Source organism: Micromonospora sp. ATCC 39149 (genome assembly GCF_000158815.1).
Lineage (GTDB): Bacteria > Actinomycetota > Actinomycetes > Mycobacteriales > Micromonosporaceae > Micromonospora.
In genome coordinates, this window is record NZ_GG657738.1 from 4,331,303 (window position 1) to 4,388,360 (window position 57,058).

Below are 57,058 nucleotides of genomic sequence, written 5' to 3' on the forward strand. Positions count from 1 at the left end.
CGGGCCGCCCGGGAGGCCGAGCGCGCCGCCCGTGCCGAGCGGGCCCGGCAACGCCGGATGCTGGAACGGGAACTGGCGCGGGCGCGTACCGACCAGGAGCGGGCCGAGGCGGAGCTGGCCGGCGCGGTGGAGGCCGAGCACGACGGTGCCGAGGAACTGACCGGCATCGAGCGGTCGCTGGCCGAGCTGGAGCGATCGCGCGCAGAGGCCGAGCAGGAACTCAGCCGGCGGAAGCTGGCCCGGCGGGCGGCGGAACGGGCCGTCACCGCCGCCCAGCGCCGCACCGGCGAAATCGAGGGGGCGATCGAGGCGGTCGACGCCGAAGACGGGGCTGTCACGGAAGGCCCCGGCGGGGCAGACTGAACCCGATGACGCCGGAGCAGGTCGCCGCCGCGAGCAAGCCGTTGGTGCTGGAGCTCGGGGAGATGTTCGCCCGCTGCCCGGCCACCCTGCACCGGGCCCGTCTGCTGGGCATCTCCGGCTGGGCCTTCCACATCGCCGGCCGGGCCGGGGTGCTCGGCGACGTCGGGGCCGCCACGGTGAGCGCGGCCCTCGGCTTCGTCGCCCCCGACGCGGTCGCCGACGGGTGGGACGCCGCCGCCCGCGTGCACGCTCCGCTGGAGGTGGCCACGGCGAACCTGGCCGAGTGCTGCCGGTGGGGCAGCGAGCACCTGACCGCCGTGCCCGGCGTGATCCGTCTGGCGACGCTGCTGCACCGGGTGGTCGACGCCGCGGACGCCAGCGGGATGCCACTCTTTGCCGCCTGGCGGGCCGTGCCGCCGCCGGACGACACCCCGGGGGCCCGTGCCGCCGCCGGGCTGCTGCTGCTTCGGGAGCACTTCGCCGGGGCGTACCTGCTGGCGGTGCGGGCCGGCGGGATGACGCCGCTGGAGGCGGTGCTGGCCGGGCCGGAGGGGGAGGCCGGGGCGCTGGCCTGCGGCTGGCCGCCGCCGTACCCCCGGGTCGGGCCGCTGGTGCGCCGCCGGCTGTGGTCGGAGGCGGTGACCGACCGGCTGGTGTCGACCGGATTCCGGGCGCTCACGCCGGCCGAGGGCACCGCGCTGCTCGACCTGCTGACCACCGCACGCGCCGTGGTGCAAGGAAGGGCCCCTTACTAACGCCTGGGGTAGAAAGGGTCCCCTCTCGCCGGCGAGCGCGTGCGGCGGCGGGGGCAGGGCGCGGGGCGGTTGAAAATGAGGGGCGCGGGACCGGGGTGGCTGCCAGGATCGCCCCGTGACTCTTCCCGCTGACTGGGCGGCGCGCCGCCCCACCCTCGACGACGTCCCTGGGATCCTCGCCGTCGTGCACGCCGCAGACACCTTCGCGATCGGCCACCCGGACTTCGACGCCGAAGACGTCAAGGCCGCCCTGACGGCCCCCTTCTTCGACCCGGCGCGCGACTCCTGGCTGGTCAGCGACCCGCAGGGCCGGCTCGTCGCCTGGTCGGTGGTGGACAACCCGACCGGGGTGGGCCGGGAGTTCGTCGACGTCCTCGTCGACCCGGAGCGCGCCGAGGCGGTACGCGCCCCGCTGCTCGCTCTGATGCTGGACCGGGTCGCCGAGCGGGCCGCGGAGCGGAGCCTGCCCGCGCTGACCGTCCGCGCCTCGGCCTACCCGCCGGAGACCCGCTGGGTGACGGAGCTGACCGAGGCCGGTTTCAGCCGGGTGAAGCGGTACGTACGGATGAGTCGTGACCTGGCCGGGCTGCCCGCCGAGCCGCCGCCCCCACCCGGGGTGACGGTCCGGCCGCTGCGCGCCGGCGACGAGGACGACCTGCGCCTGTTCCACCGGATCTACGACACGGCGTTCCGGGACACCCCGGACTACGAGCCGGCCGGGTACGACCACTGGCGGGAGCGTCTGCCCGCGTACGACAGGACCTGGGACGAGTGGTTCGTCGCCGAGGTCGACGGGGAGCCGGCCGGCGCGTTGCAGTCGTCCGACCAGGCGCTGGAACAGGACTCGGGCTGGGTGCGGACCCTGTCGGTGCTGCCGAAGTACCGGCGGCACGGGGTCGGCGCCGCGCTGCTGTGGCGGGCCTTCACGGTCTACGCGGCGAAGGGACGGCGGCACGCCGGCCTCGGCGTCGACCTGACCAACCCGACCTCCCCGGCGACGCTCTACCGCTCGGTGGGGCTGCGCGAGATGCGCTGGACCGACATGTACGAGCGCACCGTCCCCGCCGCCACGGCGGTGTGACGGGCGCGACCATGATGTGTGACAGACGACCCCCGGCGGGGGCCGCCGTGCGGCCCCGTCTCGGGCGGAGCAGACTGGGAGTGTGGGAGACGCGCTACGCCGACGCCGTGCCGGTGGGGCGGGACCGCAGCTCGCTGACGTAGTCGTCGGGCGCGCCCGCCTTCTCGGCGGCGTTGGCGATCTCCGACAGATACCACGCCGTCGGCAGGCCGCCCTCGTACCCGTCGAAGACGTAGACCCACGCGGTCACGTCGCCGTCGAGGGTGGAGACGCGGACGTGCAGCTTGCGGTACGTCCCGGAGGCCACCCCCTCGATCTCGTCGAGCTGGACGGCGTCGTACGGGTGGATGTCGTAGAGCGCCACGAACACCCGATCACCGGGGGACTCGACGATGGTGCTGACCGCGCCCTCCCAGCCGATCGCGCCCTCACCCGCGAAGGTGAGCCGCCAGCCCTCCAGCCAGCCGACGCCGACCATCGGGGAGTGCGGGCAGTAGGCGCGCATCCGGGCGGGGTCCAGGTTTGAGCCGTAGGCGGCGTAGTGACGCACGGCGATGACGATAGCCCGGCGGACGGCTGGGGGAGAATACGACGGTGCGTGTCGGACGCGTCGGGGAGAAGAAAGTCACTGTGAGCACGGACGAGGGGCGATAGCTGTGAGCCAGATCGTGATCATCGGCGGGGGGCCGGCCGGGTACGAGGCGGCCCTGGTCGCCGCCCAGTTGGACGCTGATGTCACCGTGGTGGAGGCCGAGGGGGCCGGCGGTGCCTGCGTGCTGTCCGACTGCGTACCGTCGAAAACGTTCATCGCCAGCTCGGAGGTGGTCACCGGGTACCGGGACACCGAGGAGTTCGGGGTGCACTCCGACGGGCTGGAGGCGGTCACCGTCGACGCCCGGGCCGTGCACGAGCGGGTCAAGCGGCTCGCCCTGGCCCAGTCCGCCGACATCCACGCGAAGCTGGTGAAAGCCGGCGTCACCTTCGTGGCCGGCACGGCCCGGCTCGGCGAGGACATGCTGGGCCACACCCACCGCGTCGTCGTCACGCCGGCCGACGGCTCCGAGAAGCACTCGATCGACGCGTCGACCGTGCTGGTCGCCACCGGCGCCACCCCCCGCCAGCTCCCCACGGCCGTGCCGGACGGCGAGCGCATCCTGACCTGGCGGCAGGTGTACGACCTGCCGCACCTGCCCGAGCACCTGATCGTCGTCGGTTCCGGCGTCACCGGTGCCGAGTTCGCCAGCGCGTACCTGGCCATGGGGGTCCCGGTCACCCTCGTCTCCAGCCGGGACCGGGTGATGCCGCACGAGGACGCCGACGCCGCCATGGCGATCGAGCGCGTGTTCCGCTCCCGGGGCATGACGATCCTCAACAACTCCCGCGCCGAGAGGGTCCAGCGCATCGCCGACGGGGTGGAGGTCGAACTGGCCGACGGCCGGCTGGTGCACGGCTCGCACGCGCTCATCGCGGTCGGCTCGATCCCCAACACCGCCAACCTCGGCCTCGCCGAGTACGGCGTCGAGCTGGCCCGGGGCGGCTACGTCACCGTCGACCGGGTGTCCCGCACCAACGTCCCCGGGATCTACGCTGCCGGCGACTGCACCGGGGTGTTGCCGCTGGCCAGCGTCGCCGCCATGCAGGGCCGGATCGCGATGTGGCACGCGCTCGGCGAGGCGGTCCGGCCGCTGCGGCTGCGTACGGTGGCCGCGAACGTCTTCACCGACCCGGAGTTGGCCACCGTCGGCGTCTCCCAGGACGAGGTGGACGCCGGCAAGACCCCGGCCCGCCAGGTGATGCTGCCGCTGTCGGGCAACGCCCGGGCGAAGATGGACGACCTCGCCGACGGCTTCGTGAAGCTGTTCTGCCGCCCGGCCAGCGGCCAGGTGATCGGCGGTGTGGTGGTGGCACCGAAGGCCAGCGAGCTGATCCTGCCGATCACCATGGCGGTGGAGAACAACCTCACGGTCAACGAGTTGGCCCAGACCATCACCATCTACCCGAGCCTGTCGGGCTCGATCACCGAGGCCGCCCGCCAGCTCATGCTCCACGAGCTGGAGTAACTGGGCGGCTCCACCTCGCCGGCACCCGCCACGAACCGGGTCGTCGGGCCGGCGACGCGGCGGTCGGGCAGCGCGGCGGGCCGGGGACCCGCTGGGGCCGGCAACCTCGGCGTACGGGTGGAGGCGGTCGGCGGATCGCCGACGGCCGGCGTACCGTAGTCGGCGCGGCCTCGAGTGTCGGACCCCCCGTAGCCGACGACCGGGCCGCCATGGGCCGCCGGCAGGTCCCGTGCCGGCGGCCCGCCCCGAGGCGCGCTGTGCATCGGCCGGGTTGCCGACTGTAGCGACTGGCGGCCTGTCGCCCTTCGCGGTAACCGGATGCGTCTCGGCTGCGTCGGGCCGGCCCCGAATTCGGATGCGCGCCCGCCCCCGGCCGGCCTACCGTCTCCCCATGCGCAGCGCGGTACGGACCACGACGTCGGGGAACCCCGGCGCGCCGCACTGACGTCACCGTCATCGAGGCCCCGACCTCGGCCACTTCGCCGACGACATGTTCCCGCCGATGCGGCTGGGCCCCGACGACGAGTTCGTGCTCCGCCCGGCGCTCTGCCCGCACCACGCTCTGGTCTTCCGCGCCCGGGGCCCCGGGAGCTGCCCCTGCGGGTCGGGGAGCTGGGCGGGATGTACCGGGCCACGACGGTCAGCCCCGGACCGAGGCGGGCTGGGGCTCGGGGTCCCCGACGGCGGCCGGGTCCGGCTGGGTGAACTGGGCCTGGTAAAGCCGGTGGTACGCGCCCCGGGCGGCCAGGAGCTGCTCGTGGGTGCCCTGCTCGACGATGCGACCGTGCTCCATCATCAGGATCAGGTCCGCGTCGCGGATGGTGGACAAACGGTGGGCGATGACGAAGCTGGTCCGGTCCGAGCGCAGCGCCGCCATGGCCCGTTGGAGCAGCACCTCCGTGCGGGTGTCCACCGAACTGGTCGCCTCGTCGAGGATCAGCAGCGACGGCTCGGCCAGGAACGCCCGGGCGATGGTGATGAGCTGCTTCTCGCCGGCGCTGACGTTGCTGCCCTCGGAGTCGATGACGGTGTCGTAGCCGTCGGGGAGGCTACGCACGAACCGGTCCACGAACGTCGCCCGGGCGGCGGCGACGATCTCCTCCTCGCTCGCGTCCGGCCGGCCGTACGCGATGTTGTCGCGGATCGTGCCACCGAAGAGCCAGGTGTCCTGGAGCACCATGCCGATCCGGCCGCGCAGGTCGTCGCGGCTCAGCGTGGTGATGTCGACCCCGTCGAGGGTGATCCGGCCGGCGTCCAGCTCGTAGAAGCGCATCACCAGGTTGACCAGGGTGGTCTTGCCGGCGCCGGTCGGCCCGACGATGGCAACCGTGTGCCCCGGCTCGGCGACCAGCGACAGGTCGGTGATCAGCGGCTTGTCCGGCTCGTACCGGAATGAGACGTGGTCGAATTCGACGCGACCGCGCTGGTCGGCGACCCGGGCCGGCACCGCCGGGTCCGGGCTCTGCTCCTCGGCGTCGAGCACCGCGAACACCCGCTCGGCGGAGGCCACCCCGGACTGGAGCAGGTTGGCCATCGAGGCGACCCGGGTCAGCGGCTGGGTGAACTGGAGGGAGTACTGGATGAATGCCTGCACGTCGCCGATGCTCATCGACCCCGACGCCACCCGCAGCCCGCCGACCACGGCGATCGCGACGTAGCTGAGGTTCCCGATGAACATCATCGCCGGCATGATGATCCCGGAGATGAACTGGGCGCCGAAGCTGGCCCGGAACAGCTCCTCGTTCTTGGCGGTGAAGGCGGCCTCCACCTCGCGCTGCCGGCCGAAGACCTTGACCAGCTCGTGTCCGGTGAACGCCTCCTCGATCTGGCCGTTCAGCTCTCCGGTATGCGTCCACTGGGCGATGAACCGCTGCTGTGACCGCTTCGCGACCAGGCTGGTGACCACCACCGACATCGGCACCGCGACCAGGGACACCAGCGCCAACAGCGGCGAGATCCAGAACATCATGGCCAGTACGCCGACCACGGTGAGCAGCGAGGTGAGCAGCTGGCTCAGCGTCTGCTGGAGGCTCTGCGAGATGTTGTCGATGTCGTTGGTGACCCGGCTGAGCAACTCGCCCCGGGGCTGCCGGTCGAAGTACGGCAGCGGCAGCCGGTTCAGCTTGTCCTCCACGTCGGCGCGCAGCCGCAGCACCGTGCGCTGCACCACCCCGTTGAGCAGCCAGCCCTGCCACCACAACAGCACGCTGGCCGCCAGGTAGAGGGCGAGCACGAACAGCAGCACCCGGCCCAGGGCGGTGAAGTCGATGCCCACCCCGGGCACCACGTCCATCCGGGCCAGCATGTCGGCGAAGCTGTCGTTACCGGCCGCGCGGGCCGCCGCGACCGCCTGCTCGGCGGTGGTGCCGGCCGGCAACTGCCGGCCGATCACCCCGCTGAAGATCAGGTCGGTGGCGTGGCCGAGCACCTTCGGCCCGTACACGTTGCAACCGACGCTGACCAGCGAGAGCAGGACGATGGCGGCCAGCTGGAGGCGGTGCGGTCGCAGCCGGCGCAGCAGCCGGCGGGTGGACGGCCCGAAGTTCATCGACTTCTCGGCCGGCATGCCGGCGCTCATCCACCTCGGGCCGCTGCCCTGGTTGCCGGAGGGCAGCCGCTTCGGCGTCGGCCCCTCCGCCGGCCGCGCGGTGGGCCGCTGATCCGGTACGGCCGTCATGCCGGCACCCCCGCCGTCTGCTGGGAGGCGACGATCTCCGCGTACGTCGGGCAGTCTTCCAGTAGTTCGGCGTGTCGGCCCATCCCGACGATGCCCCCGTCCTCAAGCACGATGATCTGGTCGGCGTCGACGATCGTGGAGACCCGCTGGGCCACGATCAGCACCGTCGCGTCCGCGGTGACCGGTCGTAGCGCCGCGCGCAGCCGGGCGTCGGTGCCCAGGTCGAGCGCCGAGAACGAGTCGTCGAACAGGTAGATCTCCGGCTTGCGGACCAGGGCCCGGGCGATCGCGAGGCGCTGGCGCTGCCCGCCGGAGATATTGGTGCCGCCCTGCGTGATCGGGGCGTTCAGCCCTTCGGGCAACTCGGCGACGAAGTCGCGCGCCTGGGCGATCTCCAGGGCGGCCCACAGCTCCGCGTCGGTGGCGTCCGGGTTGCCGTACCGCAGGTTGCTGGCGATCGTGCCGCTGAACAGGTACGGCCGCTGCGGCACCAGCCCGATCCGCCGCCACAAATCGTCCGGGGCCAGGTCACGCACGTCCACCCCGTCGACCAGCACCGCCCCGGCGGTGGCGTCGATCAGCCGGGGGATCAGCGTCAGCAGGGTCGTCTTGCCGGCCCCCGTGCTGCCGATGATGGCCGTGGTGCGCCCGGGCGTGGCCCGGAACGAGATGTCGTGCAGCACCGGCGCGCTCGCCCCCGGGTACTGGAACCGGACGCCGCGCAGTTCCAGTTCGCCCCGGCCGGTCACCTCGGCCGTCGGCGCGGCCGGCGGGATCACCGTCGAGTCGGTGTCGAGCACCTCGACGATCCGCTCGGCGCAGACCGCGGCGCGCGGGACCATCATCAGGATGAAGGTGGCCAACATGACGGCCATCAGGATCTGCATGAGGTACTGCAGGAAGGCGGTGAGCGCGCCGACCTGGATCTGGCCGGCGTCGACGCGGTCCGCGCCGAACCACAGCACGGCGACGCTGGAGACGTTGAGCACCAGCGTCACCACGGGGAAGATCAGGGCCATCAACCGACCGGTGCGCAGGGCGGTCGCGGTGAGGTCGGCGTTCGCGCGGCCGAAGCGCGCCGTCTCGTACGGCTCGCGGACGAACGCCCGGACCACCCGGATGCCGGTGATCTGCTCGCGCAGCACGCGGTTGACCGCGTCGATGCGGGTCTGCATCAGCCGGAACCCGGGCACCATCCGCCGGATGATCAGCATCAGGGCGATCGCCAGCGCCGGCACGCTGACCAGCATCAGCCAGGACAGCCCGACGTCCTCCCGCAGTGCCATGAACACCCCGCCGACGCTCATGATCGGCGCGGCGACCAGCATGGTGCAGCTCATCAGGACGAGCATCTGCACCTGTTGCACGTCGTTGGTGTTGCGGGTGATCAGCGAGGGTGCGCCGAAGCGGGTCACCTCGCGGGCGGAGAACCGGTTGACGTGGGCGAAGACCTCGGCGCGTACGTCCCGGCCGAAGCCCATCGCGGAGCGCGCGCCGAGGAAGACCGCGGCGGTGGAGCAGGCGATCTGCACCAGGCTGACCAGCAGCATCCAGCCGCCCGTACGCATGATGTAGCCGGTGTCGCCCCGGGCCACACCCTGGTCGATGATGTCGGCGTTGAGGCTCGGCAGGTAGAGCGAGGCCATCGTGCCGACGAACTGCAACGCCATCACCGCCGCCAGCGGTCGACGGTACGGGCGCAGGTGGGCGCGGAGCAGCCGGATCAGCATGCCGGAGCCTCCGGCCTCGCGTCGAGGGCCGTCACCCGAGGTTCCTCTCCACTGCCGATGACCTCGAGCAGGAACTGCCGGATCACGGCGGCCTTCGCCGGGTCGGCGTCGACCGAGGTCATCGGTCGTCCGGACTGCATGACGTTGGTGAGCGCGGCGACCCGTTCCCGACCGGCGGGGGTCAGGACGAGCCGCACGCTGCGCCGGTCGACGTCGTCGCGTTGCCGCTCGACGAGGCCGTCGCGCTCCAGTGTGTCGACGATGCCGGTTAGGGTGGCCGGGCGGATGAAGCACGCCTCGGCGACCGCCCGGTGCGGCAGCTCGCCGTGCCGGGCCAGGGTCATCAGGGTGACCATGCCCGCCTGGGTGAGGCCGTGCTCCTCGGCGAGGTAGCGGTTCCACCGTTGGCCGACGACGTGGCCGGCGGTCACCAGCAGCCGGCCGAGTGGCACGTCTCGCAGCCCTATCAGCTCCATGCGGGTCATGTTAGCTCCCTGATAGTCAGGGCCCAAACGAAATCGCGGCGGCGGCGGTGAGGAAGATCACCTGGAGCAGCGCGCGGGGGACGAGCGGGGTCACCGGCCGGCCGGCCAGGGTCAGCCCGCGCCGGGCGGCCGAGGCGTTGGCCGGGAACATCGCGAGCAGCAGCAGCCCCAGCCCGGCCGCTGCCCACCGCGCCGTGCCGGGGACGAGCAGCGCGACCGCGCCGGCCAACTCCAGCAGGCCGGTGACGGTCACCAGCAGCCCCGGGTGGGGCAGTCGGGGCGGCACCATGGCGACCAGGTCGGGCCGTCGGGAGGTGAAGTGGGCGATCCCGGTGAGCGCGAACATGGCCGCGAGCCCGACCCGCAGGGCGGGGTGCCAGCCGGCCAGGGCGTCGACGTTGAGTAGCCCGGCGAGTCGGGCCAGGGCCGAGCCGGCGATGAGAGCGATCAGGGGCGCCATCGGGGTTCTCCTCGGTCGAAGGCAACTTGTCATTGCCTAGATTGCTTCGGCCTGGCTATCTTGTCAATGACAAGTTAGGCTGCCGGCATGACCGGACCGCGTGGCTACCATCACGGTGACCTGCGTCGCGCCCTGCTCGCCGCCGCCGTCGACGCGATCACCGACGCCGGGCCGGCCGCCCTGAGCCTGCGCGACCTGGCCCGCCGGGCCGGGGTCTCGCACGCCGCCCCCGCGCACCACTTCGGCGACAAGGCGGGGCTGCTCACCGCGCTCGCCGTCGAGGGATTCGACCTGCTGGCCGGGGCGCTGTGCGAGGCCGGCGACCTGCTCGACGCCGGCGTGGCGTACGTCCGGTTCGCGGTCGACCACCGGGCCCACTTCGAGGTGATGTTCCGCCCGGAGCTCTACCGTCGCGACGACCCCGAGGTGACAGCCGCCCGTGATCGGGCCGGCGCGGCGCTGCGGGCCGGGGTGGCCGCCCTCCCGCGCCGGGAAACCGACCCGGACCAGGAGGCGGACGCCCTGGCCGCCTGGTCGATCGTGCACGGCTTCGTGACACTCTGGCTGGCCGGGGCGCTCCCGCCCGGCACCGGCCCGGACCCGGAGGCCGCCGCCCGGACCGTCATCCGTCGCCTCTTCGACTGACCCCGGCGCCCGTTCGGTGGGCCCTCGACGGGCGGCGGCTCAGTGTGCGGCGGCGCGTGCGGCAGTCGGTCACGCCGATACCCAGCCGCGCACGAAGGAAGGGCCCCTTGTTGACGCCTCCGGTAGAGAGGGGAACCCTTCTCACCGCCGGGCGCGGGGTCACCAACTCGTCGGTAGGGGCATCCCCTCGGTGTAGCCGGCCGTGCTCTGCACCCCGACCAGCGCCCGCTCCGCGAACTCCGCCAGGCTGCGCGCGCCCGCGTACGTGCACGCGCTGCGTACCCCGGAGATGATCTCGTCGATCAGGTCCTCGACGCCCGGGCGATCCGGGTCGAGGTACATCCGGGCCGAGGAGATGCCCTCCTCGAAGATCCCCTTGCGGGCCCGGTCGAACGCGCTGTCCTCGGCCGTACGCGCGCTGACCGCCCGCGACGAGGCCATCCCGAAGCTCTCCTTGTACCTCCGGCCGTCCGCGTCCGTGTACAGGTCACCCGGGGACTCGTACGTGCCGGCGAACCAGGAACCGATCATCACGTTCGACGCGCCGGCGGCGAGGGCCAGCGCCACGTCGCGCGGGTGCCGTACCCCGCCGTCGGCCCAGACGTGCCGGCCGAGGTCCCGCGCCGCCGCCGCGCAGTCCAGCACCGCGGAGAACTGCGGACGCCCCACCCCGGTCATCATCCGGGTGGTGCACATCGCGCCCGGACCGACGCCCACCTTCACGATGTCGGCGCCGGCCTCGACGAGGTCGCGTACCCCATCGGCGGTGACCACGTTGCCGGCCGCGACCGGAACGCCCGGGTGAAGCTTGCGCACCGCCCGCAGCGCGGCGACCATCCGCGCCTGGTGGCCGTGCGCGGTGTCCACCACCAGGGCGTCGACCCCGGCCTCCAGCAGCGCGGCGGCCTTGCCGGTGACGTCGCCGTTGATGCCGACGGCCGCCGCGATCCGCAGCCGGCCCCGGTCGTCCACCGCCGGGGTGTAGAGGGTCGCGCGCAGCGCGCCCTTGCGGGTCAACACCCCGACGAGCCGGCCGTCGCCGTCCACCACCGGCGCGAGCCGCCGCCGGCCCGCCGAGAGCCGGTCGAATCCGGTACGCGGGTCCGCGTCCGCCGGCACCGTGTGCAACTCGGTCGACATCACGTGGCGGAGCTGGGCGAAGCGGTCCACCCCGACGGTGTCCGCCTCCGTCACCACGCCCAGCGGCCGACCGGCCTCGTCGACCACCACCACCGCGCCATGCGACCGTTTCGGCAGCAGATGGATGGCATCGCCGACGGTGTCGGTGGGGCCGAGCGTGATCGCCGTGTCGTGCACCAGGTGCCGTTGCTTGACCCAGGCGACCACGTTGGCCACCACCTCGATCGGGATGTCCTGCGGGATCACCGCGAGTGCGCCCCGCCGGGCGACAGTCTCGGCCATCCGCCGGCCGGCCACCGCCGTCATGTTCGCCACCACCAGCGGGATGGTGGTGCCCGTGCCGTCGGAGGTGGCCAGGTCGACGTCCAACCGGGAGCCGACCTCGGAGCGGTTCGGCGCCATGAAGACGTCGTTGTAGGTCAGGTCGTGCGCGGGAACCGCGCCATGTAGGAACCGCACCTGGCCATCATTCCCGGCCCCGGTCCTCACCGCTCGCGGTGGTCGCGGAAAACACCCCCGGCCGGTACGCGTACCCGGGCTGGGGCGCGGCCCCGCCGGGCGCGTGGTTAGGAAGGGGCCCTTCCTATACCGAATGCGTTAACAGGGGGCCCCTCCTTGCACCTCAGGTGATGGTGCAGATGGGGGCGCCGGCGGCGAGGACCGCGCCGACCTCGGCGGACAGCCCGCCGACCGTGCCCGCCTTGTGCGCGTGCAGCGGCTGCTCCATCTTCATCGCCTCCAGCACGACGACCAGGTCGCCCTTGGCGACGGTGTCCCCGTCCGCGACGGCGATCTTCACGATCGTGCCCTGCATCGGAGAGGTGAGGGCGTCGCCGCCGACCGCCGCGCCGGCCTTGGCCCCGCCGCCCCGCCGGGCCGGCTTCCGCGCGGCGGGCCCGGCGGCCGTACCCGCGCCGAGGCCGGCGGGGAGGGTCACCTCCAGCCGCTTGCCGCCCACCTCGACCACGACGGTCTCCCGCTCGGCCGGGCCCTCGGCGGGGCCGGCGGCGGCGGTGAACGGCAGGACGGTGTTGTCGAACTCCGTCTCGATCCACCGGGTGTGCACGGTGAACGGCGCGGCGGTGAACGCGGGGTCGCGTACCACCAGGCGGTGGAACGGCAGCGCCGTGGCCATTCCCTCGACGACCATCTCGTCCAGCGCCCGCCGGGCCCGCTCCAGGGCCTCGGTGCGGGTCTCGCCCGTGATGATCACCTTGGCCAGCAGGGAGTCGAAGTTGCCGCCGATCACGTCGCCGGCGGAGATGCCGGTGTCCACCCGGACACCGGGGCCGGTGGGCAGCCGCAGCGCGGTGACGGTGCCGGGGGCGGGCAGGAAGTTGCGGCCCGGATCCTCGCCGTTGATCCGGAACTCGATGGAGTGCCCGCGCGGGGTCGGATCCTCGGCCAGCCGCAGCTTCTCGCCGTCGGCGATCCGGAACTGCTCGCGGACGAGGTCGATGCCGGCGGTTTCCTCGGTGACCGGGTGCTCGACCTGCAGGCGGGTGTTGACCTCAAGGAAGGAGATCGTGCCGTCCGTGCCCACCAGGTACTCCACGGTGCCGGCGCCGTGGTAGCCGGCCTCCCGGCAGATTGCCTTGGCGCTGTCGTGGATCTGCCGGCGCTGGGCGTCGGTGAGGAACGGCGCGGGGGCCTCCTCGACGAGTTTCTGGTGCCGGCGTTGCAGCGAGCAGTCCCGGGTGCCGACGACGATCACGTTGCCGTGCTGGTCGGCGAGGACCTGGGCCTCGACGTGCCGGGGCTGGTCGAGGTACCGCTCGACGAAACACTCGCCCCGGCCGAACGCCGCGACCGCCTCCCGGGTGGCCGACTCGAACAGGTGCGGGATCTCCTCCATCGTGCGGGCCACCTTGAGGCCGCGCCCGCCGCCGCCGAAGGCGGCCTTGATGGCGACCGGCAGGCCGTGGTCGACCGCGAATGCGATCACCTCGTCCGGGCTGCCGACCGGGTCCGAGGTACCGGGAACCAGGGGCGCGCCGGCCCGCTGGGCGATGTGCCGGGCGGTGACCTTGTCGCCCAGGTCGCGGATCGCCTGTGGGGTCGGGCCGATCCAGGTAAGCCCGGCGTCGAGGACGGCCTGGGCGAAGTCGGCGTTCTCGGCGAGGAAGCCGTACCCGGGGTGGACGGCGTCGGCCCCGGCCTGTGCCGCGACGGCGATCAGCTTGTCGATCCGCAGGTACGTCTCGGCGGCGGTGTCGCCGCCCAGGGCGTACGCCTCGTCGGCCAGGGTCGCGTGCAGGGCGTCCCGGTCGGAGTCCGCGTAGACGGCGACGCTGCCCAGGCCGGCGTCGCGGCAGGCGCGGATGACGCGGACGGCGATCTCGCCTCGGTTGGCGATGAGTACCTTGCGCACCTCGTGGCTCCTCCCGGGATGTTACTGACGGGGAGTTTATCGGCCGGCGTCGTGGCCCTAACGATCGCTCAGTGTGGGATGAGGCACTGCCCAGATGCTTGGATAGTCAAACTTGTCTAATACGCTTTTCCGGTGTCTGCCACTCGCATGATGATTCTCGGCCTGGTCAAGTGGATGCAGCCGGTGCACGGCTACGACGTCCGCCGCGAGCTGCTCAGTTGGGGTGCCGACAAGTGGGCCAACGTGCAGCCCGGCTCGATCTACCACGCGCTGCGCAAGCTCGGCGAGGAGGGGCTGCTCCGCGAGGTCGCCACCGAGCAGGTCGGCGCCCGGCGGGCGCGGACGACGTACGAGATCACCCCGAAGGGGGTCGACGAGTTCGAGACGCTGCTGCGCGGCCTGTGGTGGGGCAATCATCAGACGAGCGATCCGTTCGTGGCGGCGTTCGCGTTCCTGCCGGCGCTGCCCAGGCCGGAGGCGGTGGCCGCGCTGCGCAGTCGGGGGCAGGTGCTGCGGGCCAGTGTCGAAACCATGCGTGCCTCGATGGAGTCCTCCTGGATCCGCGACTCCAAGCCGGTCGGCGTGAGCTGGATGTACGAGCTGTGGATTGCCCGGGGAGAGGTCGAGGTGGCCTGGTGTGAGCGGGTCGCCGACCGGATCGAGGCCGGCGTGCCGTATCTGCCCGAAGGGTTGGCCAGTCAGGACGGCTGGAACGTGGGGGAGGGGGCCGACGGTCGCCATTAATCAAAGTTGACTAGAGAAGTTATATCGCGTTAGCCTCGGCGCGACGTTCGGGGCCACCCGTGTGGCGTGGCGTCCCGGAGAGAGGGCCGGCCCGGTCCGGCTAAGGACGACCAGGAGCGAAGATGATCCAGACCAGAGGGCTGCGGAAGTCGTTTCGCTCCCGCGCCGGTCGACAGCACAAGACGGTCGACGCCGTGCGCGGCGTCGACCTGGACGTCGCCGAGGGGGAGATCTTCGGGTTCCTCGGCCCCAACGGCGCCGGGAAGACCACCACCCTGCGGATGCTGGCCACCCTCATCACCCCCGACGGCGGCCAGGCCACCATCGCCGGGGCCGACCTGCTGCGGAACCCGGCCGAGGTGCGTCGCCGGATCGGCTATGTCGCCCAGGGCGGCAGCACCTGGGACGACTCCACCGCCCGCGAGGAACTGGTCCTGCACGCCCGGATGTACGGCATCGGCAAGGCCGACGCCCTCCGCCGCGCCGAGCGCGCACTGGCCGCCTTCCAGCTCACCGAGTACGCCGACCGTAAGTGCAAGACCTACTCCGGCGGCCAGCGCCGCCGCGTCGAGATCGCTCTCGGCATCATCCACGACCCCCGCATTGTCTTCCTGGACGAGCCGACCAGCGGCCTCGACCCGCAGAGTCGCGCCCACATGTGGGACGAGATCCGTCGGCTGCGCGCCGAGGGGATGACCGTCTTCATCACCACGCACTACCTGGACGAGGCCGACGCGCTCTGCGACCGGATCGCGATCATGGACCACGGCGAGGTGGTCGCCGAGGGTACGCCGGGCGGGCTGAAGCGGGAGATCTCCGGCGAGGTGCTGCTCGTCGGGCTGGACGCCGCCGCCACCCCGCAGGCCGCCCAACTGCTCGACACCGAGCCGTACGTCACCAAGCTGGAAACCGTCGACGGCGGCGGCCTGCGCCTGACCGTCGACGAGGGGGCCACCGCCATCCCGCAGGTCCTGCGCCGGCTCGACCAGTCCGGCCTCAGGCTCAGCTCGATCGAGCTGCACCGCCCCAGCCTCGACGACGTCTTCCTCACCAAGACCGGCCGCTCGCTGCGCGAGTCCTGACCACCCGGAGTCCGATCATGAAGTTCGCCCGCGACACCTGGCTCGTCGCCCAGCGCCAGATGCAACTCCTGCTCCGCAATCCGGTCTGGGTCTTCGTCGGCGTCTTCCAGCCGGTGATGTACCTGCTCCTCTTCGCCCCGCTGCTCAAGCCCGCGCTGAACGCGCCGACCCAGGCCGAGGCGTACAAGATCTTCGTGCCCGGCCTGCTGGTGCTGCTGGCCATCTTCGGCGGCCTCTTCCAGGGCTTCGGCCTGATCGCCGAGCTGCGCGCCGGCGTCATCGAACGGTCCCGGGTCACCCCGGTCAGCCGGCTCGCGCTGCTGCTCGGCCGGGCCCTGCGCGACGTCGTGTCGCTGCTCGCCCAGGCCGTCATCATCACCCTGCTCGCGCTCCTGTTCGAGCTGCGCGTGTTCATCGGCGACCTGCTGCTGGCGTACCTGATGCTCGCCCTGATCGCGCTGATGACCTCGGCCGTCTCGTACGGCGTCGCGCTCAAGGTCAAGAGTGAGGACGCGCTCGCCCCGGTGATGAACACCGTCGCCCAGCCGGTGCTGCTGCTCTCCGGCATCCTGCTGCCGCTCACCTTCGCCCCCGGCTGGCTCCAGCGCATCGCCGAGTGGAACCCGTTCTCCTGGGCCGTGGACGGCACCCGGGCCCTCTTCGCCGGCGACCTCGGCAACGACAAGGTCTGGCAGGGCCTGACCATCATCGCGGTGCTTGCCGCCGTCGGCGTCGCCTGGGCCGCCCGCCAGTTCGCCCGCAGCGTGCGCTGAGGTTGAGGTGTAAGGAGGGGCCCCTTGTTAACGCATTCGGTATAGGAAGGGCCCCTTCCTAACACCCCGCCCCGCCTCACCCCCTCGTCGACCCGGTGAGGCGGACACACGACGCCGGGCCGGCGACCTGGCACGATCGTCCGGCTGGCGCCCGTCAGCGCACCCGGGCCAGGGTCAGCCCGTCGGCGATCGGCAGCAGCACCGGCTCCACCCGGACGTCGGCCATCACCTCGTCGTTGAACGCGGCGATGGCCCGGTCGTCGGCGTCACGCGGGGCGAGCACCCGGCCCCCGCGCAACGTGTTGTCCACCGCGATGACCCCGCCCGGGAGCATGCGGGGCACCAACTCCGCCCAGTAGACCGGGTAGCCGACCTTGTCCGCGTCGATGAACGCGAAGTCCAGGTGCCGTTCGTACGGCAACCCGCGCAGCGTGTCCCCGGCCGGCCCGATCCGCAGGTCGATCTGGTCGGCCACCCCGGCCCGCGCCCAGTACCGCCGCGCGACGCCCGTGTACTCCTCCGAGATGTCGAAGCAGGTCAACCGCCCGCCCTCGGCCAGCCCGCGCGCGATCGCCAGGGAGGACAGGCCGGTGAAGGTGCCCACCTCCACCGCCCGCCGCGCCCCGATCAACCGGGTGAGGAACGTCAGGAACGCGGCTTGCTCCGGGGCCACCTGCATCCTCGCCTCGGCGGGCAGCGCGGCGAGGGTCTCCTCGATCAGATCCCGCATCACCTCGTCCGGGTCCGATCCGTGGGCCACCACGTACGCATGCAGTTCCGGGGTCAGCGGCAGGGACTTCGTCGTCATGGCTGGACCGTACCCACCGCCTCGACCGCCTGGCCGCCCGGCGCGACCTTCGTCCACAGGTCGATGATCCGCAGGTCCAGCTCGCCGAGAAGCCGGCGCAGCAACGGTAGGGAGAGGCCGACCACCGTGCCCGGGTCGCCGTCGACACCCTCCAGGAACGCCCCGCCCATTCCGTCGATGGTGAACGCGCCGGCGACCGCGAGCGGTTCGCCCGTCGCGACGTACGCGGCAATCTCCTCGTCGCTGATGTCAGCGAAACGCACGGTGGTCGAGGCGACCGCCTCGGCGCGCGTCTCGTGGATGACGTCGATCAGGCAGTGCCCGGTGTGTAGCACCCCGCTGCGCCCCCGCATCCGCTCCCAACGCCGGGTAGCGTCCGCCTCGTCGGCCGGCTTGCCGAGAATCTCGCGGTCGAAGGCGAGCACCGAGTCGCAGCCGAGCACCAGCGTCCGCTCGTCGGCCGACGGGCGCAGCCGGCCGACGACCGCCTGCGCCTTCAGGCGGGCCAGCTCCAGGCACAGATCCTCGGCTCGCTCGCTGGTCACCTGGGACTCGTCGACCCCACTGACCAGCACGTCGGGTTCGATGCCGGCGGCGTGGAGGAGCTTGCGACGGGCAGGGCTCGCCGACGCGAGCACGAGTCGGAGTGAAATCGAGTTCGGCACGTCGCCGACGCTACCGCTTCCCCCGCCTCCGTCGACGCCGCCTGGCCGTCGACCGACCCCCGCCGATCACACTGCCTGTTGATCGCTGTTGATCGACTTCATGTCGGCCAAATAGCGGTATCCCACCCACCCCGACCCCCCAATGTCGCCGACATGGCGTCAGGGCTGGCTGGTCACCGGCTGATCCGCGGGGGCGGGTCGTCGCTCAACCTACGCCGTCGAGCGACCAGCGCCCAAGCGCCCGCAGCAGCCACGATCACTCCCAACGTGGCCAGACCTCGGGCCGTTGCCCCATCGTCACCCTCGCCTGCCGGCTCGGCGACCGCCGTCGTGGTCGACCCAGGCACGTCGGGCACGTCCGCCGTCGCCGACTCAAAGCCCACCGGGGGTACGTCTGCCGTAAGCGCGGCAACCAGGTCGATAACGCCGTAGCCGTACTGGTCGTCGTGCCCTGGCGGCCCTTTGTCGATGGCGGTGGCAGTGAGGCGATGGACGACCTCCGAGGCGGGCAGGTCGGGAAACTTCGATCGGACCAGAGCAGCGGCCCCTGCGACTATCGCTGTGGCACTGGACGTACCGGTGCCTTTGGAGTACTTCCCGTCGTAACTGGTGCTGTAGATGTCGACTGCCGGTGCGACTAAGTCAACTTCCGGTCCGACGACAGAAACTGAAGCATGCTCTCCCTGTCGATCAATTCCGCCAACTGCGACGACTCCTTCCTCGCTGGCTGGATAGCCAATTGTCATGTCTTCGGGACTGTTTCCGGCGGCTGCGACAACTACAATGTCTGCGGCGACCGCCTCTCTGATTGCCTTGATGAGTCGAACGCTGGCGCCGCCTCCGCTGGAGACATTGATGACATCCGCCCCATGCGAGATTGCAAATTCTATACCCGCAGCCAAGCCGTCTGCATCACCGAGGTTGTTCGACGCGGAAGACAGGATTGGCATGATCTTGGCTCTGGGTGCTATGCCTAAGGCGCCGCTCTGGCCCTGTCCGTGGGCTGCGATTAGTCCAGCCATGCTAGTGCCGTGACTGTTGCGATCTTTCTGGCCATCTCCATTGCCCCCGGGAATGATGTCAATCCCTTTGATTAGATTGCGCTGAAGGTCGGGGTGTGGATCAACGCCAGTATCCGGGACCGCTACTACAACCCCTTCTCCCAGTGACAGCTTCTGAGCCTCCGCCGCCTTCAGGTAGTTAAGGTGCCACTGGTCAGCCCGTATTCGCAAGGCACCATCGGTTTCAGGACTCGCACGCACGGCGCTCGGGGCGTACGCTGATGCAACCATCAATGTTGCTAGGAAGGTGAAGGTAGCGCCCGCTGGAGGAGCGTTTTTCACCGGTCGAAGCCAATAGCTGGCCCTGGGTCGATTGGTCCCTCCGCCTCGGGCGGGCGGACTACTGGAGGAACGCCCTCGCTGGTTGCCCATGGATGGTCGGGATCCCAGTAGCGGCCGTCAGTATCGCCTTGCTCGCGGTGGGATGAGCGTGACGGCTCACCATTCAGACCTAAGGTGTTTACGACGCCTTGCGGTGCGCCATTCGGAGGCGCCGCAGGGGTCAGGTTAAAGTGGGGACCACGTCCCGAGCCCGGGCGAGTGCCTGCAGCGCCGGTTGGTGAGGTTCCAGCCCCACCGCCCCCGATCACCCCTCCAATTGGGTTGATCCTTCGCGGAGGAGTATTGCCAAGGGGTTGATTAATCCCCATCGCGGGCCCGCCGCCGATCAGGCCGCCTGGCAAGAATGGTCGTGAGGACGTGGTTGAGCGGGGCTGGTTTCCTACCTGGCCGGTTGTGCTGCCTCGTCCAGTGGGGGCGATGGCAGGTGGCAAGTTCGGCGGGAGGGTAGGGCCAGCACCTCCTGCCGGGTTGGATGTCACTGGGTGGCCGGTGCCGGGAGAAATGGAGCCCGATGGCGAAGTGGTGTTTCCCGTCCCGATTCCCCCGAGTACAGGACCTGTTTGGGGTGCGCTCTGGACAGGAACAGGGCGTGGCTCTGCTTGCTGAGCGCTTGAGGGAATTGAAGGCCTAATGGTTGGGACTGGTAATACGGGCGGGATGACCGGAGGCGTGCCTGTGCTCTCGTAAGCATCCGGGTTGTTCGGCTGTCGTCCTGGGCGGTGCGGAGGAGGGGGTTGGCGGAGCATTGCTTGGGCCTGTTGGAGTTCGCCGCTCAACCCGTACATCAGGTTCCGGGCCTGGGCGTTGAGTCGTTCCAGGTCGGCGTCAGTCACCGGCTTGTCCGGCAGCCGGCTGCCCATCAGCGCCTTCGGATCGGCGGTAGTCGCCTCGTACGCCCGCTTCTGCTGGAGTTTCTCCACGTACTCGTCGTGTAGCGGCTTGAGTTCGGTGCGGGCGCTGCTGATCGCTCGGGTGGCGGCCGCGAGGGCGTCGTAGTTCGCGGCAGCCGCGTCGTGGGTGCGTTGCACCTTGTCGATCAGGTCGTCCAGTTCGCCGAGGTACGCCCGGGCGGCGGCGTTGGTCGCCGGTGGCCACGCCTCGGCCAGGCCGCGCCGGTACTCCTTGAGGCGGCCCAGGTGGGCCTGCGCGAGGTCGCAAACCTTGCGCCAGCCGGCGACCTGCTTCCAGTGCCCGGCGGTCTCGTGGTCCTGGATGCACGCCCACATGCTCAGCAGGTCCATCAGCCGCCAGTCGGTGAGGCCGGACGTCCGGCCGCTGCCCCGCTCGATCATGGCAGCACCACCCGCCCCGGCCCGCCGTCCGGGCTGGTCGGGTCGGGCAGAGCCGGCGTGGGGCGGCCCTGCCCCGCCGCGCCCGGGTTGGCGAGGGCCCGCTCCACGTCGGAGACGCGAGCGGCGGAGAAGGCGTCGGAGTCGGCGTACTGCTCGGCGATCCGGCCGGCTGCCGTGGCCAGGTGGCCGGTGGCCCCACCGACGGACCAGACCATCGTGGCGGTGGCCTGCTGGGTCTCGTTGTGCGCCTTGAGGAACTGCACCAGTTCGACGAAGGCGTCGGCGGGGTTGGGGATCTGTGCCTTCATGTCGTCCGCTATGTACGACAGATGCGGTGCGTAGTTCCGCTCGACCTCCGCCTGGAGTTTGTCGGCGAACTCGCGCATCTGGCGGATGTCGGCCTCGATGCTGCCGTAGCCGCTCAACCAGGGTGCTGGTCGGTCCTCCTCGGGAATCATCGACCCTCCCTATCCGTCACGGCATCGTCTCCCTGAGTGAGGTTAACGGGTGTCGTCGACCTCCGGGAGCCCCCGCCGCCACCCGCCTCGGCGGCGGGCCACACTGGCCACATGCTGGCGAGTGCGTCAGCGGGGCAGACCGGAGGCGCGCCAGGCTCCCGGGCGAGCGGCGAGCACCGTACCGCCGGGCCGACCGCTGCGTGCCCAGGCCGACGGCGCGGCGGGCGCGTGAGCGGCGGCGGAGCGGGTCCGGGCGACGATGACGCCGACCAGCGCGGCCAGTTCCTCGGCGGTCGGAACGCCCCGGGTCACCCGGAACAGCGGCTCTTCGGCAGACATGCCGTTCAGCGTACGCGTCGCGAACTTGACCTTCGTCGCACAGTGGCGTGCCGGCGGTGTGCGGCGGGCCGCCGCCGGGTACCGTCTCCACCGATGTCGAACGCGCTTCCCCAACTCGTTGCCGACCGGTACCGGCTGATTTCGCCGCTCGGTCAGGGTGGCATGGGTCGGGTATGGAAGGCGCGCGACGAGGTGCTGCACCGGGATGTGGCGATCAAGGAACTGGTCCCGCCGCCCAGCCTCACCCCGGAGGAGCGCCGCGAGATGCGGGAACGCTCGCTGCGGGAGGCCCGTGCCATCGCGCGACTCAACCACGTCAACGTGGTCCGCATCTTCGACGTTCTGCGCACCGACGGCGACCCGTGGATCGTCATGGAGTACGTGGCGTCGAAGTCCCTTCAGGACACTCTCGCGGAGGACGGGCCGGTGTCGCCGGCCAAGGCGGTCGAGATCGGCCTGGGGGTGCTCGGCGCGCTGAAGGCGGCGCACAAGGCCGGCGTCATGCACCGGGACATCAAGCCGGGCAACGTGCTGCTCGGCACCGACGGCCGGGTGGTGCTGACCGATTTCGGCCTGGCGACCATCCCCGGTGACCCGAACGTGACGCGGACCGGAATGGTGCTGGGCTCCCCGGCGTACATCGCCCCGGAGCGGGCGCGGGACGGCACCGCCGGCCCGGAGGCGGACCTCTGGTCGCTGGGCGCGACGCTCTACGCGGCGGTGGAGGGCAAGTCGCCGTTCGCCCGACCGTCGGCGATCGCCACCCTGGCGGCGCTGGCCACCGAGCCGATGCCGCCGCCGAGGAACGCCGGCCCGTTGAAGCCGGTGCTGAACGGGCTGCTCCGCAAGGACCCGGCCGAGCGGATCGACGCCGAGGTGGCCGAGCGGCTCCTGCGGCGGGCCGCCGGGCGTCGCGCCAAGACCATCTCGCTGCTCGACGGCGTACGCCGGCCGGGGCCGAACGGCCCGCGCGAGCCGCGACCGCCGGTGGTGCCCGCACCGCGCCCCGCCGAACAGCGCACCGGCCGGCCGGCGGCCCCGCCCGCACCGCGTACCCCGGAAGGTGGTCTTGCCGCCGGTGGCGCGGCGGCGGCCGGCGTGGGCGGCGGCGACGCGACCGCGAAGGTCCCGGCGGGGGTGGACGCCGCGCCGACCGCGATGGTCGACCTGCCGAGCGCCGACGCCGATCCGACCGCGAAGGTCACCGACTTCGGCCCGCAGGCGGCCGATCCCACCGCGAAGATCCCCGCCCCCGACGCCGCGACCAGCGCCGACGAGGCTGCGGGCACGCCGGCCGGAGGGAGTGACGGGCCGCCGGCGGACCGGGCCGCCGAGGCTGGGGACGAAGGGGCCGACGGGGCCCCGGCGGCCGGTCGGGCCGACGACACCCGAGCCGACGACACCCGGGTCGATCCGGGCGCGGCTGTGCCCGTTTCGCCGCCCGCCCCGGCCCGCGAGCCCGCCGTCGCGCCCCGCGAGGAGGCCGCCCCGACGTCGGTGCTGCCGGCCGCCTCCGGCCCGGCACTCTCGTCGACGGGCCGGGCCACCGTCGTCGGGGGCACGAAGCCCGAGCGTCGCCGCCGCGGCCTGCTGGTCGGCGCGCTCGTCGCGGTGCTGCTGATCGGCCTGCTGGCGGCGGTGCCGCTGCTCGGCCGGAGCGGTGACGACGACCCGGGGCCCGGCGGCGACCCGCAGGCGGGCGTGTCGACGCCGACGCCGTCGGCCGCACCGGCGACCAGCAGCGCGGCTCCGCCCAGCCCGACGCCGTCTGCCAGCCCGTCCGTGGACCCGAACGCCCTGCCCGAGGGTTGGCTCCTGCACAAGGACCCGGCGGGCTTCTCGCTGCCCCTGCCGAAGGGCTGGGTGCGGCGCAGCGTGGGGCAGAACACGATCGTCTTCGACGAGCGCGACGGGGTGGGCGAGCTGCTGGTGCAGTGGACCAGCACCCCGGAGGGCGACGCCTACGCCGACTGGAAAGAGAAGGAACCGGCCCGGAAGAACTACGTCAACGGCTACCAGTATCTGAGCATCAAGCGCTGCGACTACTACAAGACGTGCGCGGACTGGGAGTGGTTGGAGAACCGGGACGGCACTCGGATCCACGTCCGCAACCGGGGCTTCGTCACGGCCAGCAACCGGGGGTACGCCCTCCGGTGGGAGGTGGCGAACAAGGACTGGCAGGCGCGGCTGGCCGACTTCGACCGGATCGCCAAGGGCTTCAAGCCGGACCGGGTCGACTGAGCGCCCGGCCGGGGCCGTCCATTGCCGACTCGGCCCGCTGAGCAGGCGATTCCCGCCGTTGCGATGTCGATTCGCATGTACTTGCGTCGAACGGGGTATCTGATCCCGGACGATGCGAGGAGGTGCGACATGGGACACCGACGCAGGGACGCTCGACCCGGGCTGGCACTGTGGATGCTCGTCGCCTTCGGCGACGTGGTGCTGCTGCTGGTCAGCGCGGGTCTTCCGGTGCTGTTCGCGCTGTTCGGTGTCGTGGCCGGCGCCGTCGCAGGCGTGGCCGCCTGGCGGATGGCACGGCGGGCCACCCCGGGCCGGCAGGACCGGATGCCGGCGCGGCCCGCGACGCGGGCCGGGTGACGGGCTGGCGGCAGCCGGACCGGCCGCCGACCGTACGGTCGCAATCGGTTCCGCTGCCGCCAACCGCCTACCCGGGCGTTCGGGTCAGGTGTTGTTCGCCAGCGCGATCAGCCGGGTGCGGTCGCCGTTCCAGTTGTTGCGGTCGACGTTGCCGCTGATCCCGGAGACGCTGCCGGAGGCCGTGTACTGCCAGAAGCTCCAGACCGAAGCGCCGGCCGGCAGGGTGCCCGGGGTGCTCGACCAGCGGGCGAGCCACAGCGGGTGGTTGGCCCACGGCCCGGTCCAGCTACCGGTGCACTGGTTCCACCAGCTCGTGGTGGTGTAGATGACCGCGTACCGGCCGGTGCGGGCCTTGTACGTGTTCAGGAAGTCCTGGATCCAGCTACGCATCCCGGACGTGCTGAGGCCGTAGCACGTGCCGCCGCTGTACGGGTTGGCCTCGACGTCCAGCGCGGCCGGCAGGGTGCGACTGTCCGCCGACCAGGCGCCGCCGTTGCTGGCCAGGTAGTTGGCCTGGGTGGCGCCGGAGGAGATGTTCGGCCGGGCGAAGTGGTACGCCCCCCGGATCACTCCGGCGTTGTAGGAGTTGACGTAGTTGGCGTTGAAGTTGGGGTCCTTGTAGCTCGTACCCTCGGTGGCCTTGATGAACGCGAACTGGATGCCCGCGTTGCGGACGCTCGTCCAGTTGATCGATCCCTGGTAGTGGGACACGTCGATGCCGGGGGTGGTGGCGGCCGCCGCCGGGCCGGCGGTGGCGACGAGGGTCGCGGCAGCGGTGGCGAGGCTGGCCAGACCGGCGGCGAGCAGCCGGCGCAGGGCGGTTCGGGTACGGGTCACGGATGCCTCCAGGATCGCTGAAGAATTGACAGCCATCTTTGAAGAAATCCGCCTAGAAGGCAAGAGTGACCGAAAATGCCTGTCGTCCGGACCGGCGGCCATGGCGGGCGCGCCCGACCCGGCGCATTCCTCCATGATGGACATCCGGCTGGTCCGCTGCCAGGCTGGTGCCGCCCTGACGCGGCTGCACCGAGGAGAGCGATGACGACCCCCCTGCCCCGTCCGATCGACGCCGTCCTGTTCGACTTCTCCGGCACGCTGTTCGCCGTGGAACTGCCGCAGCGTTGGCTGCGGGCGGCGGCGGCCACCGTCGGCGTCCAGCTCGACCCGGCGCAGCAGGAGGCCCTGACCGGGTTGCTGCTGGCGGCCGGCCGTCCCGGCGGGCCGGAGCCGCACGCCGTCCCGCCGGGGCTCGCCGAGGTGTACGCCCGCCGGGACCTCTCGCCCGAAACGCACCGCAGCGCGTACGTGGGCCTGCTCTCCACCGTCGACCTGCCCCATCCCGGCCTCGCCGAGGCGCTCTACGACCGGCTGTTCCGCACGGACGGCTGGCTGCCCTACCGCGACGCCGCCCCGGTCCTGGCGGAGTTGCGCCGGCGCGGCGTGGGCACCGCCGTGGTCAGCAACATCGCCTGGGACCTGCGGCCCACCTTCGCGGCGTACGGGATGGCGGAGCTGGTGGACGCCTACGTCTTCTCCCACGAGGTGGGGGCGGTCAAGCCCGATCCCCGGATCTTCCGCACCGCCTGCGACGAGCTGAAGGTCGCCCCGGAGCGGGCGCTGATGGTGGGCGACACCCTGGCCGACGGTGGGGCGGTGTACGCCGGCCTGCAGACCCTGCTGCTGCCGGCCAGCCCGCCGGACACCGTGCACGGCCTGGCCGCCGTGCTCGAACTGGTCGGCGGCGGGCCGGCCAGGCCCCCGTTTGCGGAAATGGCGGACGCATAGAGATCCACCGATCACACCTCGGTGGCCCATAAGTAGGGAAATCACGAGTGATCCTTCGGTACGTTCACGAAGAGCCCAGTCCACCGTGACCCCTGGAGTGCTCGTGAACCAGCGACCCGTCTCGGTCCCATCCTTTCGAGGGCGTTCGTGAAGGCGCTGGTCCTGGCGGGAGGGGTGGGATCGAGATTGCGTCCGATCACCCACACGTCCGCCAAACAACTCATTCCCGTGGCCAACAAGCCGGTGCTGTTCTACGGGCTCGAGGCTATTCGTGAGGGCGGTATCGAGGAGGTGGGCATCGTCGTCGGCAGCACCGCGCCCGAAATTCAGCGCGTGGTCGGCGATGGTTCCCAGTTCGGCCTCCAGGTGACCTACCTTCCGCAGGAGGCTCCCCGGGGGCTGGCGCACGCCGTGCTCATCTCCCGCGACTACCTCGGCGACGACGACTTCGTCATGTACCTCGGCGACAACTTCATCGTCGGCGGGATCAAGGACATCGTCGAGCGCTTCCGGCAGGAGCGACCGCACGCGCAGATCATGCTGACCCGGGTCGCCGACCCGCACGCCTTCGGCGTCGCCGAGATGGGCGCGGACGGCCGGGTGATCGGGGTGGAGGAGAAGCCCGAGCACCCCAAGAGCGACCTGGCCCTGGTCGGGGTCTACGTCTTCAGCCCGGTGGTCCACGATGCCGTGGCCGAGCTGAAGCCGTCCTGGCGCAACGAGCTGGAGATCACCGACGCGGTGCAGTGGATGATCGACCGCGGCCACCGGGTCGACTCCACCATGATCACGGGCTACTGGAAGGACACCGGCAACCTCGCCGACATGCTGGAGATGAACCGGTTCGTCCTCGGCAGCGTCGAGCCTTTGGTCGAGGGCAAGGTCGACGACCGCACCGAACTGATCGGCCCGGTGGTGATCAGCGCCGGCGCCGACGTCAGCGGCTCCCGGATCGTCGGCCCGGTGGTGGTCGGAGCCGGCTCGATCATCCGCAACTCCTACCTCGGCCCGTACACCTCGATCGACTGCGACTGCACCCTGCTGGAGACCGAGATCGAGCACTCCATCGTGCTGCGCGGTGCCTACATCGAGGGCATCGGCCGCATCGAGTTCTCGATGATCGGCCGGGAGGCGCGGGTGGTCCCCGGGCCCCGGGTGCCCAAGACGCACCGGTTCGTCCTCGGCGATCACAGCGAAGTCCGGGTGGGGGTCTGATGCGTCGCGTCCTGGTCACCGGCGGTGCCGGTTTCATCGGCTCGCAGTACGTCCGCGACCTGGCCACCGGTGCCTACCCCGACACGGCGCAGGCCCGGGTGACGGTGCTGGACAAGCTGACGTACGCGGGCAACCTCGCCAACCTCGAACCGGTCCAGGACCGGATCACCTTCGTCCAGGGCGACGTCTGCGACACGGCGCTGCTGGCCGAGGTGCTGCCCGGGCACGACGTGGTGGTCAACTTCGCCGCCGAGTCGCACGTCGACCGGTCCATCGCCGACTCGGCGGAGTTCGTCCGCACCAACGTGCAGGGCGTCCAGACGCTCATGCAGGCGTGTCTCGACGCCGGGGTCGCCCGGGTGGTCCAGGTCTCCACCGACGAGGTCTACGGCAGCATCGACGAGGGTTCCTGGGCCGAGGACACCCCCCTGGCGCCGAACTCCCCGTACGCGGCGGCGAAGGCCGGCGGGGACCTGATCGCCCTGGCCTACGCCCGCACCCACGGGCTGCCGGTCTGCCTCACCCGGTGCGGCAACAACTACGGGCCGTACCAGTTTCCGGAGAAGCTGATCCCGCTGTTCGTCACCGAGCTGTTGAACGGGCGACGGGTGCCGCTGTACGGCGACGGCGGGAACGTCCGCGACTGGATCCACGTGACGGACCACTGCCGGGGCATCCAGACCGTCGTCGACCGCGGTGTCCCCGGCGAGGTCTACCACATCGCCGGCACGGCTGAGCTGTCCAACATGGAGCTGACCGGGCGGCTGCTGGACGCCTTGGGGGCCGGGTGGGACCGGGTCGAGCGGGTGCCGGACCGCAAGGGCCACGACCGCCGCTACTCGCTGACGGACGCGAAACTGCGGGCGCTCGGCTACCGGCCCGAGGTCGCCTTCGCCGACGGCCTGGCCGAGACGATCGACTGGTACCGGACGCACCGGGACTGGTGGGAGCCGCTGAAGAAGCAGGCCGACCGGTCGCCGGTGCCCTGAGGCGAGCGCCGCCCACGGGGGGCGGCGCTCGCCGACGAAGGGCGCGCCGCAGATCGCCCGCTCGGTCAACCCTTTCCGGATCTATTGACGAAGGAGCCCCGGATGGTTCGTTGTCTGGTGACTGGTGGTGCCGGATTCATCGGCTCGCACCTGGTGGAGTCATTGGTCAGGAATGGGCACCGGGTCACCGTTCTGGACGACCTCAGCGGCGGCAGCCGGCAGCGGGTTCCGGCCGGGGTGGACCTGGCCGTCGGTTCGGTGACCGACGTGGACTTCGTCGATTCACTGTTCGCCGAGAACCGATTCGAGCGGGTCTTCCACTTTGCCGCCTTCGCGGCGGAGGCGATCAGCCATTCGGTGAAGCAGCTCAACTACGGCACCAATGTGATGGGCAGCATAAATCTGATCAACGCGTCGCTGCGTACCGGCGTGCGGTTCTTCTGCTTCGCCTCCTCCGTGGCGGTCTACGGCCACGGCGAGACGCCGATGCGCGAGTCCGTCGTCCCCGTCCCCGCGGACAGCTACGGCCTGGCCAAGTACCTGGTCGAGCGCGAGCTGGAGGTGACGATGCGGACCCAGGGGCTGCCCTTCACCGCCTTCCGCATGCACAACGTCTACGGCGAGTGGCAGAACATGCGGGACCCGTACCGCAACGCGGTCGCCATCTTCTTCAACCAGATCCTGCGAGGCGAGCCGATCACCGTGTACGGCGACGGCGGCCAGGTCCGCGCGTTCACGTACGTCGGTGACGTGGTGAACGTGGTCAGCCGCGCCGCCGAGACCGAGGCCGCGTGGGGGCGGGCATTCAACGTGGGCTCGTCGAGCACCAACACCGTGCTGGAGCTGGCCCAGGCGGTACGGTCGGCGGCCGGCGTGCCGGAGCATCCGATCGCCCACCTGCCGTCGCGGGACGAGGTGCGAACCGCGTACACCGCGACGGAGCTGGCCCGATCGGTCTTCGGCGACTGGACGGACACCCCGCTGGCCGAGGGACTGGCCCGCACCGCCAGGTGGGCGGCCGACGCCGGGCCGGCGGAACTCCAGTCGTCCTTCGATATCGAGATCGGCGGGGACCGGATTCCGGAATGGGCCCGGCTGGTCAACGAAAGGCTCAGCACGGCGAGCCGCTGAATATGATGAAAACACTAGTCCGCAACCGCAATGGCATCGCTAGGCTTTGATCCCATGGACCGTGAAGAGATTCGTCGCCGCGTCGCCGCGCTCGAGCCGTGGGTGAATGGATTCGAGCACGACGGAGTGCGTTACGCCGAGGGCTCCCAGCACGGTTATCTGCTGAGCCAGTCCCCGGCCGACCGGGCCGCGAAGTTCTTCGGTGCGTTTCCCGACGCGCGGCGGATCCTCGAACTCGGCGCACTGGAGGGCGCGGACACGCTTGCCCTCGCCCGGCACCCCGGCACGACGGTGCTTGCCCTGGAGGGCCGTCCGGAGAACCTGCGCCGCGCGGAGCTGGTGATGGAGGTCAACGGCATCACCAACGTGGAGCTGCGCGTCGCCGACGTGGAGCGGATCGACTTCACCGAGCTGGGCGAGTTCGACGCCGTCCTCTGCGCGGGCCTGCTCTACCACGTGCGTGAGCCGTGGACCCTGCTGAAGGACATCGCGGGCGTCGCGGCGGGAATCTACCTCTCCACCCACTACTGGGGAGGCGTGGGCGACCTGCAACCGATCGACGGCTACACGGTCAAGCAGGTCCGCGAGGAGCACCCCGAGCCGCAGGCCCGGGGGCTCAGCGTCGACGTGCGCTGGCTCGACCGGGAGTCCCTGTTCGCCGCCCTGCACAACGCCGGCTTCGCCGAGGTGGAGGTGCTGCACGAGCGCCGGTCGCCGGAGGTGTGCGACATCATCGCCGTCGGCCGCCGCACCGGCACGCGCCGACCGACCGAAGGGGTGAGCCTCCGATGACCACCATGTCGCGGGAGCGCGAGGCCGTGGCCAGCCGGTTCCGCAGCGACGGGATCGCGCACGTCGGGCCGGTGCTCGACCCCGAGGTGCTGGCCCAGCTCAAGGCCGGCGCGGTAAGCCTGATCGACCGGTTCGCCGGTCCGGCGCGGGCCAACGCCGACTACTGGAACTACGAGGTCGAGGGCGCGGAGCCGGTGCTGTACCGGATCCACAACCTCGAAAAGCAGGACTGGCCGCAGGGCGAGTTGCTGCACCGGCCGGAGATCGCCGCGGTGGCCGCCGACGTCCTCGGCACCCCGGTCGTGCCCACCGCCTTCGCGTTGGTGCTCAAGGAGCCACTGCGGGCGGCCGGCGTGCCGTGGCACCGGGACCGGGTCAACGTCCCCCCGCACGCGGTCTGCAACATCAGCATCTGCCTGGACACCGCCGGGCCGGAGAACGGCTGTCTGGAGGGCGTGCCCGGCTCCCACCTGCTGCCCGACGACGCCGACGTCACGGCCGTGCGCGACGCCGGGCCGCGGGTGCCGGTCCCCTCGCAGGAGGGGGACTTCATCGTCCACGACGTACGGCTGGTGCACGGCTCCGGGCCGAACCCCTCCGACCAGTGGCGGCGCACCATCGTGATCGAGTTCGCCGATCCCGCGCGGGAGTTGCCGGTCCTGACCTCCTGACCGTCCGGCCGCGACCCCCAACCTCCCCTCGGCAGGCCACAGAGAGGCTGCGATGAAGGTTCTGTTCACCGTGTCCAACTGGGCCGGGCACTACATGTGCATGGTGCCGCTGGCCTGGGCGCTGCGGGCGGCCGGCCACGACGTCAAGGTCGCCTGTTCGCCGTCCCAGGTCCGGGGCGTGGCCGCGGCGGGCATGATGCCCGTCTCGGTGCTCGACGGACCCGACATGATGGAGAGCGCCCGGCTGGGCTTCTACGTCCAGGCCCTCTACACCCCGCAGCACATGGTGGAGCAACCGCTGCCGTTGAACCCCTTCACGGGCCGGCCGATGGACTCGCTCGCCGACTTCGACACCGACCTGCTCGCCGACTACTGGAAGCGCACGGTCACCGCGGTCCAGCGCAGCTACGACAACGCGGTCGACTACGCCGCCCACTACCGGCCCGACCTGGTGGTCCACGACATCATGGCCGTGGAGGGCGCGCTGGTCGCCGAGCTGCACCACATCCCCAGCGTCTACTTCTCGCCCGGGTTCATCGGCACCATCGAGACCGAGCCCGGGCTCGACCTGGTCTCCGGCGACCCGGTGACCGAGTTCCGCAAGTACGGCGTCGAGTGGAGCCGGCACCAGATCCGGTACGCCATCGACCCGTCGCCCGACGTGGCGATCCCGCCGATGGGCGACGCGCTGCGGATCCCGATCCGCTACCAGCCCTACAACGGCTCCCAGGACGTGGACCCCTGGCTGCTCGGTCCGCGCCGGGGCAAGCGGGTCTGCGTGGTGTGGGGCAACTCCGCCACGGGCGTGTTCGGCGCGCAGGTGCCGGCGCTGCGGCACGCCGTCGACGCCGCCGCCCAGCGGGGCGTGGAGGTCGTGATCACCGCCGCCTCCTCCGAGGTGGAGGGGCTGGGCGCGCTGCCGCCGAACGTGCGGGTGCTCAGCAACTGCCCGCTGGAGCTCATCCTCCCCGACTGCGACTTGCTGGTGCACCACGGCAGCGCCAACTGCTACATGAACGGGCTCGCCATGGGCGTGCCGCAGTTGTCGCTGGCGCTCAACTACGACGCCCTGATCTACGGGCGGCGGCTCGACCCGCAGGGCGCGACGAAGACGCTGCCCGGCCTGAAGGCGTCCCGCGAGGAGGTCGACGAGGCCCTCGGCTCCGTCCTCTACGACCACCGATTCCGGGTGGCGGCGCAGCGGATGCGGGAGTCCGTCACCACCGGGCCGACCGCCGTCCAGGTGGCCGAACTCCTGGCCCGGCTGGCCGACACCGGCGCGCTGAGCCCCGAGGACGTCGCCGAGTTCGCCCGGCGTCCGTGACACCGCCCGCCCAGTTTTCCGCAGCCGCCCGCCCAGTTGTCCCCGCAGAGCCCGACAAGACCGCGAGTGAGGTCCGATGAACGACGCGAAGCAGGCGACGCCGCCGCCGCAGGACGCCCCCCGGGGCTGTCCGCTCCGGAGCACCGGCGACCTCAACTACGTCTGGGAGTGGAACACGCCGGAGGAGATGCAGATGCAGCTCGCCGGCTACCAGCCGCGCGAGGAGTACCTCCAGGACCGTGTCGACAAGGTCGCCCTGGTCGTCGAGCAGCTCGGGCTCGGCCCGGAATCGGAGATCTTCGAGATCGGCAGCGGCGAGGGCATCATGGCGGCCGGGCTCGCCGACCGGGTGCGCGCCGTGCTCTGCGCCGACGTCAGCCGATCCTTCCTCGACAAGGCGCGCGCCACCTGCGAGGGCCGGGAGAACGTCTCCTACCACCACATCGAGAACGACTTCCTGGAGAAGCTGCCGACCGCCGCGTTCGACGCCGGGTTCTCCCTGAACGTGTTCATCCACCTCAACGTCTTCGAGGTCTTCCTCTACTTCCGTCAGATCCGGCGGATCCTGCGGCCCGGCGGGCTGTTCTGCTTCAACTTCCTGGACCTCGGCGACAACACGCGCGGCTTCTTCCACACCTACGCCGAGCGGTACCGCGACGCGAACCCCGTGGAGTTCAAGGGGTTCCTGAACTGGCACGGCGTGGAGTTGATGACCGGCATCGCCGCCGAGGCCGGGCTGACGCCGGTCACCGACAAGATGATCAATCACGACGGCGTGGTGTTCCTGACGCTGCGCAGCGACGGGGAGCCGGCGGCGTGACGGCCGGCCGACGGGCGTGGGTGGGGCACCGGGCGGGAGGACGCCGTGCGGCAGCGCTGCATCGGTGAGCGGGGGCCGCTGGTCTCGGCGCTCGGCCTGGGCACCTGGGCGCTCGGCGGCCAGTGGGGCCGGCGGATCGAACCAGGCGTGCAGGCCGTCCGCCGGGCCTTCGACCTGGGCGTCACCCTTTTCGACACCTCCCGGGCGTACGGCGGCGGGGCCGCCGAGGCGGCCCTTGCCCGCGGGCTGGCCGACCTGTTGCCCGCGCACCGGGACGAGATCGTGATCGCCACGGCCGGCGGGCTGGAGACCCGGCCCGGCGTGCGACGGCACAAGCTCGACCCGCCCGGACGGACGGTGCGTAACAGCGACCCCGCGTTCCTCCGGGACGAGCTGCTGGCCAGCCTGCGTCAGCTCGGCACGGACCACGTCGACGTGTACTCCGTGCACTGGCCCGACCCGACCGTCCCGCTCGCGGAGACCGCCGAGGTGCTGGCGGGGTTCGTGCGCGAGGGCCTGGCCCGCCATGTCGGCTTCGCCAACGTGACGGCGGGCGACCTGGCCGAGCTGGTGCCGACCGGGCTGCTGGACGTCGTCCAGGTGCCGTTCAACCTGCTCGACCGTGGTGCCGAGAAGGAGGTGCTGCCCCGCTGCCAGGAGGCCGGCGTCGGGGTGCTGGGCGGCTCCGCGCTCGCCCACGGGCTGCTCACCGGCGCGCTGCACCGCGACCAGGCATTCGCCCCCGAGGACTGGCGGGCCTACTCGCACGCCTTCCGGGGTGAGGACTACGCCCAACTGCTCGACGTGGTCGACGGCCTCGCCGCCTTCGCCGCCGAGCGTGGGCACACCGTCGCGCAGGTGGCACTGGCCTGGGCGCTGCACCACCCGGCCGGGGTGGTGCCGGTGTTCGGCGCTCAGTCGCCCGGAGTCGTCGAGGAGAACGTCCGCGCCGCCGGCCTGGAGCTGTCCGAGATCGAGCTGCGGGAGCTGGAACTCCTGGTCCGTACCGCCCCGGCGGTCGGCTCCGGGGCCGGACCGGCGTGCCGGACCGAGGAGCGTGACGATGTCCACTGAGCTTTCCGCGACCGACGAGGCCGGCGCGCTGTCGATGAACGACTGGTACGACCAGCTCACCGTGGCGCTGATCGAGCAGATCTGCGAACCGGACGCCAACACCGTGGACATCGGGGCCGGCGCCGGCGACATCCTGCGTCACCTGCTGCGGGTCGCCCCCCGTGGCCGGCACGTGGCCGTCGAGGCGCTGCCGTCGTACGCCGAGGGGCTGCGCCGGGACTTCCCCGGCGTGACGGTGGTGGCCGCCGCCGCCGCCGAGCGCACCGGCCGGGACAGCTTCGTCCACGTGGTCTCCAACCCCGGCTACAGCGGGCTGCGCCGGCGTCCCTACGACCGCCCGGACGAGACCCTGCGGGAGCTGACGGTCGACACCGTCCGCCTGGACGACGTGCTCCCCGGTGACCGCCGGATCGACCTGGTCAAGGTGGACACCGAGGGCGGCGAGGTGCTCGCCCTGCGCGGTGCCGTGGAGCTGCTCCGCCGCTGGCGGCCGGTGATCGTCTTCGAGCACGGCGGCGACCACGCCATGCGGGAGTACGGCACCACCAGCGCCGACCTGTGGGCGCTGCTCGTGACCGAGCTGGGTTACGAGCTGCGTACCCTGCCCGGGCGCCGCGCCGGGCAGCCGGCGCTGGACCGGGCGGGGTTCGCCGACGCGCTGCGGGAGCACTGGTACTTCGTCGCCGACCGACCGAGCCCGGGCCCGGCCGGCGGCTCCGGGCAGCACGAACCGTCCGCCTGGCAGAAGGGAACCGAACCATGAGCGCGACTGTGGACGTCCGCACCGAGCAGGCCGTCCCCGAGTGCCACATCCACGAGACCGGGCTGCTTCCGGAGCACCTGACCGCCTTCCGCCGGCAGGGCGCGCTGATCCTGCGCGGGCTGCTGGACCCCGACGAGCTGCGGTCCGTGCAGGCGGCGGCCGACGAGCTGATCGACGAAGCCTGGCGCACCCGGACGATGACCGACACCATCTGGACGCTGGAACCGCACGAGCCGGACGCGGCGCCGGTGCGGATCGAGTACGTGGTCGACAAGTCCCCGGTGGTCGCCCGGCTCGCCGGCCACCCCCTGCTGCTGCGGGCGATGGAGGACCTGGTCGGCCCCAACCTCATCCCCACCTGGGACAGCATGGTCTTCAAGACCGAGGCGGGGGCGCCCCGGCTGCCCTGGCACCGCGACGGCGGCCTCTACCCGGAGAACGCGGTCGGCATCACCGGCGCGGGCCGGGTGATCGACGTCGGCATCTACCTTGACCCGGCCCCGGAGGACAACTGCGTCTGGTGCATCCCGCAGTCGAACTACTGGGACACCGACCGGGCGAACGAGACCACCACCCGGATGAACGCCACCGAGTGGGACACCACCGGGGCGGTGCCGGCGGTGATGAACCCGGGCGACGTGATGCTGCACAACATCCTGATGCTGCACGCCGCGCCGGCGGTGACCGGCAAGCGGCGCCGGGTCATCTACTTCGAGTACCGGCCCGCCGAGGTCGAGCTGGACCTCGGCCCGCACGTGCCGGAGTACATCGGGCTCAAGCAGCAGGTGCTGCTCTCCTGCCTGGCGCAGCGGCGGGCGGCACCGGAGCACGCCGGCGAGCAGCCCTTCGAGTACCGGCCCGCCGCGTCGCTGCGGCGCTGGGAGGGCCTGCCGGAGCCGACCACCATGCGGTACCCGCACGAGGAGTACTGGCGTTGGTGACCCTGCTGCGGCGCGTACCCGGGCTTGGTCCCCTGCTGACCGGTGCCGGCACCGCCCCCACCGGCCCGTCGCTGGACGAGGTGATGGCCGAACGGTTCCGGGAGCGGATCGAGCCCCGGCCCGGGGACTGGGCATACGCCCACTTCCTGGACCTGCGCGACGCGCTGGCGGAGGCGGTCCGGGACGCCACGGGAGTCTGGCTCGACTACGGCGCGGGCACCTCGCCATACCGGGGCCTGTTCCGCTCCGCCGAGTTGCAGACCGCCGACATCCCGGGCGGTGAGTCCCTGCCGGCCGACCACGCCCTCGACCGGGACGGGCGCTGCCCGGTGCCGGACGGGACGTTCGACGGGGTGCTCTCCACCCAGGTGCTCGAACACGTCTCGGACGCGGACGCGTACCTGCGGGAGGCGTACCGGCTGCTGCGCCCGGGCGGCCGGCTGGTGCTCTCCACCCACGGGGTGTGGGAGGAGCACGGCGGCCAGGACCTGTGGCGGTGGACCGCCGACGGGCTGGCCCGCCAGGCCGAGTGGGCCGGCTTCACCGTCGACCGCACCGTCAAGCTGACCTGCGGGCCGCGCGGCCTGTTGCTGCTGCTGCGCTGGTACGGCCGCGAGCACGGCTGGCCGTCCGGCGGCCCGGTGGGTCTGGCCCTGCGCGCCCTGTGGCTGGTGGACCGGCTGCGGCCCCGCGCGCTCGACGAGTACCTCGACCGGGCGTTCCGGCATCTCGGCCGCAGCGAGGGCCCCGACCAGCCCTTCTATCTGGACATCCTGCTGGTCGCCAGCAAACCGCACGACGGGGCGCCTGGTCCCGCACACCGGCACGAGACGAGGAGGACCTGACGTGAGCCAGTTGGCGGCGGCCGGCGAGGAGTTGGCGTCGGAGGTGGTCGAGCGGACCACCTGCCGGGTGTGTGGCGGGACCCTGCGTACGGTCCTCGACCTCGGTGCCCAGTACCTACAGGGCAGCTTCGTGAAGCCCGGCGTGTCGGACCCGCCCAGGGTGCGCTTCCCCCTGGAGCTGACCCGGTGCGCGGAACGCGACGGCGGTGACCCGTGCGGCCTGGTGCAGTTGCGGCACACCCTGCCGGGTGGGCTGCTCTACGACACCTACTGGTACCGCTCGCGGATCAACGACACGATGCGCCGGCATCTCGCCGACGTCGTGGACGCGGCGGTCGAGGTGTTGGGGGAGCGGCCCGGCAAGGTGCTCGACATCGGCTGCAACGACGGCACCCTGCTGGGCAACCTGACCGACGCGCAGCGGTGGGGCATCGACCCCTCCAGCGCCGCCGACGACGCGCCCGACGACTTCAATCTGATCCGCGACTTCTTCCCCAGCCCCGAGCTGGTCCCGCACGCGGGCAGCTTCGACCTGGTCACCTCGATCGCGATGTTCTACGACGTCGAGGACCCGGTGGAGTTCGCCCGTCAGGTCGAGGCGCTGCTCGCCCCGGGCGGGGTCTGGGTGGTCGAGGTCGCCTACCTGCCGGCGATGCTGGAGATCGCCGGCTACGACAGCATCTGCCACGAGCACCTGTCCTACTACTCGCTGGCCACGCTGAGCCGCATTCTGGGCGCGGCGGGCCTGGAGATCGTCCGTGCCAGCCTCAACGGGGTGAACGGCGGCTCGATCTGCTGCGTGGTCACCCGGGCCGGTGAGGTGGGCGGCCGGGCCGACGGTTCGGTCAAGGCACTCGCCGACCGGGAGCTGGCGCTGGGGCTGGACGGCGACGCCCCGTACCAGCGCTTCGCCGAGCAGGTGCGCCAGCACCGTGACGAGGTGAGCGCCCTGCTGCGCGAGCTGCGGGGCCAGGGCCGCACGGTGCACGTCTACGGCGCGTCGACGAAGGGCAACACCCTCCTGCAGTTCTGCGGCATAGACCGCGAGCTCATCCGGTACGCCGCGGAGCGCAATCCGGACAAGGTGGGCGCGCGCACCCTCGGCACGGACATCGAAATCATCAGCGAGCAGGAGTCGCGGGCGGCCCGCCCGGACTACTACCTGGTCCTGCCCTGGCACTTCCGGGACGAGATCGTCGCCCGGGAGGCGGAGATGCTGGCCAGCGGCACCCGGTTGATCTTTCCGCTGCCCCGGGTCGAGACGGTCGGCCGACCGGGATGACACCGCCCCCACCACCGAGGTGATCAACTTTCATGACTGACCCGGAAGCCCGGTCCCGGACCATGTGCGTGCTGCCCTGGATCCATCTCTGCGCGTCCATCGACGGTGTCTACGGGCGGTGCTGCGTGGACGACTCGATGTACCACAACAAGCTGTACGAGCAGGAGGAGGAGCCGGAGTTCCTGCTCAACGACGACGCCGTCGGCTGCTCGCCGCGGTCCCGCTACGCGGCGGACAACCCCGGCCGGGTGATGGGCCTGGCGGACGCCTTCAACAGCCCCAACATGCGCCGGACCCGGCTGGCGATGCTGGCCGGGGAGCGGGTCGACGCCTGCTCCTACTGCTACCACCGCGAGGACCACGGCGCGCTGTCGTACCGGCAGGAGATCAACCAGCGGTTCCGGGACATCGCCGACCCCGACCGGCTGGCCGCCCGCACCGCGCCCGACGGCACCGTCGAGGACTTCCCGTTCTTCCTCGACATCCGGTTCGGCAACACCTGCAACCTGCGGTGCGTGATGTGCGCGTACCCGGTCAGCTCGGGCTGGGGCGCCAAGAAGCGGCCGGCCTGGTCGTCCGCGGTCATCGACGCCTACCGGGACGACGACGAGCTGTGGCAGACCCTGCGCGAGAACGCCCACCTCATCCGGCGGCTGTACTTCGCCGGTGGGGAGCCGTTCATGCAGCCGGGCCACTTCGCCCTGCTCGACCTGCTGGTGGAGACGGGTAACGCCGGCAACGTCGACGTCGTCTACAACTCCAACCTCACCGTGTTGCCGGAGTCGGTCTTCGACCGGTTCCGGCACTTCAAGAGCATCGGCATCGGCGCCTCCTGCGACGGCTACGGCGAGGTGTTCGAGCGGATCCGGCAGGGCGCGAAGTGGGAGACCTTCATCGCGAACGTCCGCCGGGCCCGCTCGGAGGTCAACCTCTGGCTCCAGGTGGCACCCCAGCGGGACAACGTCTGGGGGCTGCGCGACCTGCTGGAGTTCGCCCGGGCCGAGGGGCTCGACGTGGACCTGGCCAACGTGGTGCAGTGGCCGGCCGAGATGTCGGTGCTCAGCCTGCCCGAGGAGGACAAGGTTCGGGCCACCGGGGAGCTGACCTCCCTCATCGATTGGTGCGCCGGGCTGGGCTGGGAGAAGCCCGCCGCCGACCTGCGGGCCCTGCGGACCTTCATGAACTCGGCCGACCCGGTGGACCTGCCGCCCGAGATCGCGGCCTGACCACCGGCGGGCCCGGCCGGGCGTCGAGACGAAAGGAACAACGACCGTGATCGTGGCCGCGCCGGTGCCCCCGCTGGGCTCCCACCAGCTACTGCTGTTCCTGCTCCAGGTGGGCCTGCTGCTGCTGCTCGCCGTCGTCCTGGGACGGGTGGCGCAACGCTTCGGCCTGCCGGCGGTGGTCGGTGAGCTGCTGACCGGGGTGCTGCTCGGCCCCTCGGTGCTGGGGGCCCTGGCACCCGACATCGGACGGTGGCTGCTGCCCGCCGACCCCGACCAGGTCCACCTGCTCGACGCCATCGGTCAGTTCGGCGTCGTACTGCTGGTCGCCGTGGCCGGTCTGCACCTGGACCTGCGGCTGGTCCGGCGGCGGGCCGGCACGATCGGCGCGGTGGCCGTCGGCGGCCTCGCGGTGCCCCTCGGCCTGGGCATCGCCGCCGGCCTGCTGGCCCCGGCGGCGCTTCTCGCGGCCGGGCAGGAGCGGACTGTCTTCGCGCTGTTCGTCGGCGTGGCGATGGCGGTCAGCGCCGTGCCGGTGATCGCGAAGACGCTCACCGACATGCGCCTGCTGCACCGCGACGTGGGGCAGATCATCCTGGCTGCGGCGTCGCTGGAGGACGCTGCGGCCTGGTTCCTGCTGTCGCTCATCTCGTCGGTGGCGGTGAGCACCCTCACCGCCGGGCAGGTGGTGACCGCCCTGCTTTACCTCGTGGCCTACCTCGCGGTGGCCGTCCTGGTCGGCCGGCCGGTGACCCGGCGCGCCATGCGCTGGGCGAACGCCCAGCCCGACGGCGGGGCCGCCAGCGCCGTCGCCGTGGTGATCGTGCTGGCCTTCGCGGCGGGGGCGCACGCGCTGGGCCTGGAGGCGATCTTCGGCGCGCTGGTGGCGGGTGTCCTGATCGGCCTTCCCGGCAACGGGGAGCCGGCCCGGCTGGCACCGCTGCGCACGGTGGTGCTGTCCGTGCTCGCCCCGATCTTCCTGGCCAGCGCGGGGCTCCGGGTCGATCTGCGTGCCCTCGCCGACCCGGAGGTGCTCGCCGCCGGGGCGGTGATCCTGGCGCTCGCCGTGCTCGGCAAGTACACCGGCGCGTACCTGGGTGCACGGCTGGCCCGGCAGAGCCACTGGGAGGGCGTCGCCCTCGGCGCCGGGCTCAACGCGCGCGGTGCCGTGGAGATCATCATCGCGATGGTCGGGCTGCGCCTGGGCGTGCTGAACACCGCCTCATACACCATCGTGGTGCTGGTCGCGGTCGTCACCTCGGTCATGGCGCCGCCGATGCTGCGCGTCGCCATGCGGCGGGTCGAACAGAACGCCGAGGAGACCCTGCGGGAGAGCCGCCACCTGGAGTGGGCCGCCACCCCTGCGGTGGACCAGCGGCCGGGCTGACCCCGCCACCTGAAGATCCGTCGACAGCAGGGAGGGCCCGTGCGGAACGCACGGGCCCTCCCTGTCGTCGCGGATCCTCACTCCTGCGGGGTGCTCAACAGCTCCACCAGGTGGTCGGCGATGGCGGCGACGGTGGGCCGCTGCCAGAAGACGGTCGGGGAGAGGCTCCGCCCGGTGCGCTTCTCCAGGCGTCGCCGGATCACCACCGTCATCACCGAGTCGAGGCCCTGCTCGGCCAGCGGCCGGCGGGGATGCAGGTCGTCGGCGTCGAGTCGCATCTCCCCGGCGATCTGCCGGCGCACCTCGTCGAACACCCGCTCGTGCAGTTCCTCGTCGGACAGGCCGGCGAAGGAGACCGCCTCCTCCACCTCGCCGGAACTGTCCTGCGCCGGGGCGACCGGCTGGTCGATCACCGGGTAGCGCAGCCCGGGAAGGCTGGCCACGACCCGGCCCTGAGCATCCGCGACCAGCGCGTTCGCCGTGTCGGGCCGGTCTGGGTCGAGGGCGACCTCGATCAGCGTCACCTCCGGTGGCTCGCCGGTGAGCAGCACCTCGTCGACGTACACCACCATGCGTAGCTGCGGCACGCCGGGGAAGACGGCGGGGGCGACCGACATGACGGCGTCCAGCACCGGCGCCCAGGTGGACGAGTCGGCCGAGCGCACCCGCGCGCGGAGCACGCCGTACCCGGAGAGCAGCTCCTCCACCGACCAGTCGAATCCCGTCGACGGCACCCCGACCTCGGCGAGCCGGCGGTGGATGGAGCCCGGGTCGCCCGGTTCCATCCGGTGGTCGTCGGGGTCGGCCAACGCCCGCGCGGCGAGCACCGTGGCGTCGGCGTCGGCCACCGTGGCGTCGGTGTGGATCAGCCAGTCCCGGCTCGGGTCGGCCTCCGCGTCGACGGAACGGGACGCCAGCCGCACCTCGGCACCGTCCCGCACCACCTGGACCTCGTGCAGCCCGGCGGTCATCAGCGGGTACCGCATCGACAAGCCGGTCAGCAGCGGCCGGCCGTCGCCCCGCCCGGCGGCAGCCATGAGGGTCTCCACCAGCACGGCCGCCGGAACGATCTCCACGCCGTTGAGGGCGTGGCTGCCCGGGTACGGGCGGCTGGCGTCGTTCGAGTGCGGTGCGCCACACCCGCACGTCGCTGCCCGCCACGTTGTTCGACCGCGCAAAAGAAAGAGGTGTGCGACGCGGGGTCGTGGCCCCGGCCCGTGGCGGCGGCCGGCGTCGGCCAGTGCCAGTGACTCCGGTGCCGCCAGGGGTAGCCGGGCAGGGTGACCAGCGGCCCGGACGGATGCACCCGGCCCCAGTCGACCGCGACCCCGTGGCAGTGCGCGGCCCCCAGGCTGGACAGGAAGGCCTGCGCCTCCGGGGTGTCGCGGCGCAGGGTGCCGCCGACGAAGACCTCGTCGTCGAGGCTTCCGGCCAGCGTCTCGTGGATCGAGTGGGTCACCACCGGGTGCGGGGAGACCTCGATGAAGGCCCGGTGTCCGTCGGAGACGGCGGCGGCCACCGCTGCGGCGAGCCGGACCGGGTTGCGCAGATTCGCGGCCCAGTACTCGCCGTCGGCGGTGATCGGGGCCCGCGGGTCGGCCAGCGCCGTGCTGTAGATCGGCACCCGGGGTGCGCGGGCGGTGAAGTCGACGGCGGCGCGCAGCCGGTCGAGCAGCGGATCCATGTGCGGGCTGTGGAAGGCCACGTCGGAGGCGACCCGGCGTACGCCCAGGCCCTCCTCGGTCCACTCGGCGACCAGCGCGTCCAGCGCGGCCGGGTCGCCGGAGACCACGGTCGACGAGGGGGAGGAGGCGATCGCGGCGACCACGTCGACGCGGCCGGCCAGCCTGGCCGCGACCTCCTCGAAGGGCAGCGTCACCAGGGCCATCGCGCCCTGGCCGGCGACCTCGCGCAGCAGCAGGGAACGACGGCAGATCAGCCGTGCGCCGTCGGCCACGGTCAGGATGCCGGCGGTCACCGCCGCGGCGATCTCTCCGACCGAGTGGCCGATCACCGCGTCCGGCTCGACTCCCCTCGCTCGCCACATCTCGGCCAGGCCGAGCTGCATCGCGAAGATCATTGTCTGGGTCCGGTCGACGGCCTCGTAGTCGCCGTCGAGGATCGCCTGGCGGGGTGAGAAACCGATCTCGTCGAGGAAGATCTGCTCGATGCGGTCGATCGCGTCCGCGAAGGCCGGCTCCGTGGCCAGCAGTTCCCGCCCCATGCCCGTCCACTGCGACCCGTGCCCGGAGAACACCCACACCGTGCGGGGCGGCTCCGCCACCGGGCTTCCGGTACGCACCCGGTCGTGCGGCCTGTCGTCGGCGAGCGCCGCGAACGCCGCGACCAGGTCGTCCCGGCCGGCGGCCACCGCCACCGCCCGGTGGGTCAGGTGCGAACGCCGCCGAGCCAGGGTGTGCCCGAGCGCGGCGAGGTCGACATCCGGGACGATCCCGGCCAGGGCGCGGGCCCGCTCGCGAAGGGAGTGCGCGGAGCCGGCGGAGATCGGGAACAGCGTCTCGCCGGTCAGCGCCGGGGCCGGCTCGGCGGCGACCGGCGGGGCCTGTTCCAGCACCACGTGCGCCACGGTGCCGCCGTAGCCGAAGCCGGAGACTCCGGCGCGGCGCGGCCCCGGCCGGTCCGGCCAGGGCTGGTTGCGGGTGACCAGGCGCAGCCGCAGCCGCTTCCACTCGATGTCCGGGTTGACCTCGGTGACCAGCAGGGTGGCGGGCACCTCGGCCCGGTTCAGCGCCAGGACCGCCTTGATGACGCCTGCGACGCCGGCCGCGCCCTCCAGGTGGCCGATGTTGGACTTGACCGAACCGATCAGGCAGGGCTCGTCGTCCGGGCGGTCCTGCCCGTAGACCGAGCCGATCGCCGCGGCCTCCATCGGGTCACCGAGCGGGGTGCCGGTGCCGTGCGCCTCGATGTAGTCGACGCTGCCGGCCTCGATGCCGGCCGAGCGCAGGGCGCGGACCATCACGTGCTCCTGGGCCTGGCCGCACGGTGCCATGATCCCGTTGGTCCGGCCGTCCTGGTTGACGGCGCTGCCCCGCAGCACGGCCAGCACCCGGTCCCCGTCCCGCTGGGCGTCGGAGAGCAGCTTGAGCACGAGGACGCCGCACCCCTCGCCACGACCGTAGCCGTCGGCGGTGGCGTCGAAGGACTTGCTGCGCCCGTCGGGTGCCAGGGCACCGGCCGAGCCGAGGGTGATCGACTGCCCGGGCGTGACGATCAGGTTGACCCCGCCGGCGAGGGCCAGCGTGCTCTCGCCCAGCCGCAGGCTCTGCGCGGCGAGGTGCAACGCGACCAGCGACGCCGAGCAGGCGGTGTCGATCGACAGGCTCGGCCCGCGCAGGTCGAGCACGTGGGAGACCCGGTTGGCGACGGCGCAGGTGGCGGCGCCGATGCCCGTCCAGGCGTCGATGTGCGGCAGGTCCTCCAACTGGTGGCCGCCGTAGTCGTAGGTGCACACGCCGGCGAAGACGCCGACGTCGGTGCCGGCCAGGGTGCGGGGCGGGATCCCGGCGTCCTCCAGCGCCTGCCAGGTCACCTCCAGCATGAGCCGCTGCTGCGGGTCCATCAGCTCGGCCTCGCGCGGGGAGATGCCGAAGAAGTCCGCGTCGAAGCCGGAGATGTCGGCCAGGAAGTTGCCCGCCCGGGTGGCCGACCGGAGCGCGGACTCGAACGCCGGACCCAGGTCGCGGTACGCGCTCCAGCGCTCCTCGGGCACCGTCCCGGTGGTGTTGCGACCCCCGGTGAGCAGGTCCCAGAACTCGTCGGGCGAGTTGACGTCGCCCGGGAACCGGCAGCCGATCCCCACCACGGCGACCGCCTCGGACGCCACCGGACGCAACCGGTCCTTCTCTGCTTCCACAATCATCCCCTGCTGTCGGTTTGCTGGGCTGGGCGGGCCGCCGCAGGTGTCCAGCGGGTCACTCCCGCCACGTCGGCGACTCGATCACCTGGACGATCGCGCACGACACCACCACGCCCGGCGCGGTGCCGAGGGTCAGCAGGTGATCGCCGGGGCCGAGGCCCCCCGTCCTGGCCAGGTGTTCCAGGGCCAGCAAGGGGTCGCTCGCCCCGCAGTGCCCGATCCGGCGACCGAAGTCGAAGGTGGACCGGCTCATGGGCAGGCCCCAGTTGGCCAGGCAGCGCTGCTCCATGATCTCCCGGGAAAAGTTCATGAAGGCGACCCTGGCGAGGTCGCCGACCTCGATCTCCGCCTCGGCGAGGGCGCGCCCCACGACCTCCTCGATGTGGTCGCCGACGTCCGCCATGGCGATCGAGGCGGGGCTGCGGGCGGCGAACTGTTGGTCGATCCGGGCGGTGAAGTTCAGCTCCCGGCCGGTCAGGACGCTCGGGGGGAACAGCGGCTCGTCGCCCCGGTGCAGCCGCTCGGCCTCCGGGACCGACTTGGTGCAGACCGAGCGGAGCCGCGCGAAGCCGGGTCGCTTGGTGAGGATGAGGGCGCTGCCGGCATCGCCACCGATGAAGCCGGGGCCCATCCGCCAGCGGTCGACCATCGGGGTGCCGTAGTTGTCGGCGGCGACCAGCAGGGCGCTGGTGCGCTCGGGTACCGCCTGGAGGTGGCTGGCGGCCAGCTCGAACGCGCTGAACATCCCGTTGCAGCCCTGCCGGATCTCCAACGCCAGCAGGTCGCCGCCGACCAGGTGCCGCTGGAGATAGGAGTGCGGCGGCCAGCCGTCGGGCCCCTGGTGCCAGGTGCTGGCGTAGAGCAGCAGGTCGAACTCCGTCGGCGAGCCGCCCCAGCGCTTGACCGCCTGTTGGGCGGCGCGCAGCGCCATCTCCGGCGCGGGCAGGTCGCCGGCGATGGCCGTGCCCGCCAGCTCGTGCAGCTCCACCTGCTCGCGGGAGTAAAGACCGCGGTCGATCGCCCACTCGACGCTCACCGTCGGCGGGACGAAGGCGCCGACGGCGCCGATGAACAGATCCGGTGTACGCACTGCGCAATCTCCACGATTTCGGCGCACGGGCCCGTGCGGCATCGACCGATCAACTGCTCGACTGCTCGGCCTCGCCTTCCCTGCGACGGCTCAGGTCGGACGGACGGAATTGGGGGAAGAAAACGAGCCGTCCGGTGCCGGACGGTTCCATTACCCCTTTCGGACCCTATGAAGGGGGCACGCGAATTCCTATAGAGGTTCACCTAGTCTTGGCGGGTCCGGTCGGCGTCGGCTCCCCCGTCGGCGGGTCCGGTCGGCGTCGGCTGCGTCCCGGCGGCGGGTGCGGTGGGTAGGCTCGCGGACGCCGCCGGCACGGCGGCGGGACGACCCGGCGGGGAGAGGATCGGCGGACGGTGACGGTGCGCTTCATGGCACGGACCCTGCGAGGGCTGGAGGAGGTGGCCGCCCAGGAGATCGAGGAGCGGGGCCTCGGCCGGGTCGAGCACCGCCGGCACCGCGAGGTGTGGTTCTCCGCCGCCAGCGCGGAGCCGCGCCTGCTGGATCTGCGTACCGTCGACGACCTGTTCCTGCTCGTCGCCGTCGCCGACGGCGTCGGCCACACCAAGGCGGACCTGGCGGCCTTCACCCGGCTGGCCCGGGCGGCGGCGCTGCCGGCGGTGCTGCCGGCCCGCGCCGCCTGCGGCGTGCCCGGGCGGCCGGCGACCGTGGACGTCGCCGCCTCCTTCCTCGGCCGCCGCAACTACAACCGGTACGACATCGAGGACGCCGTGGGGCGGCACGCGGTGGCCGCGCTCGGGTTGCGCTACCACTCCCGCCGCGGCGGCGAGGCCCCGCCGGAGGGCGGGCTGTCGCTGCGGGTCACCGTCGAGGGCACCCAGGCGACGCTGGCGGTACGGGTGGCCGACCGGCCGCTGCACCGGCGGGCCTACAAGCGGTCGTCCACGCCGGGGACCCTGCATCCGCCGCTCGCCGCGGCGCTGGCCTGGCTGGCCGGCATCCGCCCCGGGATGCTGGTGGCCGATCCGTGCTGCGGCACCGGCACGATCCCCGTGGAGGCAGCCGGGCTGGCACCGGGGGCGGTGCTGTTCGGCTCGGACCACGACCCGGAGACGGTCGGCGCGGCCGTCGCCAACTCGGCGGCGTCGGGGGCCCGCGTCACCTGGGCGGTCGCCGACGCCGGACGATTGCCGCTGCGGACCGGTCGGGTGGACCGGGTGGTCAGCAATCCGCCCTGGGACCGGCAGGTGCAGGCGCGGGGCGTGCTCGCCGGTGATTCCGGCCGCCTCTTCGCGGAGCTGCGCCGGGTGACGGTCGACGGCGGGCGGGCGGTACTGCTGCTGCACGAGTTCGCCGACCAGGCCGACCTGGCCCGCGCCGCCGGGTTCGGGGTGGGCGACGTGCGGCCGGTCAGCCTGTTCGGCGCCCACCCCTCGATCGTCGACCTGCACGGCTGAGCCCTCAGGGCACAACCTCCAGCTGGGCCATCATCCCCAGCGACGAGTGCTCCAGGTAGTGGCAGTGGTAGACGTACTGCCCGAGGTACGGCGTGGCGAAGGTGACCTGGATCTTGACAGACCCCTTGGGCGAGACGTAGACGGTGTCCTTGAGCCCGGCGTCCTCCGGCGCGGGCGGCCCGCCGTCGCGGCCGAGCACCCGGAACGTCACCAGGTGCAGGTGGAACGGATGGTCGAAGGGGAACGGATCGGTATCCGCGTTGACCACGTTCCAGATCTCGGTGCTGCCCCGCTTGACCTGTACGTCCACCCGGAGAGGGTCGAACGGTTTGCCGTCCATGAGCGCGATCGGGGGCCGGGCCGACATGTCGAAGCTCATCGACACGGTGCGCTCCACGGTCGGCGTGCCCATCGGGGGCAGTGCGCGCAGGGTGACCGGCACCCGGCTGGGGTCGGTGACCGCCCGGGACGACACGTCGAAGCGCAGGATCGGGTTGTCCCCGTCGTAGAGGTAGACCGGCCCGCCGCCTGCGTGCTCGGCGAAGTCGATCACAATCTCGACCCGCTCCCCGGAGGAGAGCGCCAGCTCGGTGTGACTGGTGGGGGCGGGCAGCAGCCCGCCGTCCGTGGCGATGCGGGTGAGCGGTTCGCCGCCCAGGTTGAGCCGGAAGACGTGCTTCAGCGCCGCGTTGAGCAGGCGGAACCGGTACCTGCGCGGGGCCACCTCGAAGTAGGGCTGGGCCTTGCCGTTCGCCAGGATGGTGACCCGGTCGTCCGGGTGGCCGAAGACGAGGGCGCCGGAGTCGTCGAACTGGGCGTTGCGCAGCATGATCGGCACGTCGTACTTGCCGGCGGGCAGGCGCAGGTGATGCTCGGCCGGGTCGTCGATCAGATAGAAGCCGTGCAGTCCGCGGTAGACGTGGTCGGCCTCGTAGGCGTGGGTGTGGTCGTGGTACCAGAGCGTCGCGCCGCGCTGAAGGTTCGGGTAGTCGTAGACCTTCGAGCCGCCCGGCGGGATCAGGTCCATCGGGTGACCGTCGCTGGTGGCCGGCACGTGCCCGCCGTGCAGGTGCACGTTGGCGTGGGTGTCGAGCCCGTTGGTGTAGGTGATCCGCACGGGCCGGCCCGTGCGGGCCCGGATGGTGGGGCCGACGAAGGAACCGGCGTAGGTGTAGGCGGGCGTGAGCAGGCCGGGCAGGATCTGCACCTGCGCCGGCCGGATGGGGATCTCGTAGACGTCGATGCCGTCGCGGCGGGAGACCGGGGTCAGCCGCGGCGGGACGGGCATCGGCTCGGTGAACGGGGTGACCGCGACCGTGGTCGTGCTGACCCGGCTGGGCACCGGGGCGGCGTGCCCGGCGTGCGGGTTGGCGGGCGACGCCGGTGCCGCCTGGGCGGCCTGCGCGTCCCGTCTGAGGGAGCGTGACATGACGGTGCCTCCGGCGGCCACGCTGCCGAGGGCGAGCAACTGTCGTCTGTTCAGCACGGGAGAGGTGACCTTGTCCATGTGACGGGCCGGAGTCGGTGGCGCTGCCCCTGCTCAGCCGCCGGCACCGGATGCCGGATGTTGGTGGGAGGGTTGAGCAGCCCCCGGACCGGCGCGGTCCGGGCCGGGGGCCACCAGGGGTGGAACCTCAGGCAGACTGCTCTGCCGCCGCCTGCGTGTCGGCCGGCTTGGCCCGGCGGATCCCCAGTCGCGGGGTGGTGACCAGGTAGAGGCCGGTTGCCGAGTCGAAGAGGTCGTGGCTGTCGAGCTTGCCCGGCGCCTCGCTGACCGGGGCGCTCGGCGTGCGCGCGTCGGCCATCCGGCGGGCCTCCTCGGCGGCCAGGAAGAGCTGCCGGACGGAGTTGTCCTGCTCCGCCGGTGCCGCCGCCGCGGTGCTGTCGTGCCGTCCCTCCGCCGCGTCGTCCAGGTCGGCGAGGCCGGCGACGAGCTGGGCGAAGGCGCGGGCCCCGTCTACCTTCTCGTACTCGGGTTCGCCGCTGTCGTGCACCAGCGCGTCGGCCAGGCCGAAGTATGCCCTCTTGCCGGCCTGCTGCTGGTAGACGCCGGCGACGAGGGTGAACAGGCGCTGGTAGGCGTTGCGGTAGAGGGACTCGTAGAACGCCCGCGCCTCCTCCTCGGTGACGTCACCGTGGATGGTGGCCAGGATGGACGCCGAGGCGAGCATGCCGCTGTAGAGGGCGAGGTGCACGCCGGTGGACAGCAGTGGGTCCAGGAAGCAGGCGGAGTCGCCGGCCGCGAAGTAGCCGGGCCCGCAGAAGCTGTCGGAGATGTACGAGAAGTCCTGCTCCACCCGCACGCCCGGCTGGTACGTCCCGTTCGCCGTCAGGCCGCGCACGGTCGGGGACTCCTGTACCAGTGCGGCGAGCATGTCCTCCAGCGAGGCGTGCTCCTTGCGCCGCTCCAGGAAGCGGCTCTGGTGGCAGACGAAGCCGATGCTGTACCGGTCGCCGCGCAGCGGAATGACCCAGTACCAGCCGTCGGGCGCGGAGATGACGTTGATCCCGCCGGAGGGAGAGTTCGGCAGCAGCGAGCCACCCTGCCAGTAGCCCCAGATGGCCACGTTCTTGAACGTCTCGGTGGGGCGCCGGTGCTTGAAGTGCTGGGACGGGATCAGCCCGGCCCGGCCGGACGCGTCGACCACGTAGTCGAAATCGATGGTGCGGACCTCACCCGACTCGGGGTCGAACCACTCGGCGGCGGTGGCCCGCTCACCGTCGAACAACACCCGCTTGACAGCCGCGCCCTGGATGATCTTGGCGCCCTGCTTGCCGGCGTTGTTGAGCAGGACGTGGTCGAAGTCGTCCCGGTCGACCTGCCAGGACCGCACGCCCGGACCGAAGATCTTGGCCCAGTCGATGGCCCAGTCCTCGTTGCCCCAGCGCAGCAGGACCCCGTTCTTCTGCGGGTAGCCCCGCGAGTCGACCTCGTCGAGAGCGCCCACGAAATCGACGATGGTGCGGCACGAGGACGCGATCGACTCGCCGATGTGGTATCGCGGGAACGTCTCCTTTTCCAGGAGCGTCACCGACAGCCCCGATCGGGCGAGCAGCGCGGCGGCCGTGGATCCGGCCGGACCTCCACCGATGACTAGGATCTTGCTGGACATCGAGCTCCAATCCGAGAATCTGTGTCTGTCCGCTCGGCACGGGCCGGCCCGTCGACCATCGCCAGACAGGGGAATGGACGGATTCCGGATCGCGAAAAGAATGTTAGGTCGCCGGTGAATTCAGCTCTACCGTCGACGAGGAACCCTAGGAAATCCGCTAGTAGTTCGGCGCGCGCCCGCTGCTGGCGGCGGGCGCGGCGACGTCGCGCGCCGGTTCGGGTGCCACCGGTGCCGACGTCAACGGGGTGACCCGGCGCAGGAACCACGCCGCCGCGACGCAGATCAGCCCCGCCAGCACGGTCATCAGGAAGGCCCACCGGGTGCCGGAGGCCACCGCGTGCATGAAGTGGACACGGACGGCCCGGGGGAGTTGGGCCAGCCCGGCGGCGTCCAGCCGCGCGGAGTGGCCGAGGAGGTCAGCCACGTCGGCGACCCCCCGATCGGCCAGCGCCGACTGCACCCGCACGGAGAACAGCGAGACCGTCGCCGACGCCCCCACCGCCCCACCGATGGTGCGGAAGAGCGTGGACGTGGAGGCGGCCACCCCGAGGTTCCTCATCTCCACGCTGCTCAGCGCCACCATCAGGCTGGTCTGCATGAGCAGCCCCAGCCCTGCGCCGAAGCCGACCATGGGGATCGCGGTGACCGTCCGGCTGGTGCCCACGTCCATCAGGGCGAAGAGCAGCAGGCTCAGGGTCATCAGCGCCGCACCGGCGAGCATCAGCAGCCGGTAGGAACGCCCGCCGCTCATCAGGCGACCCCCGACCACGTTGACCGCCGCCATGGACAGCAGCAGGGGCAGCAGCAACAGGCCGGAGTCGGACGCGGAGGCACCCTGCACCGCCTGCTGGAACAGGGCCAGGAAGGTCAGCCCCGCGATGAGGGCGAAGCCGACCAGGAAGGCGATGAGGGTGCTCAGGGTGAAGTTCAGGCTGCGGAACATGGCCAGGGGCACCAACGGCTCGGCCACCCGTCGCTCGACCACCACGAAGAGCGCGCAGGTCAGCACCCCGAGCGCGACCAGCCCCAGGATCATCGGAGACGCCCAGGGGTAGGTGATGCCGCCCCAGGTGGTCACCAGCACGACGCACGAACTGACCACGGTGAGCAGGGCAGCACCCGCGTAATCGATCCGGGCCTTGGTGTGTCGGCGCGGCAGGTGCATCATCAGCACCACGATGAGCAGCGCGACCGCCCCGATCGGCAGGTTGATGTAGAAGCACCAGCGCCAGCCGAGCTCATCGGTGATCAGGCCGCCGACGAGCGGGCCCGCCACCATGGTCAGGCCCATGGTCGCCGACATGATGCCCTGGTACTTGGGCAGGTCAGGGCCGGCGAGAACCTCCACCATGATGGCGAACGCGCAGACCATCAGGCCGCCCGCGCCGAGCCCGTGCACGGCCCGGAAGACGGTCAGCTGGGTGATGCTCTGCGCCATGCCGGACAGCAGCGACCCGGCCAGGAACACGACCAGCGTGGCCACGAAGACCACCTTGCCGCCGTACATGTCGGCGAGCTTGCCCCAGACCGGCGTGGAGGCGGCCGTGGCCAGCGTGTACGAGGTGATCACCCAGGAGAGCGTGCTGAGGCCGCCCAACTCGCCGACCACGGTGGGCAGTGCGGTGCCGATGATGGTGTTGTCGAGGGTGGCCAGCACCATCGGGATCATCACCGCGACCAACGCGACCATGGCGCGGCGACGTGGCAGGCGGGCTGGGGGTGCTGCGGCCGCGGGCCGGCTCTGCGACATGAGCCCTGCTCTCTCACCGGAAGTTGGCGCCTTCGTGAACCCGGCCCGGCTCGCGGGCCGGCTGGCAGCCTCGCCGACGTTAGGGGGACAAAACGGTGGAGTCAAGCAGTTCGCATCGGCGGGCGACGATCCCGAAGAGCTTCGGTGGAAGGTGTCCGGGATGGGTCCGCCGGCCGAACGGGGCGATCCTGCCGGTCCGGGCCGGGCGTCGCTGCCGGCCCGCCGGAAAGTACTACTAGTAACCTCCCTATATTGCTTTCCGGGTCGCTGAATCCGCTTGGAGATTCGCGTACCGTGAGCGCGGTAGCGGGAGATCCGACCCCATTTCGAACGGGCGGATCTTTGGTCCGCCATCGGCGCGAGGTCACGCCTCGGCCAGGTGGCTTCACGGCTGGAGACTACCCTGACACGGCGGGCGCTGATCACTGGAATTACCGGCCAGGACGGCACGTATCTCGCGGAGCACCTGCTTCAGTCCGGATACGAGGTATTTGGATTGGTGCGCGGGCAGACCGCGCCCTCGGTCCGCAGCCTTCGGCAACCTGATCCAGCGGTCAAGCTGATCAGCGGCGACCTTCTGGATCAGACGAGCCTGGTGGCGGCGATCGAACGCGCGGCGCCGGACGAGGTCTACAACCTCGGCGCGCTGTCGTACGTGCCGGTGTCGTGGCGGCAGTCCACCACGACGGCGGAGGTCACCGGCATGGGTGTGCTCCGCATGCTCGAAGCCTTGCGGATCGTGGGGGGCCTGTCGGATTCCCGCAGTCCCGCAGCCGGTCAGCCGCGCTTTTATCAGGCGTCTTCGTCGGAGATGTTCGGCAAGGTGCGGGAGCCCGTCCAGAATGAGCTGACCCCGTTCCATCCGCGTAGCCCGTACGGCGCGGCCAAGGCGTTCGGGCATTACATGGTGCAGAACTACCGTGAGTCGTACGGCATGTATGCCGTCTCCGGCATTCTGTTCAACCACGAATCACCGGTGCGTGGTCCCGAGTTCGTCACCCGCAAGGTGTCGCTGGGCGTGGCGGCGGTGAAGCTGGGCATTCGCAGCTCGCTTCGCCTGGGCAACCTCTCGGCCGAGCGGGACTGGGGCTTCGCGGGCGACTACGTGCGGGGCATGGTCCTGATGCTGGCCCAGGACGAGCCGGAGGACTACGTCCTCGGCACGGGGGTCACGCACAGCGTCCGCGAGCTGGTCGAGGCGGCCTTCGCCCACGTGGGCCTCAACTGGCGGGACCACGTGGTGGTGGACGAGTCGCTCATCCGGCCCGCCGAGGTCGAGCTGCTCTGCGCGGATCCGACGAAGGCCCGCCAGCGGCTCGGCTGGAAACCCTCCGTCTCCTTCGAGGAGATGGTCGCCATGATGGTCGACAGCGATCTGCGCCTGTTGGCGGACACGGACGGGTCTTCCCACGCCTTTTCCGCCGAACTGGCCGAGCTGTGGTGAGCGATTCGTCGCCCGACCCGAAGGTCCGCGCCGACGGGCCGTTGCTGACCCGGGACGCGGGCCCGCACCGGCCCGGCCCGGTCGACGGCGGCTCGTGGTCGGCGTTGCACGCCGAGGGGGTCCGGCCGGACTTCCTCTCCTGGTTCGCCGAGCGGACCCGGTCGACCTACTGCCGGGTGGACCGCGTGCCGCTGGACCGGCTGCCCGGGTGGGCGTTCGACCCGGTGACCGGCAACCTCGGGCACGAGAGCGGCCGGTTCTTCGTGATCGAGGGGCTGCACGTCCAGACCACCTACGGCGCGGTGCGCGAATGGCACCAGCCGATCATCAACCAGCCGGAGATCGGCATCCTCGGCATGCTCGTCAAGGTCGTCGACGGGACACCGTACTGCCTGCTCCAGGCCAAGGTGGAGCCCGGCAACATCAACGTCATGCAGCTCTCGCCGACGGTGCAGGCCACCCGGAGCAACTACACCCGGGTGCACCGTGGCGGCGGCACGAAGTACCTCGACTACTTCACCCGCCCGGGGGCCGGTCGGGTGCTGGTTGACGTCCTGCAGTCGGAGCAGGGCTCCTGGTTCCTGCGCAAGCGCAACCGGAACATGGTGGTCCAGGTCGACGAGGACGTGCCGGCCGGCGACTACCACCGGTGGCTCCCGCTGCGCGAACTGCTCGCGCTGCTGCGGGTGGACGGCCTGGTCAACATGGACACGCGTACGGTGCTGTCATGTCTGCCCTCGGCCTTCTACGCCGCGGCCCAGGAGACCGAGGCGCCGTCGTCGCCGGCGGTGGCGGCGATCGTGCGCTCGGCGGCGGGCGCCCCCGGCCGCCACGACCTGGTGTCGGTGTTGAGCTGGTTCACCGGGGCCAAGGGCCGGCACGAGATGACCGTGCGGCGGGTGCCGCTACGAGGGCTGCCGGACTGGCGGCACACCGCGGACGGGATCGCGCGGGACGACGGCCGGCACTTCTCCGTGGTCGGCGTCACGGTGCGCATCGACAACCGCGAGGTGACCGGGTGGAGTCAGCCGCTGTTGTATCCGCGGCACCGGGGCGTGGTCGCCTTCCTGGTCAAGGAAATCGACGGAGTGGCGCACCTGCTGGTGCACGCGCGCTACCAGGCGGGGCTGCTCGACGCGATGGAGATGGGCCCAACGGTGCAGTGCATCCCGGACAACCAGCCCGGCCCCCGACCACTGTTCCTGGCCGAGGTGCTGGAAGCCGCCCCCGAGCGTGTCCTCTACGACACCGTGCTCACCGAGGAGGGCGGGCGATTCTACCGGTCGGAGAACCGTTACCTCCTGGTCGACGCCGGCGACGACTTCCCGACCGAGGTGCCGGACGAGTTCTGCTGGGTGACGGTGCGCCAGCTGGAGGCCCTGCTCCGGCACGGCTACTACCTCAACATCGAGGCCCGCAGCTTGCTGGCCTGCCTGCGCAGCCTGTGGTGACCCGATGGCGGAGATGACGGTCCGCATCGGGGTTCTCGGCTGCGCCGACATCGCGCGCCGCCGTGCCCTGCCGGCGATCAGGCGGGTCCCGGAGGCGGAGCTCGTGGTGGTCGCGGCGCGGGAACTGGCCAAGGCGCGCGCCTTCGCCGCGGAGTTCGGGTGCGCCGCCGCCGAGGGCTACCAGTCCGTTCTCGACCGCCCGGACATCGATGCCGTCTACATTCCGCTGCCGACCGGGCTGCACCACACCTGGATCGAACGCGCCCTGGCCGCGGGCAAACACGTGCTGGTGGAGAAGCCGCTGACCACCCGGCTGGTCGACACCGCGGCGGTGCTGACCCAGGCCCGGTCGCGTGGGCTCGTGTTGATGGACAACCTCACCTTCCTCCGACATGGGGTGCACCACTTCGTGCGCCGGATGGTCGCGGCCGGCGAGATCGGCGAGCTGCGGATGGTCTCCGGCGTCTTCGGGTTTCCGCCGCTGCCTGCGGGCGACATCCGTTACCGACCCGAGCTGGGTGGCGGAGCGCTGCTGGATCTGGGCGTCTACCCGTTGGGCGCGGCCCGGTTCTTCCTGCCGGAGGAGCCGGAGGTGGTGGCGGCCACCCTCCGGGAGGACCCCGATCGCGGCGTGGACGTTTCGGGTGCCGCGCTGTTGTGTACGCCGGACGGGCGGACCGCACAGATCGCCTTCGGTTTCGAGCACTCCTACCGGTGCGAGTACCAGCTCTGGGGAAGCGCCGGCCGGATCGTCGTCGACCGGGCGTACACCCCACCGCCGGCCTGGCACCCGGTGGTGCGGGTGGAGCGGCAGGACGAGACGCGGGAGCTGACCTTCCCGGCCGAGGACCAGTTCGTCAACACGATGCGAGAGTTCGTCCGCGCCGTCACCGCCGGTCAGCCGGCGGAGGAGGTGACGGCGATCCGCGCCCGGGCCCGGCTGCTGGACGAGGTTCGCGACCGGGCCAGGGTGTTGCGCGCCCCCGTGACCTGTCAGGGGCCGGGCGGTCGCCTGGACGCCGCCGGCGCACGAGACTGATCCCCAGGAGGTACGGATGGGCGCGCGGCGTGTCGTGGTCGTCGGTGGTACGGGCTTCGTCGGGCGTCACGTGAGCGCCGCGCTTGCCGCCCGGGGCGACGACGTCCTCGTGTTGGCCCGCCGCGTCCCGTCGGCGGGGCTGCCGTACCGGGCCCGGGCGCTGGACGTCGCCACCCTGGAGCCCGCCGCGCTGGCCGCCGTGTTCGACGCCGAGCAGCCCGACGCGGTGGTCAACGCCACCGGCGGCAAGTGGAACCTGACGGACGCCGAGCTGCCGTCGAGCTGCACGATCCCGACGTGGAGTGTCACCGCGGCGCTGGAGCGCACCCGTTGCCGGCCCAGGCTGGTGCACCTCGGCTCGGTCCTGGAACGCGTCCAGGAGCCACCCGGGGCTCCCGCCGGTGCCACGGTGCCCACCCAGCCGGAGAGCATGTACGGCAGGGCGAAGCTGGCCGCCACCCAGGCCGTGCTCGCGGCGACGCGGGCCGGCTCGGTGGACGCGACGGTGCTGCGGCTCGCGAACGTGGTGGGTCCGGGCGTGCCACCCGACAGCCTGTTGGGGCGGGTCGTCGTTCGCCTGGTCGACGCGGCGGGCCGCGACCGGTCGGCCAGGGTGGAGTTGTCTCCGTTGCGCGCCCACCGGGACTACGTCGACGTGCGGGACGTCGCCGAGGCGGTGGTGTCGGCCACGCGGGAGTCCGTCACCGGGCGGGTGATCGGCGTGGGGCGGGGGGAGGCCGTTCCGGTCCGCTCCCTCGTGGAGATGTTGATCGAGGTGAGCGGGGTGCCGACCGAGGTGGTGGAGTTGCCGGATCGGCCCGGCTCGGTGGAGGTCGTCGACTGGGCCCGCGTCGACCCGGGGCCCGCGCGTGACCTGCTCGGGTGGCGGCCCCGACGATCGCTGCGGGATGCGGTGGGCGGGCTCTGGGACGAGGCCGCGAGTCGGCTTCCCGATCGGTCCCGGCGCTGAACCGTCGGGTGGTTCCGGCCCCGCGCGCGATGCCGGTCCGCTTGCAGGGCTGACAGGTCGCCGGAGATCTTCGTGCCGGCCCCGCGCGCGATGCCGGTCCCCGCGCGGGGCGACAGCCGGCGAGCGACCCGCTGATCACGACGCCGGACGGTGTCCGGGCCCGTGCCCCCCCAGCGGCGGTGAGGCTACCGGGACGGGGTGGACGTCGTCGTTCGCATTGCCGGACGGTCGGCCTGCTCACGGTGCGGAGTGGTTGATCTTGACGGGTGGGCAATTTGTTCGGGCAATTGATTGACGGGTGGGGGATCGACGCTCGCCAGACTAAGGAATCCCCTAGGAATGTGCTGGTGTCGCTCTGGTCGCGATTCCGCCCCTTTTGTCAGGGTGGTGGGCCTGGCTGGAGCTGGGTTGTCTAAAGTGACACATGTCACTGCATGGATTTCCCGCGCCTGCTTACTCATGGTCTTGAGCAGGGGTTTTGTCGCCAGGTGCGGCTGAGATGAAAGATCCTGCCAGTTCTGCATGGAAGCCTGGCGATATCCTCGGGGGGTGGACGCTCCGCAGTGGGCCGGCTACGCTTTTGGCGTATTGGTGAGTTCAGCGCGAGCGACAGGGCCAGCCGATTGTCACTTTCCGTAACTATCGGCTCGAATCCGGTCGGTTTCATTTCGCCAGTGATGTCGATCGACAGTAGCGAAGGGCTTCGAAACTCAATGTTCCTCCGCTGGTTCTGTG

The 57,058-nt window shown here is 71.6% G+C and carries 48 protein-coding genes and 2 pseudogenes; 31 read left to right on the plus strand and 19 right to left on the minus strand.

Features of this window, described 5'->3' with window-relative positions; translation table 11 throughout:
- The 3 genes and pseudogenes from MCAG_RS18720 to MCAG_RS18730 form a co-directional block, all read left to right on the plus strand.
- A pseudogene (locus MCAG_RS18720) lies at positions 1-363 on the plus strand (hypothetical protein); the annotation flags it as partial.
- A gap of 5 nt (positions 364-368) precedes the next feature.
- On the plus strand, positions 369-1,118 hold the full coding sequence (locus MCAG_RS18725; protein ID WP_007074551.1) for a hypothetical protein: 750 nt from the start codon (positions 369-371) through the stop codon (positions 1,116-1,118).
- 115 nt (positions 1,119-1,233) lie between these two features.
- Positions 1,234-2,199, plus strand: coding sequence for a GNAT family N-acetyltransferase (locus MCAG_RS18730; protein WP_007074552.1), 966 nt, complete (start codon positions 1,234-1,236; stop codon positions 2,197-2,199).
- A 94-nt stretch (positions 2,200-2,293) separates the two neighbouring features.
- Here MCAG_RS18730 and MCAG_RS18735 read toward each other — a convergent pair whose 3' ends face one another.
- Complete coding sequence (locus tag MCAG_RS18735) at positions 2,294-2,749, minus strand: gamma-glutamylcyclotransferase (protein WP_007074553.1); 456 nt, start codon at positions 2,747-2,749, stop codon at positions 2,294-2,296.
- Positions 2,750-2,855: 106 nt separating this feature from the next.
- Between MCAG_RS18735 and MCAG_RS18740 the strand changes: the two genes are divergently transcribed.
- Together MCAG_RS18740 and MCAG_RS32705 are read left to right on the plus strand one after the other, a co-directional pair.
- A complete protein-coding gene (locus MCAG_RS18740; RefSeq protein WP_007074554.1) occupies positions 2,856-4,259 on the plus strand; it encodes an NAD(P)H-quinone dehydrogenase in 1,404 nt (467 codons plus the stop codon).
- A gap of 469 nt (positions 4,260-4,728) precedes the next feature.
- Positions 4,729-4,892, plus strand: a pseudogene (locus MCAG_RS32705) (threonine--tRNA ligase); the annotation flags it as partial.
- A 7-nt stretch (positions 4,893-4,899) separates the two neighbouring features.
- Here MCAG_RS32705 and MCAG_RS18745 read toward each other — a convergent pair.
- From MCAG_RS18745 to MCAG_RS18760, 4 genes are read right to left on the minus strand one after another with little or no spacing between them, the layout of a single operon-like run.
- Positions 4,900-6,936 carry an ABC transporter ATP-binding protein gene (locus tag MCAG_RS18745; protein ID WP_007074556.1) on the minus strand — a complete coding sequence of 679 codons (2,037 nt, stop codon included), beginning with the start codon at positions 6,934-6,936 and terminating at the stop codon, positions 4,900-4,902.
- The gene (locus MCAG_RS18750; RefSeq protein ID WP_036374175.1) at positions 6,933-8,666 is read right to left on the minus strand and encodes an ABC transporter ATP-binding protein; all 1,734 of its coding nucleotides are present in this window, start codon (positions 8,664-8,666) and stop codon (positions 6,933-6,935) included. Before MCAG_RS18750 ends, MCAG_RS18745 begins: the two co-directional genes overlap by 4 nt.
- Positions 8,660-9,151 carry a MarR family winged helix-turn-helix transcriptional regulator gene (locus MCAG_RS18755; protein WP_232290217.1) on the minus strand — a complete coding sequence of 164 codons (492 nt, stop codon included), beginning with the start codon at positions 9,149-9,151 and terminating at the stop codon, positions 8,660-8,662. The genes MCAG_RS18750 and MCAG_RS18755 overlap by 7 nt, the downstream gene beginning before the upstream one ends.
- A gap of 16 nt (positions 9,152-9,167) precedes the next feature.
- Complete coding sequence (locus tag MCAG_RS18760) at positions 9,168-9,611, minus strand: DoxX family protein (protein ID WP_036374181.1); 444 nt, start codon at positions 9,609-9,611, stop codon at positions 9,168-9,170.
- Positions 9,612-9,698: 87 nt separating this feature from the next.
- On the opposite strand from MCAG_RS18760, the gene MCAG_RS18765 reads away from it, so the two are divergent.
- Entirely contained in the window at positions 9,699-10,256 is a 558-nt protein-coding gene (locus tag MCAG_RS18765; protein WP_007074559.1) for a TetR/AcrR family transcriptional regulator, read from the plus strand.
- Between the two features lie 159 nt (positions 10,257-10,415).
- Here the strand turns inward: MCAG_RS18765 and MCAG_RS18770 are convergent, their stop codons facing one another.
- Both MCAG_RS18770 and MCAG_RS18775 read right to left on the minus strand, forming a co-directional pair.
- Entirely contained in the window at positions 10,416-11,855 is a 1,440-nt protein-coding gene (locus MCAG_RS18770) for a GuaB1 family IMP dehydrogenase-related protein (RefSeq protein ID WP_036374186.1), read from the minus strand.
- Between the two features lie 163 nt (positions 11,856-12,018).
- The gene (locus MCAG_RS18775) at positions 12,019-13,767 is read right to left on the minus strand and encodes a biotin carboxylase N-terminal domain-containing protein (RefSeq protein ID WP_007074561.1); all 1,749 of its coding nucleotides are present in this window, start codon (positions 13,765-13,767) and stop codon (positions 12,019-12,021) included.
- Between the two features lie 147 nt (positions 13,768-13,914).
- On the opposite strand from MCAG_RS18775, the gene MCAG_RS18780 reads away from it, so the two are divergent.
- The 3 genes from MCAG_RS18780 to MCAG_RS18790 all read left to right on the plus strand — a co-directional run bounded on the left by MCAG_RS18780 (position 13,915) and on the right by MCAG_RS18790 (position 16,366).
- Complete coding sequence (locus MCAG_RS18780) at positions 13,915-14,511, plus strand: PadR family transcriptional regulator (RefSeq protein ID WP_036374189.1); 597 nt, start codon at positions 13,915-13,917, stop codon at positions 14,509-14,511.
- Positions 14,512-14,633: 122 nt separating this feature from the next.
- Complete coding sequence (locus MCAG_RS18785; protein ID WP_036374191.1) at positions 14,634-15,593, plus strand: daunorubicin resistance protein DrrA family ABC transporter ATP-binding protein; 960 nt, start codon at positions 14,634-14,636, stop codon at positions 15,591-15,593.
- Positions 15,594-15,610: 17 nt separating this feature from the next.
- Positions 15,611-16,366, plus strand: coding sequence for an ABC transporter permease (locus tag MCAG_RS18790; RefSeq protein ID WP_036374194.1), 756 nt, complete (start codon positions 15,611-15,613; stop codon positions 16,364-16,366).
- A 154-nt stretch (positions 16,367-16,520) separates the two neighbouring features.
- On the opposite strand, the gene MCAG_RS18795 is transcribed toward MCAG_RS18790, so the two are convergent.
- The 5 genes from MCAG_RS18795 to MCAG_RS18815 form a co-directional block, all read right to left on the minus strand.
- On the minus strand, positions 16,521-17,174 hold the full coding sequence (locus MCAG_RS18795) for an O-methyltransferase (RefSeq protein WP_007074564.1): 654 nt from the start codon (positions 17,172-17,174) through the stop codon (positions 16,521-16,523).
- On the minus strand, positions 17,171-17,839 hold the full coding sequence (locus tag MCAG_RS18800; RefSeq protein WP_007074565.1) for a nucleoside triphosphate pyrophosphatase: 669 nt from the start codon (positions 17,837-17,839) through the stop codon (positions 17,171-17,173). Before MCAG_RS18800 ends, MCAG_RS18795 begins: the two co-directional genes overlap by 4 nt.
- A gap of 173 nt (positions 17,840-18,012) precedes the next feature.
- A complete protein-coding gene (mycP, locus tag MCAG_RS31100) occupies positions 18,013-19,131 on the minus strand; it encodes a type VII secretion-associated serine protease mycosin (RefSeq protein ID WP_083802309.1) in 1,119 nt (372 codons plus the stop codon).
- 1,399 nt (positions 19,132-20,530) lie between these two features.
- Positions 20,531-20,992, minus strand: a complete 462-nt coding sequence (locus MCAG_RS18810) for a hypothetical protein (protein WP_007074568.1) — start codon at positions 20,990-20,992, stop codon at positions 20,531-20,533.
- A 126-nt stretch (positions 20,993-21,118) separates the two neighbouring features.
- Positions 21,119-21,331, minus strand: coding sequence for an acyl-CoA carboxylase subunit epsilon (locus MCAG_RS18815; protein ID WP_036374201.1), 213 nt, complete (start codon positions 21,329-21,331; stop codon positions 21,119-21,121).
- A gap of 93 nt (positions 21,332-21,424) precedes the next feature.
- Between MCAG_RS18815 and MCAG_RS18820 the strand changes: the two genes are divergently transcribed.
- Both MCAG_RS18820 and MCAG_RS18825 read left to right on the plus strand, forming a co-directional pair.
- A complete protein-coding gene (locus MCAG_RS18820; protein WP_007074569.1) occupies positions 21,425-23,572 on the plus strand; it encodes a serine/threonine-protein kinase in 2,148 nt (715 codons plus the stop codon).
- Positions 23,573-23,701: 129 nt separating this feature from the next.
- Positions 23,702-23,929 (plus strand): hypothetical protein, encoded by a 228-nt coding sequence (locus MCAG_RS18825; protein WP_050778008.1) that lies wholly within the window; start codon positions 23,702-23,704, stop codon positions 23,927-23,929.
- An 84-nt stretch (positions 23,930-24,013) separates the two neighbouring features.
- Here MCAG_RS18825 and MCAG_RS18830 read toward each other — a convergent pair whose 3' ends face one another.
- Positions 24,014-24,766 (minus strand): GH25 family lysozyme, encoded by a 753-nt coding sequence (locus tag MCAG_RS18830; RefSeq protein WP_036374204.1) that lies wholly within the window; start codon positions 24,764-24,766, stop codon positions 24,014-24,016.
- Between the two features lie 201 nt (positions 24,767-24,967).
- Between MCAG_RS18830 and MCAG_RS18835 the strand changes: the two genes are divergently transcribed.
- The 15 genes from MCAG_RS18835 to MCAG_RS18905 all read left to right on the plus strand — a co-directional run bounded on the left by MCAG_RS18835 (position 24,968) and on the right by MCAG_RS18905 (position 40,171).
- Positions 24,968-25,714 (plus strand): HAD family hydrolase, encoded by a 747-nt coding sequence (locus MCAG_RS18835; RefSeq protein WP_007074572.1) that lies wholly within the window; start codon positions 24,968-24,970, stop codon positions 25,712-25,714.
- A gap of 147 nt (positions 25,715-25,861) precedes the next feature.
- A complete protein-coding gene (locus MCAG_RS18840; RefSeq protein WP_007074573.1) occupies positions 25,862-26,929 on the plus strand; it encodes a glucose-1-phosphate thymidylyltransferase in 1,068 nt (355 codons plus the stop codon).
- A complete protein-coding gene (rfbB, locus tag MCAG_RS18845; protein WP_036374209.1) occupies positions 26,929-27,918 on the plus strand; it encodes a dTDP-glucose 4,6-dehydratase in 990 nt (329 codons plus the stop codon). Before MCAG_RS18840 ends, rfbB begins: the two co-directional genes overlap by 1 nt.
- Before the next feature lie 102 nt (positions 27,919-28,020).
- On the plus strand, positions 28,021-29,049 hold the full coding sequence (locus MCAG_RS18850) for an NAD(P)-dependent oxidoreductase (RefSeq protein WP_007074575.1): 1,029 nt from the start codon (positions 28,021-28,023) through the stop codon (positions 29,047-29,049).
- 54 nt (positions 29,050-29,103) lie between these two features.
- The gene (locus tag MCAG_RS18855) at positions 29,104-29,841 is read left to right on the plus strand and encodes a bifunctional 2-polyprenyl-6-hydroxyphenol methylase/3-demethylubiquinol 3-O-methyltransferase UbiG (RefSeq protein WP_007074576.1); all 738 of its coding nucleotides are present in this window, start codon (positions 29,104-29,106) and stop codon (positions 29,839-29,841) included.
- Positions 29,838-30,512, plus strand: coding sequence for a phytanoyl-CoA dioxygenase family protein (locus MCAG_RS18860; RefSeq protein ID WP_007074577.1), 675 nt, complete (start codon positions 29,838-29,840; stop codon positions 30,510-30,512). Before MCAG_RS18855 ends, MCAG_RS18860 begins: the two co-directional genes overlap by 4 nt.
- 52 nt (positions 30,513-30,564) lie before the next feature.
- On the plus strand, positions 30,565-31,836 hold the full coding sequence (locus MCAG_RS18865; RefSeq protein WP_007074578.1) for a nucleotide disphospho-sugar-binding domain-containing protein: 1,272 nt from the start codon (positions 30,565-30,567) through the stop codon (positions 31,834-31,836).
- Between the two features lie 76 nt (positions 31,837-31,912).
- Complete coding sequence (locus tag MCAG_RS18870; RefSeq protein WP_007074579.1) at positions 31,913-32,656, plus strand: class I SAM-dependent methyltransferase; 744 nt, start codon at positions 31,913-31,915, stop codon at positions 32,654-32,656.
- Positions 32,657-32,701: 45 nt separating this feature from the next.
- Complete coding sequence (locus tag MCAG_RS18875) at positions 32,702-33,730, plus strand: aldo/keto reductase (protein ID WP_007074580.1); 1,029 nt, start codon at positions 32,702-32,704, stop codon at positions 33,728-33,730.
- The gene (locus tag MCAG_RS18880) at positions 33,720-34,493 is read left to right on the plus strand and encodes an FkbM family methyltransferase (RefSeq protein WP_198141582.1); all 774 of its coding nucleotides are present in this window, start codon (positions 33,720-33,722) and stop codon (positions 34,491-34,493) included. Before MCAG_RS18875 ends, MCAG_RS18880 begins: the two co-directional genes overlap by 11 nt.
- Positions 34,490-35,434 carry a phytanoyl-CoA dioxygenase family protein gene (locus tag MCAG_RS18885; RefSeq protein ID WP_007074582.1) on the plus strand — a complete coding sequence of 315 codons (945 nt, stop codon included), beginning with the start codon at positions 34,490-34,492 and terminating at the stop codon, positions 35,432-35,434. Before MCAG_RS18880 ends, MCAG_RS18885 begins: the two co-directional genes overlap by 4 nt.
- On the plus strand, positions 35,431-36,279 hold the full coding sequence (locus MCAG_RS18890; protein ID WP_198141583.1) for a class I SAM-dependent methyltransferase: 849 nt from the start codon (positions 35,431-35,433) through the stop codon (positions 36,277-36,279). The genes MCAG_RS18885 and MCAG_RS18890 overlap by 4 nt, the downstream gene beginning before the upstream one ends.
- Before the next feature lies 1 nt (position 36,280).
- Positions 36,281-37,561 (plus strand): class I SAM-dependent methyltransferase, encoded by a 1,281-nt coding sequence (locus tag MCAG_RS18895; RefSeq protein WP_007074584.1) that lies wholly within the window; start codon positions 36,281-36,283, stop codon positions 37,559-37,561.
- A gap of 32 nt (positions 37,562-37,593) precedes the next feature.
- On the plus strand, positions 37,594-38,787 hold the full coding sequence (locus MCAG_RS18900) for a twitch domain-containing radical SAM protein (protein WP_007074585.1): 1,194 nt from the start codon (positions 37,594-37,596) through the stop codon (positions 38,785-38,787).
- A 46-nt stretch (positions 38,788-38,833) separates the two neighbouring features.
- Entirely contained in the window at positions 38,834-40,171 is a 1,338-nt protein-coding gene (locus MCAG_RS18905; RefSeq protein WP_007074586.1) for a cation:proton antiporter, read from the plus strand.
- 77 nt (positions 40,172-40,248) lie between these two features.
- On the opposite strand, the gene MCAG_RS34985 is transcribed toward MCAG_RS18905, so the two are convergent.
- From MCAG_RS34985 to MCAG_RS18915, 3 genes are read right to left on the minus strand one after another with little or no spacing between them, the layout of a single operon-like run.
- Positions 40,249-41,247, minus strand: a complete 999-nt coding sequence (locus tag MCAG_RS34985; protein WP_232290219.1) for a phosphopantetheine-binding protein — start codon at positions 41,245-41,247, stop codon at positions 40,249-40,251.
- The gene (locus MCAG_RS18910) at positions 41,169-44,054 is read right to left on the minus strand and encodes a type I polyketide synthase (RefSeq protein ID WP_007074587.1); all 2,886 of its coding nucleotides are present in this window, start codon (positions 44,052-44,054) and stop codon (positions 41,169-41,171) included. The genes MCAG_RS34985 and MCAG_RS18910 overlap by 79 nt, the downstream gene beginning before the upstream one ends.
- A gap of 52 nt (positions 44,055-44,106) precedes the next feature.
- A complete protein-coding gene (locus MCAG_RS18915) occupies positions 44,107-45,141 on the minus strand; it encodes a ketoacyl-ACP synthase III family protein (protein WP_007074588.1) in 1,035 nt (344 codons plus the stop codon).
- Positions 45,142-45,509: 368 nt separating this feature from the next.
- On the opposite strand from MCAG_RS18915, the gene MCAG_RS18920 reads away from it, so the two are divergent.
- The gene (locus MCAG_RS18920) at positions 45,510-46,556 is read left to right on the plus strand and encodes a methyltransferase domain-containing protein (protein WP_050778207.1); all 1,047 of its coding nucleotides are present in this window, start codon (positions 45,510-45,512) and stop codon (positions 46,554-46,556) included.
- Between the two features lie 4 nt (positions 46,557-46,560).
- Here MCAG_RS18920 and MCAG_RS18925 read toward each other — a convergent pair whose 3' ends face one another.
- The 3 genes from MCAG_RS18925 to MCAG_RS18935 all read right to left on the minus strand — a co-directional run bounded on the left by MCAG_RS18925 (position 46,561) and on the right by MCAG_RS18935 (position 51,359).
- Positions 46,561-48,042, minus strand: coding sequence for a multicopper oxidase family protein (locus MCAG_RS18925; RefSeq protein WP_198141584.1), 1,482 nt, complete (start codon positions 48,040-48,042; stop codon positions 46,561-46,563).
- Positions 48,043-48,190: 148 nt separating this feature from the next.
- A complete protein-coding gene (locus MCAG_RS18930) occupies positions 48,191-49,669 on the minus strand; it encodes an NAD(P)/FAD-dependent oxidoreductase (RefSeq protein WP_007074591.1) in 1,479 nt (492 codons plus the stop codon).
- 157 nt (positions 49,670-49,826) lie between these two features.
- Positions 49,827-51,359 carry an MDR family MFS transporter gene (locus MCAG_RS18935; RefSeq protein WP_050778010.1) on the minus strand — a complete coding sequence of 511 codons (1,533 nt, stop codon included), beginning with the start codon at positions 51,357-51,359 and terminating at the stop codon, positions 49,827-49,829.
- A gap of 439 nt (positions 51,360-51,798) precedes the next feature.
- Between MCAG_RS18935 and MCAG_RS18940 the strand changes: the two genes are divergently transcribed.
- The 4 genes from MCAG_RS18940 to MCAG_RS18955 are packed head-to-tail and all read left to right on the plus strand — an operon-like array spanning position 51,799 to position 56,323.
- Positions 51,799-52,863 (plus strand): GDP-mannose 4,6-dehydratase, encoded by a 1,065-nt coding sequence (locus MCAG_RS18940; RefSeq protein WP_232290220.1) that lies wholly within the window; start codon positions 51,799-51,801, stop codon positions 52,861-52,863.
- A complete protein-coding gene (locus MCAG_RS18945) occupies positions 52,860-54,314 on the plus strand; it encodes an NDP-hexose 2,3-dehydratase family protein (protein WP_232290221.1) in 1,455 nt (484 codons plus the stop codon). Before MCAG_RS18940 ends, MCAG_RS18945 begins: the two co-directional genes overlap by 4 nt.
- Before the next feature lie 13 nt (positions 54,315-54,327).
- Positions 54,328-55,353, plus strand: coding sequence for a Gfo/Idh/MocA family protein (locus MCAG_RS18950; protein WP_007074595.1), 1,026 nt, complete (start codon positions 54,328-54,330; stop codon positions 55,351-55,353).
- 16 nt (positions 55,354-55,369) lie between these two features.
- A complete protein-coding gene (locus tag MCAG_RS18955) occupies positions 55,370-56,323 on the plus strand; it encodes an NAD(P)-dependent oxidoreductase (RefSeq protein ID WP_007074596.1) in 954 nt (317 codons plus the stop codon).
- Positions 56,324-57,058 lie beyond the last annotated feature (735 nt).

What these genes read in the sequence shown, in the direction of transcription:
- MCAG_RS18880 (WP_198141582.1), top strand. Translation starts at nt 33,720, where the DNA reads ATGTCCACTGAGCTTTCCGCGACCGACGAGGCCGGCGCGCTGTCGATG.
- MCAG_RS18850 (WP_007074575.1), top strand. Translation starts at nt 28,021, where the DNA reads ATGGTTCGTTGTCTGGTGACTGGTGGTGCCGGATTCATCGGCTCGCAC.
- MCAG_RS18825 (WP_050778008.1), top strand. Translation starts at nt 23,702, where the DNA reads ATGGGACACCGACGCAGGGACGCTCGACCCGGGCTGGCACTGTGGATG.
- MCAG_RS18760 (WP_036374181.1), bottom strand. Translation starts at nt 9,611, where the DNA reads ATGGCGCCCCTGATCGCTCTCATCGCCGGCTCGGCCCTGGCCCGACTC.
- MCAG_RS18930 (WP_007074591.1), bottom strand. Translation starts at nt 49,669, where the DNA reads ATGTCCAGCAAGATCCTAGTCATCGGTGGAGGTCCGGCCGGATCCACG.
- MCAG_RS18870 (WP_007074579.1), top strand. Translation starts at nt 31,913, where the DNA reads ATGAACGACGCGAAGCAGGCGACGCCGCCGCCGCAGGACGCCCCCCGG.
- MCAG_RS18935 (WP_050778010.1), bottom strand. Translation starts at nt 51,359, where the DNA reads ATGGTCGCGTTGGTCGCGGTGATGATCCCGATGGTGCTGGCCACCCTC.
- MCAG_RS18765 (WP_007074559.1), top strand. Translation starts at nt 9,699, where the DNA reads ATGACCGGACCGCGTGGCTACCATCACGGTGACCTGCGTCGCGCCCTG.
- MCAG_RS18835 (WP_007074572.1), top strand. Translation starts at nt 24,968, where the DNA reads ATGACGACCCCCCTGCCCCGTCCGATCGACGCCGTCCTGTTCGACTTC.
- MCAG_RS18865 (WP_007074578.1), top strand. Translation starts at nt 30,565, where the DNA reads ATGAAGGTTCTGTTCACCGTGTCCAACTGGGCCGGGCACTACATGTGC.
- rfbB (WP_036374209.1), top strand. Translation starts at nt 26,929, where the DNA reads ATGCGTCGCGTCCTGGTCACCGGCGGTGCCGGTTTCATCGGCTCGCAG.
- MCAG_RS18955 (WP_007074596.1), top strand. Translation starts at nt 55,370, where the DNA reads ATGGGCGCGCGGCGTGTCGTGGTCGTCGGTGGTACGGGCTTCGTCGGG.
- MCAG_RS18885 (WP_007074582.1), top strand. Translation starts at nt 34,490, where the DNA reads ATGAGCGCGACTGTGGACGTCCGCACCGAGCAGGCCGTCCCCGAGTGC.
- MCAG_RS18790 (WP_036374194.1), top strand. Translation starts at nt 15,611, where the DNA reads ATGAAGTTCGCCCGCGACACCTGGCTCGTCGCCCAGCGCCAGATGCAA.
- MCAG_RS18750 (WP_036374175.1), bottom strand. Translation starts at nt 8,666, where the DNA reads ATGCTGATCCGGCTGCTCCGCGCCCACCTGCGCCCGTACCGTCGACCG.
- MCAG_RS18745 (WP_007074556.1), bottom strand. Translation starts at nt 6,936, where the DNA reads ATGACGGCCGTACCGGATCAGCGGCCCACCGCGCGGCCGGCGGAGGGG.
- MCAG_RS18820 (WP_007074569.1), top strand. Translation starts at nt 21,425, where the DNA reads ATGTCGAACGCGCTTCCCCAACTCGTTGCCGACCGGTACCGGCTGATT.
- MCAG_RS18950 (WP_007074595.1), top strand. Translation starts at nt 54,328, where the DNA reads ATGACGGTCCGCATCGGGGTTCTCGGCTGCGCCGACATCGCGCGCCGC.
- MCAG_RS18755 (WP_232290217.1), bottom strand. Translation starts at nt 9,151, where the DNA reads ATGACCCGCATGGAGCTGATAGGGCTGCGAGACGTGCCACTCGGCCGG.
- MCAG_RS18780 (WP_036374189.1), top strand. Translation starts at nt 13,915, where the DNA reads ATGATGATTCTCGGCCTGGTCAAGTGGATGCAGCCGGTGCACGGCTAC.
- MCAG_RS18785 (WP_036374191.1), top strand. Translation starts at nt 14,634, where the DNA reads ATGATCCAGACCAGAGGGCTGCGGAAGTCGTTTCGCTCCCGCGCCGGT.
- MCAG_RS18725 (WP_007074551.1), top strand. Translation starts at nt 369, where the DNA reads ATGACGCCGGAGCAGGTCGCCGCCGCGAGCAAGCCGTTGGTGCTGGAG.
- MCAG_RS18815 (WP_036374201.1), bottom strand. Translation starts at nt 21,331, where the DNA reads ATGTCTGCCGAAGAGCCGCTGTTCCGGGTGACCCGGGGCGTTCCGACC.
- MCAG_RS18900 (WP_007074585.1), top strand. Translation starts at nt 37,594, where the DNA reads ATGACTGACCCGGAAGCCCGGTCCCGGACCATGTGCGTGCTGCCCTGG.
- MCAG_RS18810 (WP_007074568.1), bottom strand. Translation starts at nt 20,992, where the DNA reads ATGATTCCCGAGGAGGACCGACCAGCACCCTGGTTGAGCGGCTACGGC.
- MCAG_RS18920 (WP_050778207.1), top strand. Translation starts at nt 45,510, where the DNA reads ATGGCACGGACCCTGCGAGGGCTGGAGGAGGTGGCCGCCCAGGAGATC.
- MCAG_RS18855 (WP_007074576.1), top strand. Translation starts at nt 29,104, where the DNA reads ATGGACCGTGAAGAGATTCGTCGCCGCGTCGCCGCGCTCGAGCCGTGG.
- MCAG_RS18795 (WP_007074564.1), bottom strand. Translation starts at nt 17,174, where the DNA reads ATGACGACGAAGTCCCTGCCGCTGACCCCGGAACTGCATGCGTACGTG.
- MCAG_RS18860 (WP_007074577.1), top strand. Translation starts at nt 29,838, where the DNA reads ATGACCACCATGTCGCGGGAGCGCGAGGCCGTGGCCAGCCGGTTCCGC.
- MCAG_RS18910 (WP_007074587.1), bottom strand. Translation starts at nt 44,054, where the DNA reads ATGATTGTGGAAGCAGAGAAGGACCGGTTGCGTCCGGTGGCGTCCGAG.
- mycP (WP_083802309.1), bottom strand. Translation starts at nt 19,131, where the DNA reads ATGGTTGCATCAGCGTACGCCCCGAGCGCCGTGCGTGCGAGTCCTGAA.